Below are 55,895 nucleotides of genomic sequence, written 5' to 3'. Positions count from 1 at the left end.
ATTTCGAAGTCCGCATCGATGCAGACCAGGCCTGTTGGATCCCGGGGTATTCCGATGAGCACCACCGGTACGTTCAGGCTGCGGACCACGGGAAGGCGTTCGTCGTTGCCCTCCACCTGCATGAGGATGAGCCCGTCGCAGATCTGTTGGCCCACCACCCGCCGGAGCCCCGGGGCGCCCTCGTCCTCCGTGACCAGCAGAATGTCGTGATCGTGCTGGCGGGCGGTGTTGGCGATCACGGAAACAAACTCCATGATCGACGCCATATGAAGCTCGGGGATAAACGGAATGACCAGGCCGATGACGCGGGTCTTGCGGCTGGCCAGCGCCCGGGCGCCGGCATTGGGCTGGTAGGTCAGCTGCTCAATTGCCGCTTCGACCTTTTTTCGGGTCTTCTCCGAGATGGGCCGCTTGCCGCTCAGGACGTAGGAGACGGTGCTTTGGGCAACGCCGGCCGCTTCCGCGACGTCTTTGCTGGTTGGCACGCTTCCCACCTCCTGTGCGTCGGGCCTTCTGGCGCAGGCCCTCTGGTTGGGGCTTGGCTAACTCGTTGTCGATACGCATCGTCGATGCGCATCGAGAAAAAGTATGGCATGCATCACACTCGGGCGCAACGTTGTTTTTGGCGAGATGGGGCCGGCAACCAAGGAAGCCGCGTCCGATTACAGCTCGAAATGCGTCCTCGCCGGCCCGTGACCCAGGGAATCGACGATGGCAGTGGCCACACCGTGAAGCTTGACGTTCCTGGCGCTTGAGGCGGCCTTGAGCAGCTCGAATGCCTCCTCCTGGCTGCACCGGTTCTGGGCCATGATGATGCCGATGGCAACGTCGATGGCGGTGCGGGATTCCAGCGTTGCCTTCAGGTTTGCCGCGGTCTCGCTGAAGTGGGCGAACCGCACGGCCAGCCGGAGGGCCATTGACGTCTGGCTGACAAAGTCCTCGGCAAGCTCCATAACCTTGCCCTCGAACCGGCCAGGCCGGTGCGAATAGAGGTTTAGCGCCGCCCGGGTGTTACCGTCGAGCCGGAACGGTACGGCGAGGATGGACCGGACCCCGTGGCCCAGGACAGTGTCCGAGTACTTGGGCCAGCGGTCATGGTCTTCAAGGTCCCTGATGTGGACAGTTTCCTGGTCGCGGGAGGCGGTCATGCACGGGCCGTCACCGAAGGCGTACTGGATTTCATCCATGGCGTGCGCTTCCGCGCTGCTGCTGGCCACCGTCGCTGCTTTCTTGTGCCGGAGCAGCGTGACCCCGCACAGGACGGCATCCCCCGGTTCGGAAAGGCTGCGCGCGGATACGCGTGCGAGCTCGTGAAGGAATTCGCCTACATCTGAGCTGTTCAACACCATTTCGTGCAGGTGCTGGCTGATTGACGTTCCGGTGTCTGCGGTCGACTCGCTGGCCACGATGTTCTTGCTGCCATTTCGTTCAGGTCAAAACGAGCCGGCGGCGCGGCAATCCACCCCGAAAGTTTGAATCGCGGGGAAGCACGCAGAGAAGCCGGATCGTAGAACTATCCAACGGCTCTCTGCTAAACCGTACCGGGAAAGTATATACATCCCTTGCCGGAGTCCGGACGCGCGACAAAAGGGCGCCGACGGCCTGGTGAGCGGTGGCAGCCATGCCTTCCGTGCCCGCCGAATCCGGGCCGAAAGGCCCTCGCTACCGGCCCCCGCCTGCCGGATAGTGGGAGAAGGGCGGCCGCCGAAGTCCTTGCCCGCACACCTGCCTACCGATGGATTGCCCGGACGCGGACAGCGGCCAATGTCACACTGCGAACGGCTGGCGATGAGCATTTTCGAGGACAGGATTGAAGCGGGACGACGTCTGGGACAGCGCCTCGAATACCTTCGCGGCCAGAACATCGTGATCCTCGGGCTGCCCCGGGGCGGCGTTCCGGTGGCTTTCGAGGTCGCCGCGGCGCTGGATGCACCACTGGACGTTATCGTGGTGCGGAAATTGGGTGTGCCGTTCCAGCCTGAGCTGGCCATGGGAGCCATCGGTGAAGGCGGCGCACAAGTGCTGGACAAGCACATCATCTCCCACGTCCGGGTAGCGGAAGGCGAAATCGTCGCGGTTGAGGAGCGGGAGCGCGCCGTGCTTGAGTCGCGGGTGGAACGCTTCCGGAAGGGACGGACCCGCATTGACCTGAGGGGCCGCACCGCCGTGATTGTCGACGACGGAATCGCCACCGGTTCCACGGCGCGCGTGGCGTGCCTGATTGCCCGGCAGCTGGGCGCCGCCAAGGTGGTGCTCGCAGTTCCGGTGGCACCGGCAGACACGCTCTCGGACCTCAGGGAGGCGGACGAAATCGTGTGCCTGGCCACGCCCCGGCACTTCACCGCCGTCGGCTACCACTACCGCGACTTTTCTCCCACGGGCGACGACGAAGTGGTGCTGCTGCTCGACGCTGCAGCCAGGCGGCTGCACAGCGCCCAGTCCGCCGCGAACGGGAATGGCGTCGATGAGGACGTGGAGATCGACGTGGGGACGGTGCAGCTCCAGGGGCATCTCTACCTGCCGGTGACGGCGGCGGCCGTGGTGGTTTTCGCGCATGGAAGCGGCAGCAGCAGGCACAGCCCCCGCAACCGATTTGTGGCCTCGTTCCTGCAACGGGCGGGCCTTGGGACACTGCTCCTGGACCTGCTTACGCCCGCCGAGGAACTCCACCGTGCCAATGTATTCGACATCGAATTGCTTGCCCGCCGGCTCACAGGGGCAACAAAGTGGCTCGCCGACCGGCCGGAAACCGCCCGCAGCCGTGTGGGGTACTTCGGTGCAAGCACAGGCGCCGGTGCCGCGCTGTGGGCGGCGGCGGAACCCGGGGTGCGGATTGAGGCCGTGGTTTCGCGGGGAGGCCGTCCGGACCTCGCTGGCAAGATGCTCACCAATGTCCACGCCCCCACGCTCCTGATCGTGGGCGGCGCCGACCGCGAGGTGCTGGAACTCAACCATTGGGCCCAGTCCCTCATGCGCTGTCCCAACCAGCTGTCGGTGGTGCCGGGAGCCACGCACCTGTTCGAGGAACCCGGAACACTGTCCGAGGCCGCGGCGCTGGCCAGGGACTGGTTCCTCCGCTACCTGGTGCCGGGCGGAAGCGGAGAAAGCGGAAGCGAAGGGATGGGGGGCGGCGCGGAGTCCGCCGTCTAGCGCCCCGACGGCGGCAGCCTTCCCTGCAACACTTCGCCGTATAGCGAGACATGGTCGGCCACCATGCGTCCGATGCTGAAGCGCAGCTCTGCAGCCTGACGGCATGCGCGCCGGTCCAGTGCGGACGCCAGGACCAGGGCTTCGGCCAGTTCCCGGACGGTGCCGCGGAGGTAGCCGGTGACGCCGTCGTCGACGATTTCAGGGGCCGCACCGGAACCCGTACCCACCACGGGAGTGCCGGTTGCCAGCGCTTCGATCATCACCAGGCCGAAGGGTTCCGGCCACTGGATCGGGTTGAGGAAGACGGCAGCGCCGCCCATCAGCTGGTATTTTTCCACTGCGGTCAGTTCACCAAGGAATTCGACGTCCGGCCCCAGAAGCGGGGCAACCTGGCTGTCGAAGTAGTCAGTTTCCTCCTGGCCTTCGACGCGGGCGGACATCAGCAGCCTGAATCCCGCCTCCCGCGCCACCAGAATGGCTTCCCTCGGGCCCTTGTCCGGACTCATCCGCCCGAGGAACGCGGCGTATCCGCCACGTCCGTCACCCACCGGAACGGCGTCCAGGTCGATGCCGTGGTGGATCACCCTGGCGATGCGGATGCCTCCGGCATCGGCAGCCTGTCGGTGCGAGATCGCCACCATGGACACATCAGGCCCCATGAGCCGGTACAGATCGCCAAGGCGCGAGCTGAACGGCCCGTGGTTGGTGGTGACCACGGGCAGGGCGGCGGGACGGTAGCGGAAAAAGGGGCCTGCCACTGTGTGGTCGTGCACCAGGTCCACGTCCGTCAAAGCGGCGTAGGCCCGGGCCACATGGTAGAGCTCGGCGGCGGACCAGGTGCCGGACATGCCGCTCGGCTTTGGCATGTCCGGTACGAGAGGAACCGGGCAGGTGCTTCCTGCCGGGGCTGCCAGCAGCACCTCGTGACCGACCGCAGCCAGTCCGCGGGCCAAACCGTCAACCACCACTTCGGTGCCGCCATAACGGGGCGGAGGCACTGGCAACCATGGCGGGGCGATCAGTCCGATGCGCACAACGGATCACCTCCTCACATCCAGGGGAGCCAAGATATTCCGCTGTTTTAGGTTCCCACCCGTGCTTGCGGGTTCCCAGTGCCTTTAGTCCCGCTTGGTTTCCCTTGAGCGGCTGTGTCCGGCTTGGTACTGTGTTGTCATCAGTCTGGGGTTGATTTATTGGAACTCGGTGAAGCAGTCCGCCGTGTGAGTCTCATTGCCGTGGGGAGACACGTGAGCCCGGACTTTCCCGTTTTCGACCCGTACAAATCCGCCTGCGTTCGATGGCGCCATGTGGCGTGAACCCATCCGAAGACGAACCGAGGACCTGCTCCGCGACTTCGTAGCCCGGGCCGACGAGCTCGTGCGAGCCCAAGACCAGATGCAGGGCCTGTTGGCCGCCGTTGTTTCGCTCACCGAGGACCTCAGCCTGGAAGCCGTCCTGGACAGAGTGGTCCAGTCCGCCTGCGAACTGGTGGGAGCGCGCTACGGCGCGCTTGGCGTGCTCGACGATGACCATCAACTGGGACATTTCATCACGGTGGGAATCGACGACGACGGCATCCGGCTGATCGGCGAGCTTCCCACCGGACGCGGCGTACTCGGGCACCTGATCAACGAGCCCGAAGCCCTGCGGCTGGACGACCTGGGGGCCCACGGGATGGCCAGCGGCTTCCCGCCGAACCATCCGGACATGAAGACCTTCCTCGGAGTGCCGGTCCGTGTCCGGGGCGCGGTGTTCGGGAACCTTTACCTGACAGAGAAGCTCGACGGCGGGCCGTTCACCGCGGAGGACCAGGAGCTGGCCTCGGCGCTGGCGTCGGCCGCGGGGGTCGCCATCGAGAATGCGCGGCTGTATGAAGACGCCCGGCGGCGGCAGCAGTGGCTTGAAGCGGGGCTTGAGGTCAGCGACCAGCTGAGTTCGGCGTTGTTTCCCGGCGAAACGGACAACCTGGATCTTGTGGCTGAGCGGGCATTGACCGTTTCGGACTCAATCCTGGCCGTGGTTGCCTATCCCGATGCCGACGGTACCCAGCGGTGCCGGACGATGGTGGGCGTCCAGTCCCTCCCCGCCGGTCAGGAACTGCCGGCGTCGAAGATCGTCGCCGAGGTCATGGACAGCGGAATGTCGGCGCTGGTCCGGGATCCCAGCGACGTGTTCGGATCCGGAACTGACGGGAAACTGGGTCCGCTGCTGGTGGCGGCCCTGGGGCGCAAGAGCAGTGAATGTGGCCTCCTGATCCTCGCGCGGCCCGCCGGAGCGGCGCTGTACCTCCAATCCGACATCCAGTCGAGCGCCGTATTCGGTTCCCGGGTGGGGCTGGCCCTGGGGCTGGTCCGGGCAAGGGAGCGCAGGGAAGAGCAGCTGCTGTCCACTGACCGCGACAGGATCGCCCGGGACCTGCACGACCTTGTGATCCAGCGGCTGTTCGGGGCGGGCTTGAGCATGCAGAGCCTGCGGCGGTACATCCCGGACCCCGTGGCCCAGGACCGCATCTCGGTGGTTACTGCGGAGCTGGACAGCACCATCCACGAGCTCAGGGACACCATCTACTCGATGCGGACCGGTCATGGGCAGAAGGAGCCGCTTACCGGGCTCATCATGCGGACCATCCACGAGGGGATCCGGAACTCCGAATTCTCACCCAAGGTTCAGCTGACCGGACCGGTGGACGAAGCTGTGCCCGACGCCGTCGTCGAGCAGCTCCTGCCGGTGCTGTCGGAGGGGCTGAGCAACGCCGTCCGGCACTCCGGTGCTGATGAAATCGACATCTCCCTGACGGCCAGGACAGACGGTGTGGAGCTCAGGATTGCGGACAACGGCTGCGGGTTCGAAAACCCCCTGCGCGTCAGCGGAATCGCCAACATGAAGCACCGGGCCGTGGCCCTGGGCGGTGAATGCTCGATCAAGAGCAGCCCGGGGCGCGGCACCCGCCTGACTTGGAGCGCCCCCTCCAAGTGACCGGGAATGCGCCGTGACCCGGGAAGGCGCCGGCGTGCTGACCCAAGGGGCGTGCTGCCCCGGGCAAGAGCCTAGCTGCGCAATTCGAAGCCCAGCTTCACCAGGATTCCGGCCACGTGCATCTTCACCGCGGCCCGGGCAAAGCGGGTTTCCTCGCTGATCTCGCGGTTGGTCAGGCCCTGGCCCATCAGGGCGAGGACCGTCAGCTCGTGCGAGCTCAGGCCGCTATTACTGCGCTCCGCCTGGGCCTGGTACAGGCCCTCCATGACTCTGCGTTTGGCCCCTGGCGCCAGCAAGGATTCCCCGGTGGCTACCCTGCGGATTCCCTCGATAAGGGCGGTTCCGGGCAGTTGCCGCAGCACATAGCCGGCCGCCCCGGCCAACACCGCACCGCCCAGGGCATGGTCGTCGTCGTAACTGCTGAGCAGCAGGCACCGGAGTGGCGCGTTGTCGGAGAGGATTTCCCGGCACACCTCGATGCCGGTACCCTCCGGCAGATGGGCTCCGATCACCACCAGATCGGGGTTCAGTGCCGGGATCCGTAGGCTTGCCTCGGCGGCCGAGCCACTCTCGCCGACCACCACGAAATGCGCCTCTTCCAGGAGCTCCCGGAGCCCCAGCCGGACGAGGGCATGGCTGTCGAGGATATACACCCGCGTTCCCCCAACAACGTTGTCCCCGTGTGCTGGGTCGGTGGCCACTGTGAGCATCACCCAGTCCTTGTTTCATGGGATCGGTAACGGCCCTGCCCGTGTGCGGGTTGCCGGCGGCTGTGGAAGGCGTAATACAACAGGTAGAGGCCAGCCACCAGCGGGACGAGGGCAGTGATGTAGTCCATGGCGCCGAAGGTCACCGTGGACTGGATGGCTAAGGACAGACCAAGGACGGCAAGCACCGCGGCCGGGATCAAGGGCCATTTCATCCGCTCCGGCGTGGCGGCCAGCGTGGCGAACGTCGCGGCGAGACCCAGGAACAGCACTGCCGCCACCGGTGTTCCGTCCAGCCCGGGCGGCAGGGCAACCACCAGGGCCAGCGTGAGCATCACGCCGCAGGGAATCAGCGCCCACCAGTTGTCCTGCTCCCGGAAGTAAACAGCCGCAAAGCCGGCGGCGATAAACAGGAAGAACAACCAGCCCGGCCAGTCGCCCGCTGATCCGGGCCACAGCTCGGTGGCAATGATGACCGCGGCCAGCCCCAGCAGGATAAAGCCCGGGATGGCGGTCCACCAATTGGCGCGGCTCCTGGAAAATACCGCCAGGAAGGCGGCGCCGGCCGTGCCAAAAATAAACGGCCACACCAGCGCTCCGGAATCGAGCACACCCAGCGACTCCAGCAACAGCAGGACGCCGGCCAGCAGCAGGACTCCTCCTGCGATGATGCTCGCCGTTGCGGCTTTCATGACGATGCTCCCGGGACGTGGCGCGCGGTGCTCACCGCGCTCATGAATTCAGGTTAGGGCTTGGACACCAAGCGGGATTAGGGCACAAAGTCACTGAACAAGGGAGGTCCAAAGCCACCGTCTTTCGTCCATGTCTTTTGGCTCTATTGACATAGCGGCAGAGTGGACGATCCTTAATATCAATCCAGTTCGGAGGTAACAATGCCGCTTTCTGAACATGAAAGGGACGTCCTCAGGCAGATCGAAGAGTCGCTTCTCGAGGATGATCCGAGATTCGCCGCGCGTATGGAAGGCCGGCCGCGTTTATTGATGCGCAGGATGGTCCTTGGTGCGGTTTGCGTGATCTGCGGCTTCCTCTTGGTGATCGCAGGTGCCGCCCTGCAGCTGCTGTATCTAGGCGTCTCCGGTTTCGCAGTGATGGTGGCCGGTGGTTACTACGCCTCCCTGGGCATGGGGTCGAGCAGGCTTCCGTTCGGACGCCCGAGCCTCGGCCTGCCAGGCCAGTCGCAGCACATCTAAGGGCCCACTTCGCCTGCTTCGGCCAGCTGAGGTCGCTGGCAGGCAGGGCCGCTCCTTCCTAGGACTCAGAGGACCAGCCAAAAGGGCTGCGCGCGTGCCGCAGCGCCCCTAGGGTGGGATGACGACAGCGGTGCCAGAGACCAAAGAGGCTCCGCTGCCGCCAACAACCCAGAGGAGTTCCTGATGAGAGTTGCTGTTACCGGAGGAAGCGGAAAGCTGGGCAGAAGCGTGGTCCGCAGGCTCGTTGCAGACGGCCACGACGTCCTGAACCTGGACCGATCGGGCACCAGGGGCCGCGGCTTCACCGAAGTGGACCTGCGCAACTACGGCCAGGTGCTGGACGTCATCCTTGGCCTCGATGACCGCCACCAGGGCTTCGACGCCGTAGTGCACCTGGGTGCCATTCCGGCACCCGGGCTTGCGCCGGACGCGGCCACCTTCGAGAACAACATGCTGGCCACTTACAACGTCTTCCAGGCCGCGCGTCGCGCCGGGATCAAGAAGATTGTCTACGCCTCCAGCGAGACGGTCCTGGGGTTGCCGTTCGACGTCGAGCCGCCCTACATCCCGGTGGATGAGGACTACCCGGCCCGGCCGGAGAGCACATATTCGCTCGTCAAACACCTGGAGGAGCAGATGGCCATCCAACTGACCCGCTGGGACCCGGAACTGAGCATTGTGGGACTGCGGTTCTCCAATGTCATGGACCCTGAGGACTACGAGGACTTTCCGTCCTTCGACTCTGACGCCACGCTGCGGAAGTGGAACCTGTGGGGCTACATCGACGGCCGCGACGGTGCCCAGGCCGTGGCGCGGGCGCTGGAGAACGGCCAGCCAGGGTTCGAGGCATTCATCATTGCCAACGAGGACACGGTCATGAGTCGGTCCAGCGCCAGCCTTGCCGCGGAAGTTTTTCCCGGCGTCAAGGTGACCAGGGAGCTTGGCGAACACGAGACCATGCTGTCCATCGACAAGGCCAAACGGCTCCTGGGCTACGCCCCCGAGCACAGCTGGCGCAGTTACCACCCGAACCGCACCACCCCCACCGAGGACTGAGGAGCACTATGGAATACCGCACACTAGGGAACAGCGGCGCCGTCGTATCCAACTACGCGCTGGGCACCATGACGTTCGGCGCTGAAGCCACTGAGGACACGTCCTTCGCCATCCTTGATGACTACTTTGCAGCTGGCGGCAACTTCATCGACACCGCGGACGTCTACAGCCAGGGTGTCTCGGAACAGATTATCGGCCGCTGGCTGGCCGCCCGTGCCGAGGTCCGGGACCGTGCCGTCCTGGCTACCAAGGGCCGATTCCCCATGGGCCAGGCCCCGAACGACGTCGGAACCTCCCGGCGGCACCTGACGCGTGCCCTGGACGATTCGCTGCGCCGCCTCGGCGTCGAACAGATTGACCTGTACCAGATGCACGCCTGGGATCCCATCACGCCGCTGGAGGAGACGCTGCGGTTCCTGCACGACTCGGTCAGCAGCGGCAAGATTGCCTACTACGGCTTCTCCAATTTCCTGGGCTGGCAGCTGACCAAGGCGGTGCACGTCGCCAAGGCCCACGGCTGGAGCGCACCGGTTACCCTGCAGCCGCAATACAGCCTGCTGGTCCGCGACATTGAATCGGAGATTGTTCCCGCCGCCCTGGACGCCGGCATCGGCCTGCTGCCGTGGTCGCCGCTTGGCGGCGGCTGGCTCTCCGGCAAGTACAAGCGCGACGAGGCGCCGGCAGGCGCCACCCGGCTCGGCGAGAATCCCAAACGCGGCATGGAAGCCTGGCAGGCCCGCAACGACAATCCGCGGACCTGGGAGGTCATCGGAACCGTGGAGAAGATCGCGGCAGACCACGGCGTGAGTGCCTCGCAGGTTGCGCTGGCCTGGCTGGCGGACCGCCCTGCTGTCACGTCCGTGATCCTCGGAGCCCGCACCACGGAGCAGCTGGCGGATAACCTTGCCGCGGCGGACCTGCAGCTGTCGGAGGACGAAACCAGGCGGCTGACCGACATCAGCCAGCCGCACGTGGGCGTGTACCCGTATGGTCCGATGGCACAGGAACAGCGCAGCCGGAAGATCGAGGGCGGCCGCTAAGCAGCACCGGGACCACTGCGGCGGAACCACTGAAACAGGGAGGCGGACGGCGGCACGTGACTGCCGCCGTCGGCCTCCCGTTCGCTGTCATTGCGCGTCCGGGCAAGATCGGCCGCGGCGGGGGATAGGATCTGCTTACTATTCGCTGGGGGAGGACGGTCACGTGGCTGGGTCGCAACGACGGAATGTGGCCATTTTCCTTGATATGGAAAATCTCTTTGGCGGGTACAGGAACGATGTCACCTCCGTGCCGCTGGCCAAGATCGTGCGTGATATCAAGGAGGCAGCCGGGAATAGCGGGCTGGGCGGTGACACGGCCATAGCGCGTGCCTACGCCAACTGGGCGCACCCCGAGATGACCGGATACCGGAGCCAGCTTCTGGCCAACAACATCGAACCCGTCCAGGTCTTTTCCTTCGGGAACAGCGCCAAGAACGCCGCCGACATCGAACTGGTGGTTGATGCCCTGGCAGTCGCCACGGACATGCCCTGGATAGAACTCTTCGTGATCGTCAGCGGCGACGGCGACTTCGTTCCGCTCATCCGCCGCCTGCACGCGCTCGGAAAGCGTTCGCTGGTGGCCACCACCTCGCAACCTAAAGCTGGCGTCGTCAATAAAGTGCTGCAATCCGTGGCGGACCACTTCCATGTCATCGACATCCCCGCGCCTCCGGCCGCACCCGTAGCAGCGGTTGTGATGAAGCCGACGACGACGGCGTCGGTGAAGGCACCGATCAAGGCGCCGGTCAAGGCGCCGACCAAGAAGAATCCAGCCGCCGACCAGCACACGCAACTCGAACTTTTCAAAGCAAGCGTCCACGCCTTCCTCAAGGACGATCCCACCCTTTGGGTGAACGGCCTGGTGAACGCGCCTCGCCTCGGCCAGATGCTGAGGGACCGCTGGCCCGATGTCACTTACCGGACCTTCGGTTACAAGACCCTGACGGCGTTTGCCGAAGAAGGCTGCGGGCTCAAGGTGACCAACACTCCGTCCGCGAGGCCGACAGCCGGCGCCAAGGCCTGAAGAACCACAAACGGGAGGCCGACGGCGGCACGTGACTGCCGCCGTCGGCCTCCCGTTTCGGATCAATGCCGTTGGTCCTGCTTTTGATCCTGCCTAGCGGCCGATCCGGCGAATCTCGTAGCCGTCGCTCTCCGCCACCAGCTGGCGGCCGTGGTTGCCGTTGAACTTCAGCCACATCACGGCTGAGTCAGCCGTGGCGTCTTCCACCTCGCCGGTGCGGACTAACCGGCCCTCGTGGCGCAGTTCCACCCAGCTGCCAATCAGCATCCGCCAGTTTTCCGGTGCTTCGTCGATCTGCTCAATTGGCGGGGACATGCGGGCTGTCCTTTCCGGCTGGGTAGGGCTTCGTCCGTGGACGGACTCAGGGGTTGCGGACGGCGCTCTTCTGCTGGGTACCGGCGGGCACGGCCACCGGACGGTCCTGGGCCGGTTCTTTGGTTTCCGCACCGGCAGGGGGTGTCGTCTTGAGCTTGAACCGCTTTCCGATGGCGGATCCGCCGCCGCTGCTGCGGTTCTTGTTGAAGATGTCGAAGCCCACGGCAAGGAGGAGCACCAGGCCCTTGATGAGCTGCTGGTAGTCGGTGCCGAGGCCGAGGATCGACATGCCGTTGTTGAGCACGCCCATGATCAGGCCGCCCACCATGGCCCCGGCCACGGTGCCGATGCCGCCCTGTACCGCGGCGCCGCCGATAAAGGCGGCGGCGATGGAATCCAGCTCGAAGCCAGTGCCGCCGGCCGGCTGGGCCGAGTTCAGGCGGGCAGTGAAGACGAGGCCGGCCAGTGCGGCCAGGACACCCATGTTCACGAACAGCCGGAAGGTCACTGCCTTGGTCTTGATGCCGGAAAGTTCGGCTGCATGCAGGTTGCCGCCGATCGCGTACGTGTGGCGGCCGAAGATGCTGTTGTTCATGAGCGCCGAATAGACAATGACCAGGACGGCCAGCACGATCAGCACGATCGGCGTTCCCCGGTAGCTGGCGAGCAGGAACGTGATGCTGAGCATCAGCAGCGCGATGAACCCGGTCTTGATGGCGAACCAGGCCATGGGTTCGTTTTCGAGGTTGAACTTCCGGCGGACCCGGCGTTCCTTGATGGCCTGGAACAGGATGGCCGCCGTGCCTCCGACGCCCAGGATGACAGTCAGCCATTCCAGGACGGAGGTGCCGCCGGAAATGTCGGGCAGGAAGCCGCCGCCGAGGGCGCGCAGTTCGGCCGGGAACGGCGTGATCTGCTGGTTCTTCAGGGTGATCAGGGTCAATCCGCGGAAGATGAGCATGCCCGCGAGGGTCACGATGAACGCGGGGATGCCCACGTAGGCAATCCAGTAGCCCTGCCAGGCACCCACCAGGGCACCGACCAGCAGGCAGGCCGGTATGGCGATCCACCAGGCCCAGCCCCAGTGGACGATCATCACACCAGACACGGCGCCGATGAAGCCGGCGATGGACCCCACGGAGAGGTCGATGTGGCCGGCGATGATGACCATGACCATGCCAATGGCCAGGATCAGGATGTAGCTGTTCTGGACCACCAGGTTGGTGACGTTCTGCGGCTGCAGCAGGATGCCGTCAGTGAGGACCTGGAAAAGCAGGACGATCAGGATCAGGGCGACGAAGATGCCAACCTGGCGGAGGCGGCTTGTCAGGAAGCCAAGTGATTCTCGTAGGGCGGACATGTTCGCTATTCCTTCTCTTGGGTCATGAAGTGCATGAGGGATTCCTGGGTGGCCTCGGCGATGGGAACCTCGCCGGTGACGTGACCGGCGGACAGGGTATAGATCCTGTCGCAGATGCCCAGGAGCTCCGGGAGCTCGGAGGAGATCACGATCACGGCCTTCCCCTCCGCAGCGAGCTGGGCGATGATCGTGTAGATCTCGAACTTGGCCCCGACATCGATGCCGCGGGTTGGTTCATCGAGGATAAGCACGTCAGGGTCCGAGAACATCCATTTGCTCAGCACGACTTTCTGCTGGTTCCCGCCGGAAAGCTTTCCGGTGATGGCTGCCACGGAGGGGGCCTTGATGTTCATGCTCTTCCGATAGCGGTTGGCGACGGTGGTTTCTTCGTTCTTGTCCACCCAGCCGCGCTTGGCGAGCTTGTGCAGGGCTGCCATCGAGATGTTGCGCTTGATGTCTTCGATCAGGTTCAGGCCGTAGTGCTTCCGGTCCTCGGTGGCATACGCGATGCCGTGCTGGATGGCATCGGAGACGGTAGCGGTGCTGATTTCCTTGCCGTACTTGTACACCTTGCCGGAAACAGCCCGTCCGTACGTGCGTCCGAAGACGCTCATGGCCAGTTCGGTCCGGCCTGCGCCCATGAGTCCGGCAAGCCCGACGACTTCGCCCTTCCGCACGTTCAGGCTGGCATTGTGGACCACCGTGCGGCTGTGATCCTGGGGATGCTGCACGGTCCAGTCTTCAATGCGGAGGACCTCCTCGCCAATGCTGGGGGTGCGGTCCGGATACAGGCTTTCGAGGTCGCGGCCCACCATGCCGCGGATTATGCGTTCCTGGGTGATCTGCCCTTGGTCCAGCCGCAGGGTCTCAATCGATTTGCCATCGCGGATGATGGTCACGGCATCGGCAACCTTGCGGATTTCATTGAGCTTGTGGCTTATGATGATGCTCGTGACGCCCTGGCCCTTCAGGTGCAGGATGAGGTCCAGGAGATGGTCGGAGTCCTCGTCGTTGAGTGCCGCAGTCGGCTCATCCAGAATGAGCAGCTTAACTTCCTTCGAGAGCGCCTTGGCGATTTCGACCAGCTGCTGCTTACCGACGCTGATGTGCTGGATCGGGGTCACGGGGTTTTCACTCAGCCCGACGCGCGCCAGCAGTTTGGCGGCTTCGAGGTTCGTCTTGCGCCAGTCCACCCAGCCGTTCCTGGCCAGTTCGTTGCCGAGGTAGATGTTTTCGGCAATGGACAGGTAGGGGCTCAGCGCCAGTTCCTGGTGGATGATCACGATGCCGCGCTTTTCGCTGTCACTGATGGTGGAAAAGTCGCACGGTTCGTTCTCGAAGAGGATGTCGCCCTCAAAGGTGTTGTGTGCGTACACACCGGAGAGGACTTTCATGAGGGTGGATTTTCCTGCGCCGTTTTCACCGCAGATGGCATGCACCTCGCCGCGGTTCACGTCCAGGGTGACGTCCTGGAGGGCTTTCACCCCGGGAAAGGTTTTGGTGATTCCCCGCATTTGAAGAATAGGTACGTTCATGGTGATTTCCCGATGACTTGTCAGAGCCGGACTCCTGCGGATGCAGCGTCCCCCGGTGGGGTGCGGCCGGGACCAGGCCCGGCCGCACCCGGCACGGCAGCTACTTGATGTCTGCCTCCGTGTAGTAGCCGGAATCAACCAGCTCCTGCTTGTAGTTGTCCTTGGTGATGATGACTGACTCGAGCAGGAAGGCCGGGACCACCTTGACCTTGTTGTTGTAGGTCTCGGTGTCGTTGGTCTCGGGCTGCTGGCCCTTCAGGACGGCGTCAACCATTTTCACGGCCTGCTCACCGAGCTTGCGCGTGTCCTTGAAGATGGTGGAGTACTGCTCGCCGGCGATGATGGACTTCACCGAGCCCTTCTCTGCATCCTGGCCGGTCACGATCGGAAGGTTGCCCTTGGCGTAGCCGCCGGTGCTGGTCAGTGCGGAGATGATGCCGATGGACAGGCCGTCATAGGGGGAGAGGACACCGTCAAGCTTGGTACCGGAGCTGTAGGCCGCGGTCAGGATGTCCTCCATGCGCTTCTGGGCCACGGGGGCCTGCCAGCGCAGGATGGCTGCCTGCTCGAACTTTGTCTGGCCGCTGGGGACCTTCAGGGTTCCGGCATCCAGGAACGGCTGGAGCGTGTCCATGGCGCCGGTCCAGAAGAAGTTGGCGTTGTTGTCATCCGGGCTGCCGGCGAAAAGCTCCACATTGAACGGGCCCTTGCCTTCGACCTTCTTGCCGCTGGCGTCAAGTAGGCCCAGGCCGGTCAGCAGTGACGTGGCCTGCTGGACGCCCACGGTGTAGTTGTCGAACGTGGTGTAGTAGTCCACGTTTTCAGTGCCGTTGATCAGGCGGTCGTAGGCGATCACCTTCACGTTCTGCTCTTTCGCCTTGGCGAGGACGTCGGTCAGCGTGGTGCCGTCAATGGCCGCAATGATGAGCGCTTTGGCGCCCTTCGTGAGCATGTTTTCGATCTGCGAGACCTGCGTGGGGATGTCGTCATTGGCGAACTGCAGGTCAGCCTTGTAGCCCAGTTTCGTGACCGAATCGGAGACGTTCTTGCCGTCCGCGATCCAGCGTTCGGAGGTCTGGGTGGGCATTGAAATGCCCACGAGCGAGCCCGCTGCATCGGCGCTGCCGGTAGGACTGGCCGCTCCGCCCCGGCTTCCGCACCCCGTGGCCCCCACTGTGACTGCGAGGACGACGGCGATTGCGCCCAGGAGTTTCTTGATTCTCACGTTTATCTCCTTCCGCGGACAACGCAGTCCGCGAATTTGTACTGAGCCGGGAGGCATCTGCGCTTCCCGGCCGGGGGCCGGCCGGTGGGAGCCGGTCGATTGGTGCCGGACCCGGAGATCCGTCACCACAAGTATTTCGTTTCCGGGGCCGGCCGCATCGGCCGGTTCCGGGAGTTTGAGTCCACAAAGACGATAGATATGTTAGCGCTAACAACGAAATGAGCATAACGGGCGCGGTCTTGTGAGTCAAATCACATTTATGCCGACGGCCGTTGCCGCGGGCCGCTACCGTCCCCGTCTCCGGCCCACCTGACGTCCGAGGCTGCCGGCGTTAAGTTTCGACGACGAACTCGGTATGCGCGTAGCGGACGCCGTTGATCTGAAGTTCCAGGCCATGATTGCCAGCGTGGTGCACGCGCGTGGTCATCTGCCGGAAGGCGTGGCTCTTGGATACTGTCCTGGTTTCGCCGGGATGCAGGGTCAGGGCCGCCAGTTTGAAGACCTTTTCCGACTGCGACCCGTTCGCCTTCATGTAGTGCACGATGTAGTCCACCGCGAGCCTGGCCGGGTCGGAACCCGTGTTTGAGATCTCGAATTCGAAGGCGAGGTCAGCCGGCAGCGCCACGACGCTCCGGTCCAGCCTCGGCGCTGTTACTGTGAGCGACGCCGGAGCGAACCCCTGCAGGGCCAGGGCGCCCGGGTGGGCTTTCTTGACCAGGGTGCGCAGTCCATGCCGGATCACCCAGGGCGTATTGGCGTCCGGTTCCGCGGCCCAGGCCGCAGCCGCGGCCAGCACCGCCTCGGGGGAGTGGCGTGCCAGGTCGTTGAGGTGGTTTGCCACCGAGCGCCGGACATACTCGTGCGGGTCCCGGTACAGGGCGTCGAGGATCGGAATCGTTGCCTCTGGCCGCTCCACCAGGCCGGGAATCCGGACAGCCCACGGAAGGTAGGGGCGGGTGCCTTCGCTGGCGAGGCGGCGGACGTGCTCGTCGGCGTGGGCCGTCCACGTCAGCACGACGGCGAGGGAACGGTCCAGGTCTGCGGCGAGAAGCCGCCGGATCGCGAATTCGCCGGTCAGCCGCGGAGTCAGTTCGGCGAGAAGCCGCAGGCAGTCTTCGAAATCGCCGGGGTCCGTTGAAGCCAGGGCCAGCGTCACGGCCGTTTCGGTGACGGGCCAGAGGGTCCAGCCCGTGAAGTCGGCGTCCTGGAGGGCGCGGCGGAAGATGCGCGCCGCGGTCGGGTACTCTGCCTGCGGGCCGGCTGCCTCGGCGATGTCCGCCAAAAGTCCCCGGCTCACGTGGTCCGTGCGTCCGCGGAGGCTGAGGTGGTCCAGCGCGCCGCCGGCAGCCGTCGCGTTCGCCCAGGACGTGCCGGGTGACGCCTCGGCCAGCACCCGGACCAGCAAACCGACGGCGGCCCGGTCAATCAGTTCGTTCATGGCACCCATCCAGTCAGGCTACCGCCGGATCCATGCTCTCCGGACATCCGGCAGGTAGCGGCCGGCCGTCGGCGGTCCGCCGCGAGCCAAAACGGCGGAACCGGGATAATCTCAGCGGAGAACATCGTTGAGGAATGCTGAAGCGGGGCGTGAAATGGCTGAAGATCGATCACGGAAATCGCCGCACTGGTGGCAGGTCTTCCACGACAAGTTCGTGGTTGAAGAGCGGTACATGAACGCGGCGTCCCGGAAGAACCTGTACCGGATCGCCCTGCTCCTGATGGTCCTGGGTGCCGGTTTGTTCGCGCTGACTCTCGCGGATGTCCTTGGAAGGGACGGGCTGACCGGCCTCGACGAACCCGCCCGCGCCTGGCTGCTCGGTCAGCGCTCGGAACCGCTCACCGCCGTCATGATCTTCCTTGCGATCGTTTTCGGACCCGTGGCGCTGCCTATCATCATCCTGGTGGTCACCGTGGCCTGGGGCCTCGCCGCCAAGCACGCCTGGCGCCCCCTGCTGCTGGCCGGAGCCATGCTTACGGGCGTGGCGCTGGCCCAGATCATCGGGCGGGCGGTGGACCGCCAGCGTCCGCCCCTGGACCTTATGCTGTTTGGTCCCGACGTCACGTTCTCCTTCCCCTCCGGGCATGTGCTCGGTGCCTGCGATTTCCTCCTGATCACAGCGTTCCTCATATTCTCGCGGCGCCAAAGCACGTGGCCGGCTGTGGCTGGCTTCGCCGCCGCCGCCGTCGGGATTGTCCTGGCCTCGGTGAGCCGGCTCTACCTGGGGTATCACTGGGTCAGCGACGCCCTGGCCTCACTGTTCATCTCCTTCGTTGTGCTGGGAGCCGTCATCGCCGTGGATACCTGGCGCACGGCCCGCGTCCCGGGCGAGCAGATCACCGGCGAACTGTCCAAGGCCGATACGGTGGAAGGCTAGCGAAGAATGGCCAGCGAAGAGGACGTCCGGCGCATCTGCCTCGCCCTGCCGGATGTCACCGAGCGTCCCAGCTGGAACCAGCCTGCGTGGTTTGCCCGGACGCTCATGGCCAGGATCTGGGAGGACGGCGTCCTGACCGTCAAGACCGCGGAGCGGGAAGCGCTCGCCGGGACGGACCCCGCCACGTACTTCTGGACCCCTCACCACGAGCGCTCATCGCAGCTGGTCCTGGTCCGGCTTGACCGGATCGATGTGCAGGAACTGGCGGAACTTCTCGAGGAGTCCTACCTGCTTGCCGGCGGCCGGAAGTAAGCAGGGCCCAGGCCCCTCATGCTCCTGGTGACCCTGATGCTCCTGGTGACCCTGTTGCTCCTGGTGACCCCGGGCCCTGCGGGCGTGTGCGGGCCCTTTTCAGCTCGGCCCGGAGCCTTGCGTTGGCCGCCTCAAGTTCCAGCACTTTCGCTATGCCGGCAAGGTTGAGCCCTTCGTCCAATAGCTCGCCGATGCGTTTCAGCACGGCGAGGTCCGAGTCGCTGTACTGCCGTGTCCCGCCGGACGTGCGGTCCGGCGTGAGCAGGCCCTTCCGTTCGTAGAGCCTGATGTTCTGTTGGCCTGTGCCCACCAGGTGGGCCACCACGGAGATGGCATACACGCCGGTCTCCGCACCACGCGCTGCCATGGTCCTCCTCGGTTTTTCGTTCGTTGCCCTTGCCACAGTCTCTCACTGGTGCTATAAAAAATCTATACCCGTCACCATAGATTAGGGCGGGCTAGCAAAGAGAGAATAGTGCAACAACCACATTGTCGAAGGAGTGGGAAATGATGTTGATGCGTACGGACCCGTTCCGTGAACTGGACAGGCTTACCCAGCAGGTCTTTGGAACCGCTGCCCGGCCCGCGGCCATGCCGATGGACGCCTGGCAGGAAGACGGGGAGTTCGTGGTCTCGTTCGATCTGCCAGGAGTCGACGTCGACTCTGTGGACCTCAATATTGAGCGGAACGTGCTGACTGTGCGGGCTGAACGGCGCGATCAGACTCAGCCCAATGTGGAGCTGGTCTTTTCGGAGCGCCCCCGCGGCGTCTTCAGCCGCCAGCTGATCCTCGGCGACACCCTGGACACGGACAACGTCAAGGCCAGCTACAACGCCGGCGTCCTGACCCTCCGCATCCCGATCGCCGAGCAGGCCAAACCGCGCAAGATTGAAATCGAATCCAAGCAGGAAGGCATGCACGAAATCAGCAGCTAGTCGGGAATGAAGGCCGGGGAGGTTGCCGTTAGGACGGCACCCTCCCCGCCACGGACCACGGCCATGAGCAACCAACCGCGTGACTATTACGAAGTGCTGAAGGTGGACAGGACGGCCACACGGCAGGAAATCGCGCGCGCATACCGGGCCTTGATGAGGATCCACCACCCGGACGTCGACGACGGCGGCAGCGGGACTGCTGGTCCCGGCAACGGAGGCCTGCTGGAGATCATGGAGGCATTTGCTGTACTGGGGGATCCGGGGGTCCGTGCCGAATACGACAAAAGGCTGTCCGCGCCGACCACCGGCCTCGGCGCGCCGCAGGAGGTGCCGGTCCGCCGAGTCCGTGCGCAGCAGCCACCGCTGCTGCGGGTTACACCCGTCCTCTGGGAACGCGGCCCGCGGGCAGGCGCCGGATAGCGGGCATCCAATAGCAGAGAAGGAGCAGTCCATGAGCGCCTGGCGCCGTTATGATTCCCACCTGATTCCGGCGTTCCATGAACGCTTTGAGCAAAGGTGGGGTGCGGGTACAGCCCCGTTCCTGGACCCCGAGGCCCATGAGGAGCCGCTCCCACGGGCGCAGTGGATCCATCCGGAGACGGCGCGGCACTCGCGGTTGTCCCGATCTGGACGCCGGACGATCCTCAGCACCGGTCCTTTGGGGTCTTCTATCTGCCGCCGACGGGTGACATCTGGGTGCTGCGGCCAGGATTTACCGGTTACCTTGAACCGGCGGCCAATGACACGGAGCACCTGATCACCCTCCGCAACGATGCCTTCAAAAAAGCCCTGCTGCACGCCAAGGAATTCCTCTTCGGGTCGGACACGACGGTGCACTAATATCAATCCACCACCGGTAACTACATAAGGGGTCAAGCCGATGAACTTTTCCGCCAAAGAAATGGCCGCCATGATCCCCCCGTCCTTCACTTTGGGGGTCGCAACCGCCGCCTTCCAAATCGAGGGTGCCTTGGACGAAGACGGCCGGGGACCATCCGGCTGGGACATTTTCGCGAAGAAGCCGGGAGCGATCGTGGAGGACCACAGCCCCGCAGTGGCCTGCGATCACTACCACCGCATGCCCGAAGACGTTGCGTTGATGAAGGAACTGGGAATCGACTCCTACCGGTTCTCACTGTCCTGGTCCCGTATCCAGCCGGGCGGCAAGGGCCCGGTCAACAGGGCGGGGCTCGATTTCTACGACAGACTGCTGGACCAATTGCTCGCCAGCGGTATTTCGCCGATGGTGACCCTCTACCACTGGGACACGCCGCTTCCCTTGGACGAGGCCGGAGGCTGGATGATACGAGATACGGCCTACCGGCTGGGGGAGTTCGCCGCGATCGCGGCTGCGGCATATGGAGACAGGGTGGCCCGCTGGGTGACGGTCAATGAACCGGCCACCCTGACCACCAACGGCTACGCATTAGGCCTTCATGCGCCGGGCGAATCGCAGCTCCTGCAGGCCCTGCCCACCGTCCATCACCAGCTGCTTGGCCACGGCCTGGCAATGCAGGCGCTGCGAGCAGCAAAAGTCCCCGGCGAGATCGGCATGACAAATGTGTACTCGCCCATGATTCCCGCCTCGGGCAATCCACTGGACAAGCTGAGCTCGGGGCTGATGGACGTCTTCCAGAACAGGCTGTTCGCCGACCCTGTCCTGCTCGGAAAGTACCCGGACGTCATCCGGGCTGCCACGTTCTTCACGCCGTTCAGCCCCTCCGACGAAGACATGGAACTGATTTCGCAGCCAATGGACTTCTACGGACTGAATTACTACATGCCAACCCGTGTCGCCGCCGGCCCCGGCGAGGGAGCTGTACCCGCGGGCATGGCAGAGGCTATGGGGGACGATCTCAGCGGCACCGCACCGGGTGCACCTTTCCACATCACAGCCTTCCCTGATTCGGAAACAACCGCTTACGGCTGGCCGATCCGGCCTGATTACATGCAAGTGGCACTCGCGGAAATGGCGGAACGCTACCCCGGCCTTCCGCCCGTCTTCATCACGGAAGGCGGAGCGAGCTTTGAGGATGTTGTGATTCGGGACAAGGCCGGGGGCCGGACCATCATTCCGGACGAACGCCGGCTGCGTTATCTTGCCGAACACATTTCCAGCGCCCTGATGGCAACGTCTCCCGGCGGTCCTGCGGAATCGGTGGACTTGCGCGGTTATTACGTGTGGTCCCTGCTGGACAACTTCGAATGGTCAGCCGGCTACAAACAGCCGTTCGGCCTCCTGCATGTGGACTTCGACACGCTGGACAGGACGCCAAAGGCATCGTACTACTGGCTGCAGGAGCTGCAGGCCGAGCGGCTGCAGGCCGCCGCGGTGGCCACCGCCGAGACGGAAGAAGCCGGTGGCGGTTCCGCCCCCGCCCAACCGACTAAACCGCCCGCGGCTGAAGGGGAACCCGAGCCGGTGGCCTGACCCACCCGCGCCTCAGGTGCGCGCTGGGGGTGCCGGGGAAGAGTGTGTCTTCGGTCAGACCAGTTTCAGGTCGGCCAGGCCCTTGGTGATCCCTGCGCCGTCGGGGGAGTAGATCCACGGGACGGCAGAGGCGCTGTGGTCCCCGGTTTCAGAATGGCCACCAGCCAGCACTGATTCGCCAACGGATAGCTGGCGGATGGCAATGGCGGCAACGCGGTCGCCGTGGTCCCTGGCAAACCGTGAGTAGATCTGTTCGTCGTGCTGGCCGTTGTCGCCGATCAGCAGCCACCGCACATCCGGGAATTCCTTGGCCAGCCGGTCCAGGTTGCCGTTCTTGTGCTCCTGGCCGCTGCGGAACCAGCGGTCCTGGGTCAGGCCCCAGTCCGTCAGGAGCAGGGGGCCGGCCGGGTACATGTTGCGGCTCAGGAACCGCGCCAGCGTTGGTGCCGCGTTCCATGGTCCGGTGGAAAGGTAGATCACAGGGGCGTCGGGGTGTTCCACCACCAGCCTGTCCATCAGCACCGGCATGCCGGGGGTGGCCATCCGCGCCCGCTCGCTAAGCACAAAGGTGTTCCACAGGGCCAGGAAGGGCCGGGGGAGCGCCGTGACCATCACAGTGTCGTCGATGTCGGACACGATCCCGAACTTGGTGTCCGGGCCAATGACCAGGATGCTGGCCTTCACGGCCTCGGTCCCTTCGGCGCGCAGCGTTGCGGTGTGCCAGCCCGGGGATAGCTGAACGTTCACCACTGTGTCCACCAGCCCGCCACGGTCCGCCTTCACGCGGGTGGTCACACCCTCGATTTCGATGTCCACATCCGTAAACTGCAGGGGCACACTGGTGAACGCCCTCCAGCCGCGGACATTCTGGTTGCCGTTCTTCGCCGCGTGCTCGGCGCGGCTGCCCGGTTTCAGCTTGCTGGTCAGCACTACGCGGCCAAGGACCCGCACCCAAGACGTGGAGCCGTACCCCTGGTAGGCAACGGTCTGCGGGGCAAAATTCCAGCGCCGGGCCAGCTGGATGCGGACACCGTTGACCGTATCCGAGACCTTGTGCGCCACCCGGAGCGCGTGGGTTCCGGGCAACGATGATTCCTGCGACGCCAATTCCATGCCTCCACTCTGCCACAAGGGGGGCCTCCGGCGACCGCTGGCGGCGACAAAGGCTCTTCACCGTAACAACCGGCCGGCGGCGCAGCGGGAGCTGACGACCAAGGGACCGGCGCAGGTGAGTCAGCCTTCCCCGAGCAGCCACCGCAATGTGTCGGCGTTCCGCACGGCGTTGCCGCCGCCGTCGTTATTGAAATAGACGTATACGTCCTTGCCGGAGCCCTGCCACTCCCGGACGCGGTCTGCCCACCACCGAAGGTCATCCTCCGAATACGAGCCCCCGTAGAGGTACTGGTGGTCCGGGCCATGCAGGCGGACGTACACGAACGGCGCCGTAGCCCGCAGGATGCACGGAAGGTTTGCACCGCTCATGATGCAATAGGCAGCCTCGTGCCGCTCAAGCAGGGCATACACGTCGGGATGGTCCCAACTGGGGTGCCGGAACTCCACCGCAACCCGGACCCACCACGGCAAGGCCGCCAGGAAGTAGCCAAGGCGGGCATCGTCCCGGGCAAAATCAGGCGGGAGCTGGACCAGCAGCACCGCCCGTTTGTCGCCCAGCTCATGCCAGCACCTGATGATCCGCTCCACCCAGACTTCGGGGCTGTACAGCTTCTTCCCATGAGTCAGGCCGCGCGGGGCCTTGACCGACATGGCAAATCCCGCAGGGAGGCGGCGGCGCCAGCTCGCGAAGGTGGTATCCCGTGGCCAGCGGTAGAAACTCGCGTTCAGCTCCACGGTACTGAAGCGCGCCACATAATGCGCCAGCCGGTCGCGCGCCGGCAGTCCCGGCGGGTAGAGCACGTTCTCCCAGTGGTCGTAGCTCCAGCCGGACGTGCCGATGTGGATCCCCAAGTTGCCCCTCGCCGTCAGTCTGCCGCGCGTACGGATATGGTCGGACACGAGCCTCCGACATTCCCTTGCAGCATGCCATGGATAGTAGTCTGCCGGGGCGGCGTGTGGCACTGTATGTCCCATGGCACGCATAGAGGACTACGCGGTGGTGGGTGACCTCCACACGGCGGCACTCATCAGCACGGAGGGTTCCATCGACTGGCTGTGCCTCCCGCGGTTCGACTCGCCGGCCTGCTTCAACGCGCTGCTCGACACGCCGAAGTCGGGCCGGTGGCTGCTGGCGCCTGCGGGCGGCGGAGACTGCACCCGCCGCCATTACCGCAAGGGGACCCTCATTCTGGAGACCGAATGGGAAACGCCCTCCGGCACCGTGAAAGTCATCGACTTCATGCCCCCGCGTGACCGTGTGGCGGACATTGTGCGGATCGTGGTGGGCGTGCACGGTTCCGTCCGGATGCGCGGCGAACTGGCGCTGAGGTTCGATTACGGCCACATCGTGCCGTGGGTCCGGCACGATGACCATGGCATCCATGCCATCGCCGGTCCGGATGCCGCCTACCTCGTCACAGAAGCTCCGCTGCGTGGCGAACGCATGCGGACAGTCAGCGACTTCACCGTCCGCGCGGGCGAGAGGGTGCCTTTTGTGCTGGCTTGGACACCGAGCCACCTGTACCGCCCGCCGTACATCGACCCAGAGGCCGTCCTGGCGGCCACGGAGACGTTCTGGCTGGATTGGTCCGCGAAATGCACCATCACCGGCCCCTACCGTGAGGCCATCCAGCGTTCGCTGATCACGCTCAAGGCACTGACCTACGATCCAACGGGCGGGATTGTGGCCGCTGTGACCACGTCCCTGCCGGAACAGCTGGGCGGCTCCCGGAACTGGGACTACAGGTACTGCTGGCTCCGGGACGCAACGCTTACGCTGCAGGCGTTGCTTGCCGCCGGCTACACCGAAGAGGCAGCCTCCTGGCGCGACTGGCTGCTGCGGGCAGTAGCCGGCGACCCCGCGGACCTGCAGATCATGTACGGGATCCACGGGGAGCGGAGGCTGCCGGAGATGGAGCTCCCGTGGCTGCAGGGCTACGAAAAGTCCGCCCCGGTGCGGATCGGCAACGGCGCCGCCGGCCAGCTTCAGCTGGACGTCTGGGGCGAGGTCCTGGATTGCCTGTCCCTGACAAGGTACTCCCTGCTGAAGCACAGCGACGAGGCGTGGGACGTCCAGGTTGCGCTCATGGAACACCTTGAGGGTGCCTGGCAGCGGCCCGACAACGGCCTATGGGAGATGCGCGGCCCCCGCCGCCACTTCACGCACTCAAAGGTGATGGCATGGGTTGCGGCCGACCGGATGGTCAAGGGGGTGCGGGATTTCGGGCTGGTTGGTCCGGCTGACCGCTGGGAGGAACTGCGGGACACCATCCACGCCAATGTCATGGCCAACGGCTTCGACACAGAGCGGAACACGTTCGTGCAGTCCTACGGGCGGCCGGAGCTGGACGCCAGCCTTCTGCTCATACCCCGCGTCGGCTTCCTGCCGGCGGACGACCCCAGGGTGGTGGGCACCATTGAGGCCGTGCAGCGCGAACTTACGCACGACGGTTTCCTGCTGCGCTACCGGACGGAGGAAGCCGACGACGGCCTTCCCGGGAACGAAGGCGTCTTCCTCGCCTGTTCTTTCTGGCTGGTGGAAGCGCTCATCGGGGTGGGCCGGCGCCACGAGGCCAAGGAGCTATTCGAACGGCTCCTGGCGCTGCGCAACGACGTAGGTCTCCTGAGCGAGGAATGGGGAGTCGACAGCGGCCGACAGCTGGGGAACACCCCGCAGGCCTTCAGCCACTTCGCGCTGATCATGAGTGCATTGGAACTGCACGAGGACAGCGTGCAGCGCAGCGATACGCCGGTGCACGGGAGCTAGCGGGCGGCGGCTCGGCTTGCCGTCCGCCCGCCCGGCAGCTCGGCTTGCCGCGTGGCGGCCCGGCAGCTCGGCTTGCCGCGCGGTCACATTTGGTTCAGCTGGGGACCCGGGGCCGCTGCGTGGTTCCATGGTCACGAACCTATTCGGAGCAGGCACGAAGGAGTGTTGACCGGTGAAATTTGCGCGTCTCGGAGATCCAGGCAGGGAACAGCCTGCCGTTCAGCCCGGCGGGCCGGACTCGGACGGGAAGTGGTATTCCCTCGCCGGTCTGGCCGCCGACATCGACGGAACGTTCCTGGAACGCGGCGGCGTCGATCAGGTCCGCGATGCGCTCGCGGCCGGGGAACTGGCCGAGATTTCCGACGCAGGCGCCCTTCGCACGGGCACTCCGCTGGCCCGCCCAGGTGCCGTGGTGGGCATCGGCCTGAATTACGCCGGCCATGCGGCCGAGTCGGGAGTCGCCGTGCCGGAGGTGCCGGTGGTGTTCCTTAAGCCAAGCAACACGGTGGCAGGGCCGTTCGACGACGCCCCCATCCCGCCGCGGTCCCGAAAGTACGACTGGGAAGTCGAGCTGGCCGTGGTGATCGGGCGGCGCACCTCCTACCTGACGTCGGTCGACGAGGCCGCTGACCGCATCGCCGGCTATGTGCTGGCCAACGACCTTTCAGAGCGGGACTACCAGCTGCCCGGCGCGGCAGGACAGTGGGTCAAAGGAAAGTCGCTCCCTGCGTCCACGCCCCTTGGGCCGTGGTTCGTCCCGGCCGCAGACCTGGACCCCGCCGACCTTCGGCTGCGGACCTGGGTCAACGGCGAGCTGCGCCAGGACTCGTCCACGGCGGACCTCATTTTCGACGTTCCCGCCATCGTGCACCACCTGAGCCAGTTCATGGTCCTGGAGGCCGGCGACGTCATCCTGACCGGGACCCCGGAGGGCGTGGCCCTCTCCGGGCGCTTTCCCTACCTCCAAGACGGCGATGTACTGGAGGTGGAAATCGAAGGACTGGGCCGTCAGCGCCAGGTTCTTTGCCAAACCGCAGCACTCTAGTCCGGAACCGGCGGGCCTTCGCCAAGGGTCCAGGCTTGTGGCAAGGGGAGACACTGGGGCTGGACGTCTCCGACGGCCGGACCCCGCCGGCAATGTTCTTTCGGTAGTCAACGGCTAGATGGCCGTCGCCTGGATATCCTCGGGCCTTCCTTATCCAGCAGAGGTAAGTATACTTACTAATACCTCAGGTTGGGGTAAAGACGGAGGAGTTGCAATGGCTGGATATTTCGAGCTGGTTGATGCCCCCGACGGCGGCTACCGCGTCAAGCTTATCGACGGTACCGGAGCCTTGATGGCCATCTCGGTGACCTTTCCCACCAAGCGCGCCGCAGCAGCAGGCGTGGCCAAAGCCAGGGAGATTGCGGGGACCGGCCTGATCCGGGACCTTAGCGAGAGCCAGGACTCCGAGCCGCTCAAGCAGCCGCCCGTGCGGCAACACATCAAGGCTCCGAAGAACATAGGCGTTCTGGGGTCCGGGCGGCCAACGGGAAGCACAGGTCAAAAGCGAGCCCGTACGCATCACTGAGCCCTAAGGTGGCCATGCCCAACATCGGATCCGGCGCGCGGCGGACACGCGGCGTTCTCTTCGACGTCGACGGGACCCTGGTGGATTCGAGCTATATACATACTCTGGCGTGGTGGCAGGCCTTCAGGCAGGCAGGCCTGGATGTTCCGATGGCGTCCATCCACCGCTCGGTGGGTATGGGAGGGGACAAGCTTGTTGACCGGCTTCTCCCGGCTGGCCGTGACAAGGCCCTCGACGAGTCCATCATGGCCGCCCACGGTGCGGTATTCGCCACCTTCTGGCCCGCGCTGCGCCCGTTCGACGGAGCGCGGGACCTCCTGGCCCAGTGCTATGAAAGCGGCTTCGCCGTCGCGCTCGCATCTTCGGCCCGAGCGCAGGACCTGGAGGTGCTGCGCTCGACGCTCCGCGCCGATTCCTTCATCCATGCCGCCACGAGCGCCAATGATGCCAAGGAAAGCAAGCCGGACCCGGACATCCTGGAGGCGGCCCTGGAGGCCGTTGGCCTGCAGGCCGGGGATGCGGTTTATGTCGGGGATGCCGTGTGGGACGTGTACGCTGCCGGCAAGCTCGGCATGCCCACGATAGGCCTCACCTGCGGCGGCACCAGCGCGGGCGAACTGATGGAGGCTGGTGCGGTGGAAATCTATGAAAATCCGCGGGACCTGCTGGCGAACCTGCGAGACAGCGCCGTAGGCAGGCTCGCCGCAAGGTCCTAGGCGTCGGCGATGTCGCCCTTGTTCCAGGACACCGCAACGCTGACGGAGCCGTCGTCGTCGCGTTCAACCTCGGTGATCACATCGGCGGGCCCCGCCCCCATTTCCATGAGCTTGGCCCGGTAGGACGTGACCAGGTCTTCAAGGCTCGATTCGGTCCACTCGCCGGGACGCATCCGTGTGGAAATTTCCACCGGTTCTGGCTGGTACAGCGTCATTGTCGTTGCCTTTCCTCGATGCTCGGGATGATCCAACGCTATGATCCGACGCGTCCGCAGGCAAGGGATTTGCTCAGTTTGCTTAGTTTTTGTGTTTCGTAAAACAATAAGCTTACTGATCTTTTCTTCGCCGTTGATCGGCGTTACGGTCGAAGTGGCCTGTTGGAAGGTCGGCGCACATTGACAGAAAGGCGCACCATGAAGGCACTTACCTGGCAAGGCAAACGCTCCGTCAGCGTCGAGAACGTTCCGGACCCGATAATCCAGGAGCCCACGCACGCAATCATCCGCATCACCTCCACGGCAATCTGCGGATCGGATCTGCACCTCTATGAGGTCCTCGGTCCCTATATGCACAAAGGTGATGTCATCGGGCACGAACCCATGGGCATCGTGGAGGAAGTGGGAAGCTCAGTCACGAACCTTTCCAAAGGGGACCGCGTGGTGATCCCGTTCAACATCGCCTGCGGAACCTGTTTCATGTGCCAACGCGGCCTGCAGTCACAATGCGAGATAACCCAGGTGAAGGACAAGGGCTCCGGCGCTGCCCTTTTCGGATATTCGGAGCTGTACGGGTCGGTTCCGGGAGGCCAGGCCGAATACCTGCGCGTACCCCACGCGGACTACGGGCCCATCAAGGTAGGCACGGAACTTCCGGATGAACGCTACCTGTTCCTCTCTGACATCCTGCCCACCGCCTGGCAGGCAGTGAAATACGCGGATACCGAGGCGGGCGGCACGCTGGCCGTGTTTGGCCTCGGCCCGGTGGGGCAGTTCGCCACACGCATCGGAAAGCACTTCGGTCTGCGGGTCATCGGAGTGGATCCCGTCCCCGAGCGGCGCGCGATGGCAGCCCGGCATGGCATCGAAACACTGGACTATGCCAAGGGCATTGCCGATGAACTCCGTGAGGCGACCGGTGGGCGGGGCCCCGATTCGGTGATTGACGCCGTCGGCATGGAGGCGCACGGATCCCCGATCGCTGGCTTTGCGCACCAGGCGCTGGGACTCCTGCCGGACAAATTGGCGCAAAAGGCCATGGAAACGGCGGGTGTGGACCGCCTCGCTGCCCTGCACACGTCCATCGACGCCGTCCGCCGGGGAGGCACGGTTTCCCTGAGCGGCGTATATGGGGGACAGGCCAGCCCGATGCCGCTGCTGTCGATGTTCGACAAGCAGATCCAGCTTCGGATGGGCCAGTGCAACGTCCGGAACTGGACCGACCAGCTGCTGCCCCTCGTGGAAGACGATGCTGATCCCTTGGGCACCATGGACCTTGTAACGCACCGGGTGGGACTGGACGAGGCCCCGGCCATGTACGAGAAATTCCAGAAGAAGGAGGACGGCTGCATCAAGGTCGTGCTGCAGCCTTAGTCCCCGGCTTTGGTTCCCGGATTAGCTGCCGGGAAACTTCTTCCAGGCCTTCCTGAATTTGGCCTCGGACCGGTCCGCAAGGGCTTCTTCCTGTGCGTGCAGCCGTCCGTACGTGAAGCCGTTCTCGCCGCTGCGGAAGGCCCGGGCGCCAAGATCGGCGAGGAGCTTCCTTGCCACCACGCTGTCCTGGTGAAGGCCAAGGATCTGCTGCAGTTTGTGCGCACGTTTGGCCATTCTGGCGGCCTTCCTGCCCGCCACCGGCTCGGCGGCCTCGGCAGCGTACCGGAGCCGCTTGGCAGCCTTGCGCACTTCGTGAAGGCCGGCGTCGCGGGCCGGGCCGCCCGGCGCAGGGCTGGCTTCGCCGCTGCCGCCATCCGGCCGTGCCTCCAACTCCCGTACCCTGCGCCGGACCCTTTTGGTGTCCCTGGACACCAGCTTCCGCGTGGTCTTGCGCGCGTCCCCTGCAGCTTTCTCTGTCAGCGGCGGAGCCTGCATCAGCGCTTCAAGGCGGGAGATGAGGCTGGCGTAACGGTCGCCGTCGAGGGCCTCCAGGACGGCGCGCCGGCCCGCAGCGGAGGTGGCATCGAGTTCGTTGCCGATCCGCTGGGCCGCCGGTCCGAAGACCAGCGCGTCCGGCTCCTTGGCCAGGAGCTCCCGGAGCCGGTCGTGGATCACTTCCGGATCCCTGGCAGAACCGAGCACCTCGGAGAGCCACCGCAGTTCAGCCCTCACCTCAGAAACGGCGCCGTCGTTGAAGAGCTTCTGCCCTGTTGCCAGCACCGACCGCAGCCGGCGGGCGCACATCCGCATCTGATGGACAGAGTCCGGCTCTTCCCGTCGCACCAAGGGCTCCTGATGCCTGAGCTCGGCAAGCTGCTGGGCCAAGTAGTTTGTCAGGACCTCGCCGGCTGTGGTGGGCATGCTTCACTCTACGTCCGCTGGGGTGCCGCCAGAAGAGTCCTTCGGCGCTATGGTTGGTCCATGGACTCATTGGGGGATGATGACCGGCGGCCCGCCCGTACCACCCGCATCGCCAGGATTGCGGTGCCGATCGGCGCCCTGGCGCTGCTGATTGCGGGTTCCCTCCTCGCCATCACAGGAACCGGCCAGGAATCATTCGGCTGGTTTGCCTACGCGCCGCTGTCCTCACAGGCCTTCCTGCCTGACGGAATCTTCTTCCTCAGCGCCCGGACCAAGGCAGGCCTGGTGCTGGCCGGAGTCGGGTTGCTGGCGCTCACCTTCTGGGCCGGTCACCGCGTGGGGCGGCGGCGTTCCTAACAGCTGTTGTTGAGGGCTTCCTCCACTACGCCCAGCAACTCGTCCACAATGCCGTTGCCGGTGACGCTGTGAGGCTCCGGCGGATACGTGAGGGAGACTGTTGCCTGCCGGGTCCCATCCGCGCTGGACATGGAAACGGTGCCGTACCCGGCAGTGTCACCGGCATGGCCGTAGTAGTAGTTGTTGGTGCAGGTATCGTTCCAGCGCCGGATGCCCAAACCGTATCGGGCGTAGAGTGGGCTCTGCATTTCCGTCACCATGGCCGCCGGGAGCAGGCGGCCCTGCAGTAGCGCGGCGTAGAAGGTGTCCACGTCGTCGACGCTGGATACGAGACCGCTGGCGGCGGCACCTGAGTGAAGGGCAGGGTAGCTGACGTCCAGGCGCTCGCCGAAGATGGTGACGTATCCATGCACCAGCGAGGGCGGGGACGGGCCACGGTCGGTCATCCTGGTGGCAGTGAGGCCGAGCGGTTCGACAATGTCAGACCGAATTACATCACCGATGGGCCTCCCGCGCAGCCGTTCCACAACCATGCCCAGTGCGACGTAGTTCGTGTTCGAGTACTCAAAACCCTGTCCCAGTCGTCGTTCCCACCGCTGGGTCGCCGCCAGGGCGAGGAGGTCCCGGTGGCTCCAGCTGGTCGCAAGCACGTCACGCAGGCTCCCCTGCTGAAGGAGCGGGATGCCGTAATCCGGCATCCCGGACTCGTGTTGGAGCAGCCGCCGGATCGTGACCGGCCCGGGCGGGTGCATGATGCTGTCAAACTCCGGCAAATGCTTGCTGACGGGGTCGTCGAGTCCCAGCCTTCCCTCTGCGGCCAGCTTGAGTACGGACACCGCCACGAAGCTCTTGGTCACGCTGGCGACGTGCAGGGAATCCGTAATCTCAACCGGCTCCTGGCTCTCCAGGCTCCTGACACCGGAAGCCCGGGACCATTCCTCGCCACGCACTTTGGCCTGCATGAGGACCGCGGGGGCGCCGTCGTCGAGCATCCTGTTGCTGAATTCTTCCAGCGCTTCCGCCAGCCGGGCGGTGGAAGGGAGCTGCTCAGGGGGATTCGGGGCCGCAGTGCAGCCGCCGAGTGCGCCTGCGAGCCCGGCGGCCGTTGCTGCGGCGACGAGCCGGAACAGCAGGGTGCGAATCCAAGCCACGGAACTCATGTTCCTCAGCCCGTCCGGAGGCGTCAATAGCTGTCGGATGCGGTGTCGGCTAAGTTCCCACTAACCCAACTGACTCGCAGTTAACGTCGCGAAACCGCGGTTTGGCGACGTTAACTGCGAGTCAGTTGGGGGAAAGAGCCCGGGCTAGGTCAGCCGGATCTGGCGGTTCATGTCCTTGTACAGCAAGTAACGGAACTGGCCCGGGCCGCCGGCATAGCAGGCCTGCGGGCAGAAGGCGCGCAGCCACATGAAGTCGCCGGCCTCCACCTCAACCCAGTCGTTGTTAAGGAGGTACATGGCCTTGCCCTCGAGGACGTACAGGCCGTGTTCCATGACGTGGGTCTCCGGGAACGGGATGACCCCGCCCGGCTGGAACGTCACAATGTTCACCTGCATGTCGTGGGCCAGATCGCTGGAATCCGTGAAGCGGGTGGTCTTCCAGGCGCCGTCGGTATCCGGCATCGCTGTGGGTTCCACCTCGGCATCACTGGTGACGAAGGACTTTGCCTCGTAGCCCTCAAGCCGCTCGTAGGCCTTGCGGATCCATTGGATGGAGACAATGTCATCCGAGACGTTCTCCAGACCCCAGGTAGCACCGGCGGCCAGGTAGGCGTAGCCGCCCTCCTCAAGCTGGTGCAGTTCGCCGTCGAGGGTCAGGTTGACCTTGCCCTTGGTGACGAAGACGACGCCTTCGACGCCGGGCTCAAACTCGGCCTTGGGAGCGCCGCCGCCCGGGCCGATCTCCACGATCAGCTGCGAAAACGTGGTGGCAAACCCGGAGATCGGGCGGGCCAGGATCCAGGACCGGGTGTTGGAGAAACCCGGGAGGGTGCTGGTTACGATGTCGGTCATGACGCCCTTGGGGATGACCGTGTAGGCCTCCGTGACGATGGCCCGTTCCGTGGTGAGGTGGGTCTGCGGCGGCAGGCCGCCCTGGGGGTAGTAGTACTTGCCCATCATTGGATCCTTACTTCGAAATGGTGTGGGCCAGCCTCGGGTGGGCCAGGCCGGTGAGTTGGGGGATTCCGACGCCGGCAAGCGCCTGGACGTCTTCGGCGCCCACGGCGCCGCACTGGACGCCGCGCAGCACGAACGCGGCCAGCGCGCGGGCGGTGGCGGGCTCGTCCATGACCCCGCCTTCAGTGCGGTCCGCATAGTTGCGCAGCCGCGCCGCCGCGGCGGGCAGCCCCTGGCGGTAGAACGCGTAGGTCGCCGCGAAACGGCTGGGCAGCTGGGCCGGGTGCAGGTCCCAGCCCTGGTAGTAGCCGCGTTCCAGGGAACGCCGCACCAGCCGGCCGTGCAGTCGCCACGCGTTTTCCACGTTGTCGCCCACCGGGATGATGTTGGTGGAGCCGTCCGACAGCCGGATGCCCGTTCCGGCCACCGCCAGCTGCATTACTTCCTTGGCGTAGTCCGCTACAGGGTGTTCCATGGACTGGTATTCGGCGGAGATCTGCAGGGAGGCGGAGTAGTCGTAGGTGCCGTAGTGCAGGCCGCTGATCCTGCCCGGGACGGCATGCGGAAGCTGCGCCACCGGTGACGTGCCGTCCGGACCGAGGATGAGCTGCGGCGTCTCCACCTGCACCTCGAACCGCAGCCGGCCCGCAGGAAGCGAGTGCGCTTCCTCCAGCCGGGAGACGGCGAAGTCCATGGCCTTGACCTGCGCCACGGTGGTGACCTTGGGCAGGGTGAGGATCAGGCCCTGCGGCAACTCGCCCGCGGAGGCCAGGCCGGAGACGAACAGGTCCAGCGTCCGCAGTCCGCGGGCACGCGTGGCCGCTTCGAAGCATTTGAAGCGGATGCCGATGAACGGGGGCGCTGTGCCGGCTGCAACTGCCTCGGCCACGGCGGACGCCGCCTCAACAGCGGCGGCGTCCTCGGCGTCGTCGCCCCTGTCCCCGAACCCGTCTTCGAAGTCAAGGCGCAGGTCCTCGATCGGTTCGCCTTCCAGCTTCGCCTGGACCCGTGACGCCACTGCCTCGGCGAGGTCGGCGTCCTGGCCCAGCAGGTGGCCCAGGTGGCCCAGGCCGCCGTGGGCGTCGGCGGTCGCCAGCGCCTGTGCCCCCCACTCAGAGGCGAACGACGGCGTGAAACGGTCCGCCGGTACATACACGGTATGTAAGGGCTGGCGGGTGCCGTCGTCGCCCGGATAATTGCGCTCCAGCAGCTGGTCGGTAGGGGCCAGCTGCGCGTCGATCTGCGCAAGATCGTTGGGGCTGAGGGAACCTGGGGGTACTGCCATGCCTCAGCCCACCAGTTCGTAGGCCGGAGTGGTGAGGAAGTCCGTGTAGTCCTCGGAAAGGCAGATATCCGCGATCAGCTCGCTGGCCGCGAGGTAATACTTCGCGAAGGTTTCTTCCCCCACTTCGCCGCGGAGCCTTTCGGTTTCCTCGGCAAGGATGGTGGTGACCAGTTCACGGGTGACAGTGTTGCCCGTATCGGCCAGGACCACGCCGTTGCGGATCTGCTGCCAGACCTGCGATCGGGAGATCTCGGCCGTGGCTGCATCCTCCATCAGGTTGTGGATGGCCACCGCGCCATTGCCCGAAATCCATACGGCCGTATATGCGACGGCGACATAGAGGTTCAGGCGCAGCCCGGCCTCCGTGACCGTGCCGTCAGCCGAGGCGATGTCCAGCAGCTGGTCCGCTGTGACGCTGACCTCCGGGCGCTGCTTGTCCAGCTGGTTGGGGCGCTCCCCGAGGACGGAATCGAACACTTCCTGGCACACGGGCACCAGGTCCGGGTGGGCAACCCAGGAGCCGTCAAAGCCGTCGTTGGCCTCGCGCGTCTTGTCTGCACGGACCTTCTCGAACGCCTGGGCGGTGACCTCGGGTTCGCGGCGGTTGGGGATAACGGCAGCCATGCCGCCCATGGCAAAGGCGCCGCGGTGGTGGCACGTCTTGACCAGCAGTTCGGTGTAGGCACGCATGAAGGGTGCCGTCATGGCCACTGTGGCGCGGTCCGGCAGCACAAAGTCCGCTCCGGCGTCGCGGAAGTACTTGATGATGCTGAACAGGTAGTCCCAGCGGCCGGCGTTGAGTCCGGCGGCGTGGTCGCGGAGCTCGTACAGGATCTCGTCCATCTCGAACGCCGCGGGGATGGTCTCGATCAGCACGGTGGCCTTGATGGTGCCCTGCGGGATGCCCAGGAACTCCTGTGCGAAGACGAAGACTTCGTTCCAGAGCCTCGCCTCAAGGTGGCTTTCCATCTTGGGCAGGTAGTAGTACGGGCCGTGGCCGTTGAGGACCAGCTGCTTGGCGGTGTGGAAGAAGTGCAGGCCGAAGTCCACCAGCGCACCCACGGTGTGTTCGCCGTCGAGCAGGAGGTGGCGTTCGTCCATGTGCCAGCCGCGGGGCCGGGCCACGACGACGGCGAGCGGCGCATCGGTGCGGAGCCGGTATTCCTTGCCCTCGGGGGAGGTGTAGCTCAGGGATCCGGTGGCGGCATCGCGCAGGTTCAGGATCGCGTCGATGACGTTGGCCCAGGTGGGGGTGCTGGCGTCCTCGAGGTCGGCCAGCCACACCTTGGCACCGGAGTTGAGGGCGTTAATGGCCATCTTGGCCGGCGAGGCGGGGCCGGTCATTTCGACGCGGCGGTCCTGCAGCGCGGCAGGCGCCGGCGCAACCTTCCAGTCGCCCTCGCGGACATCCTTGGTTTCCGGCAGGAAATCAAGCTTTCCGGTCCGGGCTACCTGCTCGCGCTTGGCCACGCGGGCTTTGAGGAGTTCGGCGCGGGTGCCCGCAAACCGCTTGTGGAGTTCCTCCACAAAGGCCAGTGCCTTCGGGGTGAGGATTTCCTCTGCTCGTGCAATCGGCTGCGGGTCTGTGACTGAGAGAGCCATTGTCCGGGTCCTTTCTAGGCTGCGAATCAGGCGTTGGCGGGTTCTAGGGTTGCGTGCTGGGCGGCAGGCTGCGCGGCTGCTTTGGCAGTGTTTGCTGCTTTGGCTGCGTTCGCTGCGTTCGCTGCGTTTGCTGCATTTGCCACGGCGGTTGCGACGTCGGCGGCAACGTGGGGGTCGAAGACGCTGGGGATGATGTAGCTGGCGTTGAGTTCATCGTCCGCCACGCGGTTGGCGATCGCCTCCGCTGCGGCAACCAGCATGTCCGGCGTGATGTCCGAGGCGCCGGCGTCCAGCAGCCCGCGGAAGAACCCCGGGAATGCCAGTACGTTGTTGATCTGGTTGGGGAAGTCGCTGCGCCCCGTAGCCACCACTGCCGCATGCTTCGACGCTACCACCGGGTCGATTTCCGGTGTGGGGTTGGCCATGGCGAATACGATCGCCTTCTCAGCCATCGCGGCGACCTGTTCCTCGCCGATCACGTGCGGGGCGCTGACGCCGATGAAGACATCCGCCCCGACGAGTGCCTCATGCAGTGTTCCGGAGAACCCTTCGCCGTTGGTGTTGGCCGCGATCCAGCTGCGGTGTTCGTCGCTGTATTCCTCGCCGGAGTGGATGGCACCGGAACGGCCGGCGGCGATGATGTGCTGTGCACCCTGGGCCTTGAGGAGCTGGATGATGGCCGAGCCGGCGGCACCGACGCCCGAAACCACGATCTTGACCTCGTCCAGTTTCTTGCCGACGACGCGCAGGGCGTTGACCAGGGCGGCCAGGGTGACGATTGCGGTGCCGTGCTGGTCGTCATGGAAGACCGGGATATCCAGTTCCTCGCGGAGCCGGTTTTCGATCTCGAAGCAGCGCGGTGCGGCGATGTCCTCGAGGTTGATGCCGCCGTAGACGGGGGCCATGGCCTTGGCGATCATGATGATTTCCTCGGTGTCCTGGGTGTCCAGGCAGACAGGCCAGGCGTCAACGTTGGCGAACTGCTTGAAAAGGGCGGCCTTGCCTTCCATGACGGGCAGGGCCGCGGCCGGGCCGATGTTGCCCAGGCCAAGGACGGCTGAACCGTCGGTAAGGACGGCGATCGTGTTGCGCTTGACCGTTAGGTTGCGGGCCGCTGAGGGGTCCTCCGCGATGGCCAGGCAGACGCGGGCGACGCCGGGGGTGTAGGCGCGGGAAAGGTCGTCGCGGTTGCGGAGGGCGACCTTCGGGACGACCTCAAGCTTGCCGCCGAGGTGCATCAGGAAGGTGCGGTCGGAGACGTGCTGGACCGTGACGCCGTCGAGCGCGTTCAGGGCGTCCTTGACGCGGGCGGCGTGCTCGTCGTCGGTGGTGTTGCAGGTGACGTCCACAACCAGGGTCTCGTGGTGGGACTCGGTGACGTCCAGGGCGGTGATGGCTGCGCCGGCGGCTCCGACGGCTGCGGCCAGCTCGCTCGTGGCGGTGAAGCTGGACGGTGCTTCCACGCGCAGGGTGATCGAATTTCCGGGGCTCGGGTTCGCCATTGGATGTTCCTCCTGGTCGGGCCCCGATGCGGTGCGCACCAGGGCTTACTGCTCAATCAAATGTTTTCGTATTATGGATATTATTATCTACTTTGTGGAAACACAAGCCCCTTGGGTGCATCGACGATGGCCGGAGCGTGCTGTATCTTGGGTCTTCTAAGCAATTTTTTTCACGATGTGGATAAGAGTTGTCGGAACCAATACCGCAGGAGACCACGGTTATGGCTGAAAAAGCCCCGGGAGGCGTGCAGTCCGTTGAGCGCGTCTTCGAACTTTTGGAACTGATCACTGACGCCGGCGGAGACGTCACGCTCAGCGAGCTTTCTTCCTCCACCGATCTGCCGCTCCCAACCATCCACCGCCTGCTGCGAACGCTGGTCACTTTGGGCTACATCCGCCAGCTGCCGAACCGGCGTTATGCCCTCGGCCCGCGGCTCATCCGGCTCGGAGAAGGCGCCAACAAGCAGCTCGGAGCACTGGCCAGGCCGCAGCTCAAATCCCTCGTGGACCGGCTGGGGGAGACCTCCAACATGGCCGTGCTGGACTCGGACATGGTCATCTACGTGGCCCAGGTGCCGTCTCTGCACTCCATGCGCATGTTCACTGAAGTGGGCCGCCGGGCGCATACCCACGCCACCGGCGTCGGCAAGGCGATCCTGGCCCAGCTGGACGACGAGACCGTCCGCGGAATCATCCAGCGCAGCGGCATGCCCACACCCACTCCCAAGAGCATCGGGGACATCGACTCCCTGCTCCTGGACCTGAAGCTGATCCGTGAACGGGGCTACTCCATTGACGAGGAGGAGCAGGAGATCGGCGTGCGGTGCTTCGCCATGGCGGTCCCGAATGCGCCGACCCCCACGGCCATCTCCGTGTCCGGCCCGGTCTCCCGCGTGGACCAGTCCTTCGCGGAACGCGCCGTCCCGCTGCTGCGCGAAGCAGCCCAGGCGATCTCGGACGAGTTCAACCAAAGCTGACCCGCCGCCGTCGTCCTCTTGTAGCGCGAACGGACAGTTGAGGCCCATCCTGCACGCACGAACGGACAGTTGAGGCCCCTGGAAACAGGGCCTCAACTGTCCGTTCGCGCTTGTGGTGGCGTTTGAGTTGTGGCGGTGTCCGGCGTGCCGGGGGAGCCTTAGTGGTCAGACTTCGACGTCGACTCCACCGGGACTTCCTTGCCGTCGCAGTCGATCAGCTTGCCGTCCTCGAAACGGTCGCCGTCGGCCAGGCACTTGAGGTCCTCTTCGCGGACCACGCGCCCCGTGCCGGCCACGAACACTGACTGGTTCTCCGAGTTGCCGGCCTTGAGGTGGTTGAAGAGCAGGTTCAGCAGGATGGCCATGACAGCGGCCGAGCTGATGCCGGAGTGGAAGATGGTGCCGAACCAGGACGGGAACTGATCGTAGAACGAGGGGGCGGCAATCGGGATCATGCCGAAACCGATGGACGCCGCCACGATGATCAGGTTCATGTTGTTCTTGTACTCGACTTTGGCAAGTGTCCGGATGCCGCTGGCGGCAACCGTTCCAAAGAGTACGACGCCGGCGCCGCCCAGGACGGGAGTCGGCACCGCTGCGACCACGCGGCCAAGAACCGGGAGGAGGCCAAGGATCACCAGGATCAGGCCGCCGGCGCTCACCACGAAGCGGCTCTTGACGCCCGTGATCGCAACGAGGCCCACGTTCTGGGCGAAGGCGCTCTGGGTGAAGGAGTTGAACAGCGGCGAGATGGCGCTGGAGAGCATGTCCGCCCGCAGGCCGTCACCGATGCGCTTGGAATCAACTTTGGTTCCCACGATCTCGCCGACCGCAATGATGTCCGCGGAGGTCTCGGTGAGCGTCACGAGGATGACGATCAGCATGGAGATGATCGCGGCGATCTCGAACGTGGGCGGACCGAATGCGAACGGGGTGGGGAACGCGACGATTTCGCCCTGGCCCACCTTGGAGAAGTCAGCCATGCCGAAGACGAAGGCAATCACTGTGCCGAGGACCATGGCCAGCAGGATGGAAAGCCTGGAGATTGCGGCGCTGCCCACCTTGCTGAGCAACAGGACGATTGCCATGGTTGCCGCAGCAAGGCCGATGTTGGCCACGCTGCCGTAGTTCGGCGCCTTGCTGTTGCCGCCCATGGCCCAGTTGGCTGCGACGGGCATCAGCGTCAGGCCGATGGTGGTGATTACGGTGCCCGTGACCACCGGCGGGAAGAAGCGGATGATCTTGGAAAACAGCGGGGTGATGAGCAAGCCGATCAGCGAGGCCACAATCACGGAGCCGAAGACGGCTTGGATCCCTCCGCCACCGTGGACGATCGCCACCATGGTGGACACTCCGGCAAACGAGACGCCTTGGACCAGGGGCAGCTGGGATCCGAAGAACCGGATGCCGATCGTCTGAAGGATCGTGGCCAGGCCGCCAACGAAGAGGCAGGCGGCGATCAGCAGCCCAATGTCCTGCGAAGACATCCCGGCCGCTGCGCCGATGATCAGCGGCGGGGCGATGATGCCGCCGTACATGGTGAGGACGTGCTGGAAGCCGTAGGCGAAGGTGCTTCCGAGGGAAAGCCGCTGGTCCTCCGGGCGGTCGGACTGCTTGCGGCCGGTGCCGGCTAATGCAGCGGCCGATTTCTTCTTAATGTTCATGGCAGACTTTCTTGGTGTTCATGGCAGACGTCTTTGTCTGGCTAACGGTGTCTGGCTAACAGGTTTGAATCGGTGAAGCTGGTGCGGAGTTTTTGTCCAGATACAGGGGTTTAGGCGTCCGGAAGTCGCCGTAAGTGGACAAAAACTCCAAGACGTGGGGTGGGGCCCGGTGGTTGAGCCTGGGCTCAACCACCGGAAGATGGTTAGCAGAAGCCGGCGATCCCGTTCCAGGCGATATCTGCCGGAGCGGCGTCTTCGCGCTGAACTGTGGCCTCGATCAGGCCGTACGGACGGTCTGCGGCGAAGAAGACCTCGTTGGGGTTGTCGAGGCCGAACGGTGAAAGGTCCACCAGGAAGTGGTGCTTGTTTGGCATCGAGAACTTGATCTCGTCAATCTCGCTGTGCGCTTCCAGGACCTTGGCGCCCATGTCGAACAGGGTCTGCTGCAGGGCGTGTGAGTACTTTTCCGTGAAGCCTTCCAGCAGGAGGCTCTTGACGTCTTCATAGCTTTTGTTGAAATCGAGGGCGCTGAAGTCCGTGTTGGCGTTGAACCGCCAGCGTGCGGAAACGTCCGTGGCCAGGATGCGGTCCGTGGTCTCCGGCAGGGTGGTGTACTTGTCCTTCGGGTATCCCACGAATCCGGACTGGGTGGACTTGAGCACCGTGAGGTCCTTGAGGCCCGAGATGAGGTGCGTTGCCGCGCCGTCGCGGACCAGCACGGCGGTGCGGACTTCCTGGCCGTTGCGCACGAAGGAGTGGTTGTGCTCTGCCCCGTGAGCCTGGATCCGGTCCCAGCTGTAGGACTCGGCTTCCCAGCGGCCGCCGGTGACCCAGTCGAAGCTGGACGTGAAGTGCTCGCCCAGCCGCAGGAGGAACGCCTCCGGCGAGCCGACGCCGCCGCGGGCAAACGCGTAGATGGTGTTCTTCTGCGTATCCGTGGCAACGACGTGGCTGTTGTCGCCTTCGAGGTGGGCTGCGGCGAAGTCCCCGCGGAGCTGCGAGGTGACGTTCAGGTCTTCGATCTCGTGGCGGTCGGTGTCCCGGGTGATCTTGACGACCCGGACTTCGGCCTTGCCGTACTGGTTCTGGCCGAGGATGATTTTGCTGCTCATGGTCTGTTCCCAACTTCCGTGATGTGGAACCTAGGTTCCATCATTGAAATTAAGCGCGTGTTTCCCACGCGTTTCTGATGGAGCCGACCCAACAAAAAAGAGCCGGCATCCAATGACGCCAGCTCATTACGACCCTGCCTGCTGCTCCCAGGTTACGTGACCTACGCCACGAGTTGACTTAAAGCGTAGCGGAGCTTTGCCGTGGTGTACATCACTAATCGAAAAATCCGATTGTGACCGGGGGCGCCCCGGACCATTGACGAATGGTGAGGATGCACTTTAGGCTATTTCACATAGCAAAAGTTATTTTCCATCTTACGGAATTCTAAGGGACCACCACCTCGGAGGAGGATCAGATGTACCAGCAGGACACAACGCCGGTTGCACCGGCACAGACGGCGGCACCCTCAGTCCAGGAGTTCTACCTCCCCCTCGGAGGCGGAACGGATCCGGACTTCTACCTGCCCGCAGATCGGGAGCACGTCCCCGGCCGGTTCTCGCGCTGGGTCCACGGACTGCCGGGCTTCGGCGGCCAGCGTTCGTAACAAGGCTGACGACACGCATCTTCGCTGATGACGCGCAAAAGGAGTGGCGACACCGGAATTCGGGTGTCGCCATTCCTTTTGCGTTGCGCCAGGCACTTTGCGCGTCGCCAGGCACTTTGCGCGCCGCCGGCTCAGGACCCCGGGCGCCCCGGCCACTCCTTGCCGTCCCAGGGGTCGTAGTCGGCGATGAGCTCCTCCTGCGGCGGACGCTCCGCTTCGGGGACGTGCTGCAGGTTCACCCGCACCCGGTACCAGAGCGAACTCGAACCGCGCATTCCGTCGACGAGCACATCGGCCGGGTGCAGGGCCGGGACGACTCCGGGATGCAGGGTCTTCCACTCGTCGAGTGCCGCGAGCGCCTCGGGCTTGGTCTTGGTGCGGGCCACCTCGATGAGCGGCATCATCGACTGCCGACGGCCGGAACCGTCACCGCTGCGCGGCGGCTTCTCGGCGGGGCCGAGCTCGGCCGCCAGCGCGAGCAGCCCGTCGAGCATGCCGACGGCCTCGTCGATGCCGGCGTGAGGGTCGCCCACGTCGGCGAAGCGCCCGGGCACCGTGCGCACCGTGAACTGTTCCGGCCGGGCGGAGCGGACCTCGTCCCAGGCGAGCGGCGTCGAGACCCGGGCATCGGGCAGGGGCCGGATCGAGTACGCCGATGCCACCGTGCGGTCCTTGGCATTCTGGTTGAAGTCGACGAACACACTCTCGCCGCGCTCCTCCTTCCACCACCGCGCGGTGGCGAGGCCCGGAGCGCGATTTTCGACTTCACGGGCAAGCGTCTCCGCGGCGAGCCGCACGTCGCGGTACGACCACTGCGGCGCGATGCGCACCAGGATGTGGAGCCCGCGCGATCCGCTGGTCTTCGGCCACCCCACCAGTCCGACGTCGTCGAGCACCTCCCGCGCGACATAGGCGACGTCGACAATCTGGGACCAGCCGACCCCCGGCATGGGATCGAGGTCGACCCGGAGCTCGTCGGGATGATCGAGGTCCTCGGCGCGAACGGGATGGGGGTTGAGGTCGAGGCAGCCAAGATTCACGACCCACGCCAGGCCCGCAGCATCCCGGATGACGGCCTCCTCTGCCGACGTCCCCGACGCATACTTCAGTACTGCCGTGTCGATGAAGTCGGGGTGGTTCTCGGGCACGCGCTTCTGAAAGAACGCCTCGGCGTCGATCCCTTTGGGAAAGCGCTTGAGCACCATCGGGCGGCCCCCGGCGCCGCGCAGCGCACCATCGGCGACGGCGAGGTAGTAGCGCACCAGGTCCAGCTTCGTCAGCCCGGGCTCAGGGAACACCACCTTGTCCGGACTCGAGATGCGAACCTCGGCGCCGTCAATGTTGAGGATCTCGGCCGGACTCTTCGACGGGTTCATTCCGACACGCTAGCAACGATTGGATGCCGCGGGATAGGCCCCGTTTCGACGGTTCCCTGCAGGGACACGGCGCGGAACGTCGTGTGCGCAGGGAACCGTCGAAACGGCGGAGTGGCTAGCCGTTCAGCAGCTTCCGGGCCGCGGCCGAGTGCTTGGCGATGAGCCCGGCAACATCAAGACCCGGAATCTGCCCGTCCACCACGCGCCACTGCCCGCCCACCATCACGCGGTCGGCCCGGTCCGCCGCGCAGAGCAGGAGCGCGGCGAGGGGGTCGTGGCTGCCGGAAAACCGGAGGTCATCGAGTTTGAACAACGCCAGGTCCGCCTGCATCCCCGGAGCCAGCTGCCCAAGATCAGTGCGGCCCAGCACCGCCGCCGACCCGCGCGTCGCCCAGCCCAGCGCCCGTTCCACTGGAACCTGCGCCCCGTAGCGCAGCCGCTGCAGGTACAGCGCCTGCCGCGCCTCGAGGATCATGTTGGAGGCATCGTTCGACGCCGACCCGTCCACTCCCAGCCCTACGGGGACTCCCGCGTCCTCCAGTTCCAGCACCCGGGCAATGCCCGAAGCCAGCCGCATGTTCGAAGTCGGGCAGTGCGCGACGGCGGTGCCGGCGGCCCCCAGCGCGGCGATTTCGGCATCGCTGAAGTGGATGCCGTGGCCCAGCCAGGTCCGGCTGCCCAGCCATCCCACGCTCTCCAGGTACTCCACGGTGCGCAGGCCGAACATCTCCCGGCAGAAGTCCTCCTCGTCCAGGGTTTCGGCCAGGTGCGTGTGCAGGCGGACGTCATGCCGTTCCGCCAGGACTGCGCTCTCGGCCATGATCTCCTTCGTCACGGAAAAAGGCGAGCACGGCGCCAGGGCAATCTGGATGACGGCGCCATCACCGCGCTCGTGGTACTCGCGGATGAGCCGTTCGCTGTCCGCCAGGATCACGTCCGGCGGCTGGACGGTGGACTGCGGCGGCAGCCCGCCGTCGTCCTCCCCGAGTGTCATGGAACCGCGGGTGAGGGTTGCCCGCATGCCCAGCTCGCGCACCGCCCGGACCTCAACGTCAATGGCGTCTTCCATGCCGTCGGGGAAGAGGTAGTGGTGGTCCGCGGCCGTGGTGCAGCCGGAGAGCAGCAGTTCCGCGAGCGCGACGGTGGTGGCCAGTTCCAGGTCCCGCGGCTTGAGCCGTGCCCAGACGGGATACAGGTTCTGCAGCCACGGGAACAGCGGCGCGTTCGCCACCGGACCCCAGGCCCGGGTAAGCGTTTGGTAGAAGTGGTGGTGCGTGTTGATCAGGCCCGGCAGCAGGACATGGCTGCCGGCGTCGAACGTTGCCTGGCAGGGCACGGACGGCAGCTGGCCGGCGGCCAGAACCTCCGTGATCACTCCGCCGCTGACCACGAGACCGCCGGAGGCGTCCAGGGCGTTGGCCGTGAAGGCCGCGAGCGGATTCCGGATCCAGAGCCGGGATTCCGTGGGATGCGGGGGGTGCGTGGACATGTGGGCGCTCCTGTCTGAGTGTGCGGATGAAATGCCAGCTCAGTGAAGGCCTGTCTGCTGATCCAGGCTCCCGGGGCAGGCTAAGGCGAGCGCCGGTTGGGCATCAGCGTAGGACGGCGGGAAGCGCCGCGTCAACGCCCCGGAGTGAGCCAACGCGTTGTGACAACTTGGACATTCAAATTTCACATCACGAAATTAACTTTCCAAAACCTATGGCGCAGCTCACGTTCGGGTGCTAATCTCGATTTTGCCAAAGGCGGGCCCCCGGACTCCGGGGAAGCTATCTACCAGGCGCAACTTAACCTTCAAAAGCACATGCTGAAGCCTGGTAACCGTCGCATCTGGCCCTTTCGTTCCACCTCGGCGTACCGGCTTCCAAGCAAAGGGAGTCGCATCATGAGTACCACCGTCACGGCCCAGGAATTCCTGGCCAAATCCATCGAGTTGGCCACGGCCAACGTCCTGAACAGCGGCGGTCCGTTTGGCGCCGTCATTGTCACGGCAGACGGACAAGCGTTCGACGGCGTCAACCGCGTCACCGCCACCAACGACCCCACAGCCCACGCCGAAGTCACGGCCATCCGCCGGGCGTGCAGCGAACTTGGCACGTTCGACCTCACCGGGGCCACCCTCTACACCAGTTGCGAGCCGTGCCCCATGTGCCTTGCCTCGGCGCTGTGGGCCCGGGTGGAGCGCGTGGTGTTCGCGGCGGACCGGCATGACGCCGCGTCTGTCGGCTTCGACGACGCCGTGTTCTACGAGTACTTCGAGAATGACCAGCGCGACGCGCTGATGCCGGTGGCCAAGCTGGAGCTCGAGGACCCCCAGTCGCCTCCGGTTCTCCAGCCGTTCAACACCTGGAACACGCTCGACTCCAGGATTGACTACTAGGGCCGGTGGCTGACATGACAATCCTGGACACCACCTCCGAAGAGCGGCAGCAGCCTGCCGCGCCGAAGCGCCCGCAGCCGTCGAACGCTTTCCTGGACCGTTTCTTCGAGATCACCAAGCGCGGTTCCACCCTGGCCCGCGAGGTGCGCGGCGGCCTGGTCACGTTCTTCACCATGGCCTACATCGTCATCCTGAACCCGCTGATCCTTGGCGGCTTCAGCGCGGACAATGCCCCCACCGACGTTGCCGGGGGCTGGCTGTCCGCAGCGCAGGTCGGCGCCGTTACCGGCCTCACCGCCGGCGTGATGACCATCCTGTTCGGACTGGTCGCCAACCTGCCGTTCGGACTCGCCGCCGGCCTGGGCATCAACTCCTTCCTGGCAGTGGCCGTGATCCAGGAAGTCACCTGGGCCGAGGCCATGGGCCTGGTGGTCATCAACGGCATCCTGATCGTCCTCTTCGGCGTCACGGGTGCCCGGACGGCCATTTTCCGGGCAGTGCCCAAGGAGCTGAAGGCCGCCATCACGGTGGGCATCGGCCTGTTCATTGCCTTCATCGGTTTCGTGGACTCGGGCTTTGTCCGCGCCACGACCGCCGGTCCTCCGGTCCAGCTGGGTGACAACGGCTCCATCACCTCGGTTCCCACCCTGGTGTTCATCGTGGGGCTGCTGGTCATGGGCATCCTCGTGGCCCGCAAGGTCCAGGGCGGCCTGCTGATCGGCATCGTGGCCACCACCGTGCTGGCCGCGGTCGTCGAAGCAGTCATGAAGATCGGCCCCGGCAGCGAAAGCAACCCCGGCGGCTGGCACCTGAACACCCCTGTGCTCTCCGGCCAGCTCGTGTCCGCCCCTGACCTTTCCCTGGTGGGGCAGTTCGACCTGTTCGGCGCCTTCGGCAGGATTGGTGCGCTGGCTGCCGTGATGCTGGTGTTCACGCTGGTGTTCACCAACTTCTTCGACGCCATGGGCACCATGACCGGCCTGGCCAAGAGTGCCGGCGTGGCGCACAAGGACGGCACCTTCCCGCGGCTGAAGTCGGCATTCATCGTCGAAGGCCTGGGAGCCGTCGCGGGCGGTGCCACCTCCGGTTCATCCAACACGGTGTACATCGATTCCGCCGCGGGCATCGGGGAAGGCGCCCGCACCGGACTGGCCTCCGTGGTCACGGGCGTGCTGTTCCTGGGCTCGATGTTCCTGACCCCGCTCACGTCAGTGGTGCCGCTGGAAGTGGCCGCCGCGGCCCTGGTGGTGGTTGGTGCCATGATGATGGCCCAGATCCGCGAGATCAAGTTCAGCAAATTCTCTGTGGCGCTGCCGGCGTTCCTGACCATCGTCACCATGCCGCTGAGCTACTCCATCGCCAACGGCATCGGCGTGGGCTTCATCTCCTGGGCGGTCATCAGTGCCTGCTCCGGCAAGATCCGCAAGGTTCACCCGCTGATGTGGGTGGTTACGGCCGGCTTCCTGGTGTACTTCGCCCGCGGTCCCATCAACGCCCTGCTGGGCGCATAGGGACCCCCGCGTAGGGACCACACAGACCGGACCGGGGCTGGCAGATGGGGCCGGCCCCGGTCCACCAAACTGCTGATCCACCAAACTGCAACCCAACTGACGCAGGCGCCGCTACCGCCGGTGCTTCCCCCGGCGCAGGATAGGAAAGAGAATATGGACACCATCGCCGCACAGGAAAAGGGAGTGCAGCAATGTTGGATCTGATGCCTTCACTGAAGGAATGGCAGCCCGCCGCTACCGGCCAGCGCTGCGCCGTGGCCACCGTGGTGGGCGCCGGCGGATCCGTGCCGAGGCCGCTGGGCACGTCCATGCTCGTGTCCGAGGCGGGAGAAGTCCTGGGCAGCCTGTCCGGCGGCTGCGTGGAGGGCGCCGTCGTGGAGGCGGCGCTGGCCGCAATGCACGACGGCGGCACCCGCCGCGAGTTTTTCGGCTACAGCACCGAGGATGCGTTCGCCGTCGGGCTCACCTGCGGCGGGGAGCTGGAGATCCACATCGAGCCGCTTGGCTCGGCCCCGGGGGGCCTCCGGCTGGAGAGCCTGCGGGCGCTCGCCGGGCACGGCCCCGCCAGTGCCCTGGCGCTGATCAGGAGGATGGACGCCCACGGGGGCGGCGCCGTCGTGATCCCTGATCCGGCGTCCTTCCTGGTGGCGTCTTCCGCCGAACTCGCGGCCCTGCTGGGACTTGCCTCTGTTGGAACTCCGGAAGCCAGGCGGCTGCGGCTGGCCGCGGCCGCCCAGCTGGAACCGCTGCTGCGCGGCGGCCGGACCGGGCTGGTCCGGCTCGCCCCGCCGCGGGGCTGCCTCCACGAGGCAAACCCGGGGGCCGCGGCACAAACCGCCGAAATCGGCCCGGAGCCCATCACCCTGCTGGTGGAGAGCCGGCTTACGCCAGCCCGCCTGCTGATCTTCGGCGCCAACGACTTCGGCGCCGCCCTGCTGCCCGCGGCCCAGCTGCTGGGCTACCACGTGACGCTGTGCGACGCCCGGCCCGCCTTCGCCGGGCAGTCCCGGTTCGCGGGCGCGGACCAGGTGGTCACTGCCTGGCCGCACCGCTATCTGGCGGAGGAAAACGCGGCAGGGCGGATCGATGCCCGGACCGTAGCCTGCATCCTGACCCACGATCCCAAGTTCGACATCCCGCTGCTGGAAACGGCGCTGAGCCTGGACCTGGCGTACGTGGGCGCCATGGGATCACGACGCAGCCACCGGCAGCGCGTCGATTCGCTGCTGGCCGCAGGGGTCCCTGCCGAGGCACTGTCCCGGCTGCATTCGCCCATCGGCCTGGATCTCGGTGCCGTGACCCCGGCCGAAGTCGCTGTGTCCATCACCGCCGAGCTGGTGGCCAGCCGCAGCGCTGGGGCATCCGTGCAGGCATCATCACTGAAGGACGGCACCGGCCCAATTCACACCGGCCCAATTCACGCCGGCCCCACTCACCACGTGAACACCACGCAACACCAGGAGACCCCATGGACATGAACACCATCGAGGCCGTGGTCCGCACTGAGGACCCGGCCGAATGGCGCGACGGGGATGCCTGGCTCGCCGGCGGAACGGTCCTCTTCTCTTACGGGAGCCTCGCGTTCGGCAAGGAACCGCTGCGCCGCCTGCTGGATCTCGGCGCCGCCGGCTGGCCCGCGGTCACCGTGACGGACAGCGGCATCGAGCTCGCCGCAACCTGCACCGTAGCGGAGCTGTATGCCCTGCCGTCCTCCGACGTTTTGGGGGAACGGGCAGCCGCCTGGCCCGCACTGGACCTCGTCCGCCCCTGCGGCGACTCCTTCGTGGCCTCGTTCAAGGTGTGGAACATGTCCACCGTGGGCGGCAACCTCTGTACGTCGCTGCCCGCCGGTCCCATGATTTCGCTGTGCGCCGCGCTCGACGGTGAGGCCACCGTGCTCAGCCCGGGCGGGGCACGCCGCACCGTGCCCGTTGCCGACTTCGTCACGGGGGACGGCAAGAACTGCCTGGCGCCCGGCGAACTCCTGCGCAGCATCCACCTGCCGGCATTGGCCCTTTCCTCCCGGGTGGCGTTCCGGCGGCTTTCGCTCAGCAACCTGGGCCGGTCCGGAGTGCTGCTGATTGGAAGGCTCGACGCCGGCGGCACCCTCGTCCTCACCGTCACCGCCGCCACCAAACGCCCCGTCCAGCTGCGCTTTCCGGCTCCGACGGGGGAGGCGCCGTCCGGCGCGTCGACGTCTGCGGCCGCCCTCGTCGAAGCGCTGGACGCCGCCATTCCGGCGGAGCTGTACCACGACGACATCCACGGCCTGCCGGTCTGGCGCAAAGACATGACGTACCGCCTCGCGGAGGAGATCCGGGCTGAGCTGGAGGCCCCGGCCGGGGTTCCGCCCGCCCGCGTCTCCGGGGATTTCTGGCCCCCGCAACAGCAGGCTTCGTCTCAGCAGGAAGGGGCCTGAGCATGGCCAACGACACCACCCGCACCATCGAAATCAACGGCGTCCCGGCCGCAGCTGAACCACGTCCCGGCCAGTGCCTGCGCACCTTCCTCCGGGAACAGGGCAACTTCGGCGTCAAAAAGGGCTGCGACGGCGGCGACTGCGGAGCCTGCACGGTCCACGTCGACGGCACCCCCGTGCACAGCTGCATCTACCCGGCTGTGCGGGCCGAAGGGCACGCCGTCACCACCGTCGAGGGCCTGGCGCGCGCCTGCGGATCGTCCGGACAGGCTGACGCGAACGGCACCGGCGCGGACGGCACAAGCACGGCAGGAACGCCCGGCGCCCTCCACCCTGTGCAGCAGCAGTTCCTGGACCGCCAGGGATTCCAGTGCGGATTCTGCACCGCCGGCATGGTGATGACGGCCGCCACGTTCGACGAGGAGCAGAAGGAAAACCTGCCCCGCAACCTCAAGGGCAATCTCTGCAGGTGCACCGGGTACCGGGCCATCGAGGATGCCATCTGCGGCCACGAAGGACACCCGGACCCCAAAGGCCCGGGTTCGGGGATCGCCGGTGAGGGCCAGCCGGAACCCAAGCCGGGCCAGCTCGGCGACGACGTGCCCGCCCCCGCCAGCCTCGCCGTGGTCACCGGAAAAGCCCGTTACACCCTTGATGTGCCCGCGGAGGAACTGCCGGGGCTGCTGCACCTGAAGCTCCTGCGTTCACCGCACGCCCACGCCCGGGTGCTCGCTATCGACTCAACCGCGGCGCTTGAAATCCCCGGCGTGGTGGCCGTCTTCACCCACGAGGACGCCCCCGCACAGCTTTTCTCGACCGCCCAGCACGAGCTCTACACCGACGATCCGGACGATACCCGCGTCCTGGATGACGTCGTCCGGTTCATCGGACAGAAGGTCGCCGCCGTCGTCGCCGATTCCGTGGCCGCGGCGGAAGCCGGCGTGCGTGCCCTCAAGGTCGACTACCAGGTGCTGGACGCCGTCTTCACGCCCGAGGAAGCGATCCGGCCGGGTGCACCGGCCGTCCACGGCGGGAAGGACGCGGCCACCGCGCGAATCAGCCGGCCCGAACAGAACGTCGTGGCGGAGCTGCACTCGGAACTCGGCAGTGTGGCCGCCGGTTTCACCGAAGCCGATTTCATTCACGAACAGACCTACCGGACCCAGCGCGTGCAGCACACGGCATTGGAAACACACGCCTCCATCGCCTCGGTGGACGCGGACGGCCGGCTCCAGGTCCGCACCTCCAGCCAGGTGCCGTTCCTGGTCCGGCGCACCCTGTCCCGGGTCTTTGACATGCCGGAGGAACAGATCCGCGTGGTGGCAGGCCGGGTGGGCGGCGGCTTCGGCGGGAAACAGGAGGTCCTCACCGAGGACATTGTTGCCCTGGCGGCAATGAAGCTGAAGCGGCCAGTGCAGCTCGAATTCACCCGGACGGAGCAGTTCACGGCCTCCACCACCCGGCACCCGTTCACCATCCATCTCAAGGCCGGCGCCAGTAGGGACGGCCGGCTCACGGCGCTGCAGCTGGACGTGCTCACCAACACCGGCGCCTACGGCAACCATGCCCCGGGCGTGATGTTCCACGGCTGCGGCGAATCGCTGGGAGTGTACAAGTGCGCCAACAAGAAGGTGGATGCGCACGCCGTCTACACCAACACGGTTCCGTCCGGCGCATTCCGTGGCTACGGCCTGAGCCAGATGATCTTCGCCATCGAGTCCGGCATCGACGAGCTCGCCACCGGGATCGGGATGGATCCGCTGGAGTTCCGCCGCCGCAACATGGTCCTCGAGGGTGACGACATGCTCTCCACGCATTCCGAACCGGAGGAGGACGTGCACTATGGAAGCTACGGGCTGGATCAGTGCACCCGGCTGGTTCAGGATGCCCTGGCGCGCGGGCTCGAACGGTACCGGGCCGCCGGGCTGGATGACCTGGGTCCGGACTGGGTCGCGGGGGAGGGGACGGCGCTGTCCATGATCGACACCGTCCCGCCGCGCGGCCACTTTGCCCACTCCAAGATCCGGCTCCTTCCGGACGGCACGTACGCGGCCGACGTCGGGACCGCCGAATTCGGCAACGGCACCACCACGGTCCATGCGCAGCTCGCGGCCACCGCCCTGTCCACGACGGCGGGGCGTGTCGCCGTGCGGCAGTCGGACACGGACCTGGTCCAGCACGATACCGGCGCTTTCGGGTCGGCCGGGACCGTGGTGGCAGGCAAGGCCACGCTGGCCGCGGCCGAAGAGCTCGCGGTCCGGATCCGCGCGTTCGCCGCCGGCATCCGGCAGATCCAGTCCTCCGGCTGCGTGCTGGAGGAGGACGCGGTGATCTGCGAGGGAACCCGGGTGCCGCTGACGGAAATCTTCGACGCGGCGGAAGCGGCCGGCATCGAGCTTGCCACCGAAGGGCACTGGGGCGGGACGCCGCGATCGGTGGCGTTCAATGTCCAGGGCTTCCGGGTGGCGGTCAACACCGGAACCGGGGAGCTGAAGATCCTGCAGAGCGTCCAGGCCGCCGACGCCGGCGTGGTGGTGAACCCGCGGCAGTGCCGCGGCCAGATCGAAGGCGGGATCGCCCAGGCCCTCGGCGCCGCGCTGTACGAGGAAGTGAAGGTGGACGACGGCGGGAAGGTCACCACGGACATCCTGCGGCAGTACCACATCCCCACCTTCGCGGACGTGCCCCGCAGCGAGGTGTACTTCGCCGAAACCAGCGACAAGCTGGGTCCTCTGGGAGCGAAGTCGATGAGCGAGAGCCCGTTCAATCCGGTTGCTCCGGCGCTGGCGAATGCCATCCGGAACGCCACGGGCGTGAGGTTCGCCGAGCTGCCCATCGCCAGGGACAAGATCTACCTTGGACTGAAGGAAGCGGGCCTGGCCTCGCGTTTGGAGAGCGCTAACGGCTTATAGTCGGATGATGGAAAAGCGCTTATTGGGCAAGACCGGACGGAACGTCTCCATTGTTGGCCTGGGGACCTGGCAGCTTGGCGCGGACTGGGGCGACGTGGACACCGCGCAGGCACGGGACATCCTGGCCGCGTCCGTGGAATCGGGTGTCACGTTCTTCGACACCGCGGACGTCTACGGCGATGGCCGCAGCGAGCAGGCCATCGGCGCGTTCCTGGCGGACAACCCCGGCCTGGACATCACGGTGGCCACCAAGATGGGCCGCCGGATGGAGCAGCAGCCGGAGAACTACAACCTTGCCAACTTCCGCGAGTGGACGGACCGTTCCCGGCGCAACCTGGGCACGGAGCAGCTGGACCTGGTCCAGCTGCACTGCCCGCCCACCGCCGTGTACAGCAGCGCCGAAGTCTATGACGCACTGGACACCCTCGTCGCCGACGGAGCCATCCGGAACTACGGCGTCAGCGTGGAGCGGACCGACGAAGCCCTCGAAGCCATCCGGCACGAGGGCACAGCCACCGTGCAGATCATCCTCAACGCCTTCCGGCTCAAGCCCCTTGACTTGGTGCTGCCCGCGGCCGAGGCCGCCGGAGTGGGCATCATCGCCCGGGTTCCGCTCGCCTCGGGGCTGCTGTCCGGCAAATACACGGAGGACACGTCCTTCGCGGAGGACGACCACCGGAACTTCAACCGCGACGGCTCCTCGTTCGATGTCGGGGAGACCTTCTCCGGCGTGGACTTCGGGCAGGGCCTCAAAGCGGTGGTCGAGTTCGAGGAACTCGTGCCCGACGGCGTCAGCACCGCCCAGGCGGCCATCGCTTGGATCGCGGCGCAGGACGGCGTCAGCACGGTGATCCCGGGCGCGCGAAACGTGGACCAGGCGCGCTCCAACGCCGCCGCGGCGGATGTCACCGGGATTGACACAACGTTCGACGTCGGCGTCCGCGAAATCTACGACCGCTACTTCCGCGAATCGATCCACCCGCGCTGGTAGGCGGCCCGCCGCCCGCCGGCGCTGATTGGTCGGTTGATTGATCTGGACTGATTCAGTCTGCCGGGTACCAGACCCGCACCCCGTCCACGCGTGCGAAGGATGTCAGGGTGTGGGGTTTGGCGGACTTTTCCGTCATGATGTCCAGGACCTCGACGTTCCGCACCACGAGCGCATCACCGATCAGTGAGCGGTGGCAGCGCCACGGGACGGCTTCCGCGCACATGATGGCCGCGTTGTTGGTCCGCCCCCGTTCCAGCAGCTGGCCGATGGCCGTTGAGAATTCTTCAGTCTGCATGTAGTCCGCGTAGCCCCGGAAAGATGCGTTTTGCCAGGCCTCGTTGGCGCTGTCCTTTCGGGCGTGCCGCAGGCCTCCGAGGGATTGCATCCGCCGGTAGGTGATCCCGCTGGCACGCAGGCTCGCCGCCAGGGCGTCCTCATTGAACTGGGGATTGTGCCGCGACTTCGGGACGGTGCGCACATCGATCAGCTTCCTGACGCCGTGGGCCTTCAGGATGCCGATGAATTCCTCGATGGGATGCGTGGAGTGCCCGACCGTGAAGATGGTCATGTCCGCCATGCCCCAATGCTAAGGCTGCGGTCAGGTGCCAAGGCGGCAGTGAACCGGCCCGGATATCCTGATTCCCCTACCGGGCTGCCAACGGAAGTGGGCATCGAATGACTTCATCCTCCATCGACGGCTTTGTTGACCGGCTCGCGGCCGTGGCAACAGGACCCGGGTGCACCAACTTCTTCGATCACGCCCTTCCGGCTAACGCGCAGCGCAGGCGGAATCTGGGAATCTACCTGCAGGAAATGCTGGACCGCCGTCCGAAGGTGCTGCTGGTGGGGGAGGCTCCCGGCTTCAGGGGCATGCGGATCACCGGCGTTCCCTTCACCAACCGCACCATGTTCGACGGGCCCGCGAACAGCTTCGGGCTGTTCGGGCCAGGAAAGGGCTACGTGCTGCCTCCCGAAGCGGCGGGCATTGCGTCCGAGCCGACCGCAACAGTGATGTGGCAGGTGCTGGCCGAGCTGGAATTCCTGCCTGTGCTGTGGAGCGCCTGCCCCTGGCATACGCATGTGCCGGGACGGCCGCTGTCCAACCGCACGCCAACTGCCGCTGAAGCAGCCCTTGGTACGCCGTTCTGGCAGGCGCTGACGGAGCTGTTTCCCATCGAAACCGTGGTGGCCGTGGGCAATGTGGCCCATCTCAGCCTGCAGCGAGGTGGCCTGGACGTGCCGAAAATCAGGCATCCCGCCCACGGCGGCCGCTCCGGGTTCAAGCGGGGACTGGAGGAGCTGCTCTCAGCGGGCGTCCGGCAGTAGGCCGGTCACCCGGTTTGGGGGCCGTTGGTTGTGGCCTACCCGAGTAGCCGCAGCTGGTCCGGCGTGTCCAGGTCCTCGCCGCCGGACTGGTCACTGCAGTCCACCAGGTCGATGAGTTCCGGGTGGGCCTGCAGAAACAACCGGGCTCCGGCGTCGCCCGTTGCTGATTCCGCCGCTTCGGCGCGCAGGGCTACGTCCAGCAGCAGCGGATGGCCGCGCCGGAGGGTGCCGTCCGGCCCGCGGTACGCGGCGGCGGTCACCCGGCCGGGCCGGTGCGCAGCCAGCACGCGGGCCACCGTTTCCTTGGTCAGGCCGGGCTGGTCCACGAGGGCGATCAGCACATGGTCGTCAGCTGCCGCCGCAGCAATTCCCAGCCGGAACGAACTGCCCATTCCGGAATGCCAGTCAGGGTTTTCGATGACGGTGTATGGCGTCAGGTCGGTGGCGTCCCGGACCTTCGCCATGTCGGCCCCGAGGACGATTACCACCTCGCGGCAGCCGCCGTCGAACAGCACGCCGGCCAGCACTTCGACCAGGGTCCGGCCGCGGAACGGCAGCAGGGCCTTGGCCCCCCGCCCCAGCCGGGTGCCCGCCCCCGCGGCGAGCAGCACCGCCGTCGTGCGCCGTTCAGTCGAGTCAGCCATCGCCCCAGCCTATCCACCCAGATGACGGCAGACGGCGGCGCCCCGAAGGGACACCGCCGTCAGCTGTCGAATGAATAGGCCCGTCAGGCGTCGCCGCCCGCTCCGCCGGTAGTCCCGGCGTTGACGTCCAGGAGCTTGTAGCGGTCCATGGCGTACGACGGCGCGCCCGCCTCGACGTCGCCCCTCGCCGCGAGCAGCTGCAGCGTCTTCACCACGATGGAGTGGGTGTCGTTCTTGAAGAAGCGGCGTGCCGCGGCCCGGGTGTCGGAGAAGCCGAAGCCGTCCGCGCCGAGCGAGGCGTACTGGTGCGGGAGGAACTGGCGGATCTGGTCCGGGACGGCCTTCATGTAGTCCGAGACCGCCACGACGGGCCCTTGCGCATCGGCCAGCTGCTGGGCCACAAACGGGATCCGGGCCGGTTCGCCGGGATTCAGGAATGCTTCCTCCTCGGCGGCGAGGCCGTCGCGGCGCAGTTCGTTCCAGGACGTGACGGACCAGACGTCCGCGGAGACGCCCCAGTCCTCGGCCAGGATCCGCTGGGCCTCCAGCGCCCACGGCACCGAGACGCCGGAGGCCAGGATCTGGCTCCTGGGACCTTCAGCGCCCGACGCCGACACCCGATAGATGCCTTTCAGCACACCGTTGACATCGAGGTTCTCGGGTTCGTTTGGCTGGGTGATGGGTTCGTTGTAGACGGTGATGTAGTACATCAGGTTCCGGTCCCCGTTGTTTCCTTCGGAATCTGGTCCATACATGCGCTCGATGCCGTCGCGCATGATGTGGCCCATTTCGTAGCCGTAGGCGGGGTCGTAGGTGACCACTGCCGGGTTGGTGGCGGCGAGGAT

Annotated in this window: 53 protein-coding genes and 1 pseudogene (1 of these 54 running past the window's edge); 27 read left to right on the top strand and 27 right to left on the bottom strand. The window is 65.7% G+C overall.

The genetic code is table 11. The features are described from left to right. A protein-coding gene (locus tag J2S97_RS21635) for a LacI family DNA-binding transcriptional regulator (RefSeq protein WP_307051992.1) crosses the window boundary here: on the bottom strand, positions 1-485 show its start. It extends 538 nt beyond the left edge of the window; the window shows 485 of its 1,023 coding nt (coding positions 1-485); its start codon is at positions 483-485; the stop codon falls past the left edge of the window. A gap of 177 nt (positions 486-662) precedes the next feature. Then, the gene (locus J2S97_RS21630) at positions 663-1,406 is read right to left on the bottom strand and encodes a GAF and ANTAR domain-containing protein (protein ID WP_307051991.1); all 744 of its coding nucleotides are present in this window, start codon (positions 1,404-1,406) and stop codon (positions 663-665) included. A gap of 382 nt (positions 1,407-1,788) precedes the next feature. Here J2S97_RS21630 and J2S97_RS21625 point away from each other — a divergent pair, with 382 nt between their 5' ends. Continuing rightward, complete coding sequence (locus J2S97_RS21625) at positions 1,789-3,150, top strand: phosphoribosyltransferase (RefSeq protein ID WP_307051990.1); 1,362 nt, start codon at positions 1,789-1,791, stop codon at positions 3,148-3,150. Here J2S97_RS21625 and J2S97_RS21620 read toward each other — a convergent pair. Beyond that, the gene (locus tag J2S97_RS21620) at positions 3,147-4,184 is read right to left on the bottom strand and encodes a glycosyltransferase family 4 protein (protein ID WP_307051989.1); all 1,038 of its coding nucleotides are present in this window, start codon (positions 4,182-4,184) and stop codon (positions 3,147-3,149) included. The two genes, J2S97_RS21625 and J2S97_RS21620, sit on opposite strands and share 4 nt — an antisense overlap. A 271-nt stretch (positions 4,185-4,455) precedes the next feature. Here J2S97_RS21620 and J2S97_RS21615 point away from each other — a divergent pair, with 271 nt between their 5' ends. Further along, a complete protein-coding gene (locus J2S97_RS21615) occupies positions 4,456-6,126 on the top strand; it encodes a GAF domain-containing sensor histidine kinase (protein ID WP_307051988.1) in 1,671 nt (556 codons plus the stop codon). 71 nt (positions 6,127-6,197) lie between these two features. Here J2S97_RS21615 and J2S97_RS21610 read toward each other — a convergent pair whose 3' ends face one another. After that, positions 6,198-6,836 (bottom strand): response regulator transcription factor, encoded by a 639-nt coding sequence (locus tag J2S97_RS21610; protein ID WP_307052008.1) that lies wholly within the window; start codon positions 6,834-6,836, stop codon positions 6,198-6,200. Beyond that, entirely contained in the window at positions 6,836-7,525 is a 690-nt protein-coding gene (locus tag J2S97_RS21605; protein WP_307051987.1) for a hypothetical protein, read from the bottom strand. The genes J2S97_RS21610 and J2S97_RS21605 overlap by 1 nt, the downstream gene beginning before the upstream one ends. A gap of 201 nt (positions 7,526-7,726) precedes the next feature. Between J2S97_RS21605 and J2S97_RS21600 the strand changes: the two genes are divergently transcribed. The 4 genes from J2S97_RS21600 (at position 7,727) to J2S97_RS21585 (ending at position 11,164) form a co-directional block, all read left to right on the top strand. Further along, positions 7,727-8,044 carry a DUF3040 domain-containing protein gene (locus tag J2S97_RS21600; RefSeq protein WP_307051986.1) on the top strand — a complete coding sequence of 106 codons (318 nt, stop codon included), beginning with the start codon at positions 7,727-7,729 and terminating at the stop codon, positions 8,042-8,044. Positions 8,045-8,227: 183 nt separating this feature from the next. Beyond that, positions 8,228-9,100, top strand: coding sequence for an NAD-dependent epimerase/dehydratase family protein (locus tag J2S97_RS21595; protein ID WP_307051985.1), 873 nt, complete (start codon positions 8,228-8,230; stop codon positions 9,098-9,100). Positions 9,101-9,108: 8 nt separating this feature from the next. Further along, a complete protein-coding gene (locus tag J2S97_RS21590) occupies positions 9,109-10,140 on the top strand; it encodes an aldo/keto reductase (protein WP_307051984.1) in 1,032 nt (343 codons plus the stop codon). Next, entirely contained in the window at positions 10,088-11,164 is a 1,077-nt protein-coding gene (locus J2S97_RS21585; RefSeq protein ID WP_307051983.1) for an NYN domain-containing protein, read from the top strand. Before J2S97_RS21590 ends, J2S97_RS21585 begins: the two co-directional genes overlap by 53 nt. Before the next feature lie 93 nt (positions 11,165-11,257). On the opposite strand, the gene J2S97_RS21580 is transcribed toward J2S97_RS21585, so the two are convergent. From J2S97_RS21580 to J2S97_RS21560, 5 genes are all read right to left on the bottom strand, one after another. Next, positions 11,258-11,479 (bottom strand): hypothetical protein, encoded by a 222-nt coding sequence (locus J2S97_RS21580; RefSeq protein WP_307051982.1) that lies wholly within the window; start codon positions 11,477-11,479, stop codon positions 11,258-11,260. A gap of 46 nt (positions 11,480-11,525) precedes the next feature. Further along, entirely contained in the window at positions 11,526-12,839 is a 1,314-nt protein-coding gene (gene mmsB, locus J2S97_RS21575) for a multiple monosaccharide ABC transporter permease (protein WP_307051981.1), read from the bottom strand. Positions 12,840-12,844: 5 nt separating this feature from the next. Next, positions 12,845-14,374 (bottom strand): multiple monosaccharide ABC transporter ATP-binding protein, encoded by a 1,530-nt coding sequence (mmsA, locus tag J2S97_RS21570; protein ID WP_307051980.1) that lies wholly within the window; start codon positions 14,372-14,374, stop codon positions 12,845-12,847. A gap of 100 nt (positions 14,375-14,474) precedes the next feature. Then, positions 14,475-15,599, bottom strand: coding sequence for a multiple monosaccharide ABC transporter substrate-binding protein (chvE, locus tag J2S97_RS21565; protein ID WP_307051979.1), 1,125 nt, complete (start codon positions 15,597-15,599; stop codon positions 14,475-14,477). 331 nt (positions 15,600-15,930) lie between these two features. Then, a complete protein-coding gene (locus J2S97_RS21560; protein WP_307051978.1) occupies positions 15,931-17,046 on the bottom strand; it encodes a DNA alkylation repair protein in 1,116 nt (371 codons plus the stop codon). A 145-nt stretch (positions 17,047-17,191) separates the two neighbouring features. Between J2S97_RS21560 and J2S97_RS21555 the strand changes: the two genes are divergently transcribed. Both J2S97_RS21555 and J2S97_RS21550 read left to right on the top strand, forming a co-directional pair. After that, on the top strand, positions 17,192-17,974 hold the full coding sequence (locus J2S97_RS21555) for a phosphatase PAP2 family protein (RefSeq protein WP_307051977.1): 783 nt from the start codon (positions 17,192-17,194) through the stop codon (positions 17,972-17,974). 6 nt (positions 17,975-17,980) lie between these two features. Next, on the top strand, positions 17,981-18,286 hold the full coding sequence (locus J2S97_RS21550) for an MmcQ/YjbR family DNA-binding protein (RefSeq protein WP_307051976.1): 306 nt from the start codon (positions 17,981-17,983) through the stop codon (positions 18,284-18,286). Between the two features lie 16 nt (positions 18,287-18,302). Here J2S97_RS21550 and J2S97_RS21545 read toward each other — a convergent pair whose 3' ends face one another. Further along, positions 18,303-18,653, bottom strand: a complete 351-nt coding sequence (locus J2S97_RS21545; RefSeq protein WP_307051975.1) for a MerR family transcriptional regulator — start codon at positions 18,651-18,653, stop codon at positions 18,303-18,305. A gap of 143 nt (positions 18,654-18,796) precedes the next feature. Here J2S97_RS21545 and J2S97_RS21540 point away from each other — a divergent pair, with 143 nt between their 5' ends. The 4 genes and pseudogenes from J2S97_RS21540 (at position 18,797) to J2S97_RS21525 (ending at position 21,653) form a co-directional block, all read left to right on the top strand. Continuing rightward, complete coding sequence (locus J2S97_RS21540) at positions 18,797-19,222, top strand: Hsp20/alpha crystallin family protein (protein ID WP_307052007.1); 426 nt, start codon at positions 18,797-18,799, stop codon at positions 19,220-19,222. Positions 19,223-19,285: 63 nt separating this feature from the next. Continuing rightward, on the top strand, positions 19,286-19,642 hold the full coding sequence (locus J2S97_RS21535; RefSeq protein WP_307051974.1) for a J domain-containing protein: 357 nt from the start codon (positions 19,286-19,288) through the stop codon (positions 19,640-19,642). A gap of 31 nt (positions 19,643-19,673) precedes the next feature. Next, positions 19,674-20,062 (top strand): annotated as a pseudogene (locus J2S97_RS21530) (hypothetical protein). 40 nt (positions 20,063-20,102) lie between these two features. Continuing rightward, the gene (locus tag J2S97_RS21525; RefSeq protein ID WP_307051973.1) at positions 20,103-21,653 is read left to right on the top strand and encodes a glycoside hydrolase family 1 protein; all 1,551 of its coding nucleotides are present in this window, start codon (positions 20,103-20,105) and stop codon (positions 21,651-21,653) included. Between the two features lie 54 nt (positions 21,654-21,707). Here J2S97_RS21525 and J2S97_RS21520 read toward each other — a convergent pair whose 3' ends face one another. Together J2S97_RS21520 and J2S97_RS21515 are read right to left on the bottom strand one after the other, a co-directional pair. Next, complete coding sequence (locus J2S97_RS21520; protein ID WP_307051972.1) at positions 21,708-22,766, bottom strand: App1 family protein; 1,059 nt, start codon at positions 22,764-22,766, stop codon at positions 21,708-21,710. Positions 22,767-22,886: 120 nt separating this feature from the next. Beyond that, on the bottom strand, positions 22,887-23,618 hold the full coding sequence (locus tag J2S97_RS21515) for a DUF72 domain-containing protein (RefSeq protein WP_307051971.1): 732 nt from the start codon (positions 23,616-23,618) through the stop codon (positions 22,887-22,889). A 121-nt stretch (positions 23,619-23,739) separates the two neighbouring features. On the opposite strand from J2S97_RS21515, the gene J2S97_RS21510 reads away from it, so the two are divergent. From J2S97_RS21510 to J2S97_RS21495, 4 genes are all read left to right on the top strand, one after another. Continuing rightward, a complete protein-coding gene (locus tag J2S97_RS21510; protein WP_307051970.1) occupies positions 23,740-25,533 on the top strand; it encodes a glycoside hydrolase family 15 protein in 1,794 nt (597 codons plus the stop codon). Between the two features lie 172 nt (positions 25,534-25,705). Next, a complete protein-coding gene (locus J2S97_RS21505; RefSeq protein ID WP_307051969.1) occupies positions 25,706-26,578 on the top strand; it encodes a fumarylacetoacetate hydrolase family protein in 873 nt (290 codons plus the stop codon). Between the two features lie 214 nt (positions 26,579-26,792). Beyond that, on the top strand, positions 26,793-27,104 hold the full coding sequence (locus J2S97_RS21500; RefSeq protein WP_307051968.1) for a hypothetical protein: 312 nt from the start codon (positions 26,793-26,795) through the stop codon (positions 27,102-27,104). A gap of 14 nt (positions 27,105-27,118) precedes the next feature. Further along, positions 27,119-27,820, top strand: a complete 702-nt coding sequence (locus J2S97_RS21495; protein WP_307051967.1) for an HAD family hydrolase — start codon at positions 27,119-27,121, stop codon at positions 27,818-27,820. Here the strand turns inward: J2S97_RS21495 and J2S97_RS21490 are convergent. Then, on the bottom strand, positions 27,817-28,035 hold the full coding sequence (locus tag J2S97_RS21490) for a hypothetical protein (RefSeq protein WP_307051966.1): 219 nt from the start codon (positions 28,033-28,035) through the stop codon (positions 27,817-27,819). The two genes, J2S97_RS21495 and J2S97_RS21490, sit on opposite strands and share 4 nt — an antisense overlap. Before the next feature lie 198 nt (positions 28,036-28,233). Here J2S97_RS21490 and J2S97_RS21485 point away from each other — a divergent pair, with 198 nt between their 5' ends. Next, positions 28,234-29,409 (top strand): zinc-dependent alcohol dehydrogenase, encoded by a 1,176-nt coding sequence (locus J2S97_RS21485; RefSeq protein WP_307051965.1) that lies wholly within the window; start codon positions 28,234-28,236, stop codon positions 29,407-29,409. Positions 29,410-29,430: 21 nt separating this feature from the next. On the opposite strand, the gene J2S97_RS21480 is transcribed toward J2S97_RS21485, so the two are convergent. Continuing rightward, on the bottom strand, positions 29,431-30,330 hold the full coding sequence (locus J2S97_RS21480) for a CHAD domain-containing protein (RefSeq protein ID WP_307051964.1): 900 nt from the start codon (positions 30,328-30,330) through the stop codon (positions 29,431-29,433). A gap of 60 nt (positions 30,331-30,390) precedes the next feature. Here J2S97_RS21480 and J2S97_RS21475 point away from each other — a divergent pair, with 60 nt between their 5' ends. Next, entirely contained in the window at positions 30,391-30,687 is a 297-nt protein-coding gene (locus J2S97_RS21475) for a hypothetical protein (RefSeq protein ID WP_307051963.1), read from the top strand. Here J2S97_RS21475 and J2S97_RS21470 read toward each other — a convergent pair. The 5 genes from J2S97_RS21470 to J2S97_RS21450 form a co-directional block, all read right to left on the bottom strand. Then, on the bottom strand, positions 30,684-31,847 hold the full coding sequence (locus J2S97_RS21470) for a serine hydrolase domain-containing protein (protein WP_307051962.1): 1,164 nt from the start codon (positions 31,845-31,847) through the stop codon (positions 30,684-30,686). The genes J2S97_RS21475 and J2S97_RS21470 overlap by 4 nt on opposite strands. Before the next feature lie 144 nt (positions 31,848-31,991). Continuing rightward, on the bottom strand, positions 31,992-32,804 hold the full coding sequence (locus tag J2S97_RS21465) for a bifunctional allantoicase/(S)-ureidoglycine aminohydrolase (protein WP_307051961.1): 813 nt from the start codon (positions 32,802-32,804) through the stop codon (positions 31,992-31,994). Between the two features lie 10 nt (positions 32,805-32,814). Further along, positions 32,815-34,089 (bottom strand): DUF6986 family protein, encoded by a 1,275-nt coding sequence (locus J2S97_RS21460; protein WP_307051960.1) that lies wholly within the window; start codon positions 34,087-34,089, stop codon positions 32,815-32,817. A 3-nt stretch (positions 34,090-34,092) separates the two neighbouring features. Continuing rightward, a complete protein-coding gene (gene aceB, locus J2S97_RS21455) occupies positions 34,093-35,691 on the bottom strand; it encodes a malate synthase A (protein WP_307051959.1) in 1,599 nt (532 codons plus the stop codon). A 26-nt stretch (positions 35,692-35,717) separates the two neighbouring features. Next, positions 35,718-37,193: an NAD-dependent malic enzyme gene (locus J2S97_RS21450; RefSeq protein WP_307051958.1), complete on the bottom strand. Its 1,476-nt coding sequence runs from the start codon at positions 37,191-37,193 to the stop codon at positions 35,718-35,720. 221 nt (positions 37,194-37,414) lie between these two features. Here J2S97_RS21450 and J2S97_RS21445 point away from each other — a divergent pair, with 221 nt between their 5' ends. Beyond that, entirely contained in the window at positions 37,415-38,170 is a 756-nt protein-coding gene (locus J2S97_RS21445) for an IclR family transcriptional regulator (RefSeq protein WP_307051957.1), read from the top strand. Between the two features lie 158 nt (positions 38,171-38,328). Here the strand turns inward: J2S97_RS21445 and J2S97_RS21440 are convergent, their stop codons facing one another. Next, positions 38,329-39,834, bottom strand: a complete 1,506-nt coding sequence (locus J2S97_RS21440) for a nucleobase:cation symporter-2 family protein (RefSeq protein WP_307051956.1) — start codon at positions 39,832-39,834, stop codon at positions 38,329-38,331. Positions 39,835-40,037: 203 nt separating this feature from the next. Then, positions 40,038-40,946: a factor-independent urate hydroxylase gene (gene pucL, locus J2S97_RS21435; protein ID WP_307051955.1), complete on the bottom strand. Its 909-nt coding sequence runs from the start codon at positions 40,944-40,946 to the stop codon at positions 40,038-40,040. Between the two features lie 356 nt (positions 40,947-41,302). On the opposite strand from pucL, the gene J2S97_RS21430 reads away from it, so the two are divergent. Continuing rightward, positions 41,303-41,491 carry a hypothetical protein gene (locus J2S97_RS21430; RefSeq protein WP_043483997.1) on the top strand — a complete coding sequence of 63 codons (189 nt, stop codon included), beginning with the start codon at positions 41,303-41,305 and terminating at the stop codon, positions 41,489-41,491. 131 nt (positions 41,492-41,622) lie between these two features. Here J2S97_RS21430 and ligD read toward each other — a convergent pair whose 3' ends face one another. Beyond that, positions 41,623-42,867, bottom strand: a complete 1,245-nt coding sequence (gene ligD / locus J2S97_RS21425; protein WP_307051954.1) for a non-homologous end-joining DNA ligase — start codon at positions 42,865-42,867, stop codon at positions 41,623-41,625. Between the two features lie 115 nt (positions 42,868-42,982). After that, complete coding sequence (locus J2S97_RS21420) at positions 42,983-44,356, bottom strand: 8-oxoguanine deaminase (RefSeq protein ID WP_307051953.1); 1,374 nt, start codon at positions 44,354-44,356, stop codon at positions 42,983-42,985. A 396-nt stretch (positions 44,357-44,752) separates the two neighbouring features. On the opposite strand from J2S97_RS21420, the gene J2S97_RS21415 reads away from it, so the two are divergent. From J2S97_RS21415 to J2S97_RS21390, 6 genes are all read left to right on the top strand, one after another. Beyond that, complete coding sequence (locus J2S97_RS21415; RefSeq protein ID WP_307051952.1) at positions 44,753-45,247, top strand: nucleoside deaminase; 495 nt, start codon at positions 44,753-44,755, stop codon at positions 45,245-45,247. Between the two features lie 14 nt (positions 45,248-45,261). After that, on the top strand, positions 45,262-46,758 hold the full coding sequence (locus tag J2S97_RS21410; protein ID WP_307052006.1) for an NCS2 family permease: 1,497 nt from the start codon (positions 45,262-45,264) through the stop codon (positions 46,756-46,758). A 191-nt stretch (positions 46,759-46,949) separates the two neighbouring features. Next, entirely contained in the window at positions 46,950-48,236 is a 1,287-nt protein-coding gene (locus J2S97_RS21405; protein ID WP_307051951.1) for an XdhC family protein, read from the top strand. Continuing rightward, positions 48,227-49,177 (top strand): FAD binding domain-containing protein, encoded by a 951-nt coding sequence (locus J2S97_RS21400; RefSeq protein ID WP_307051950.1) that lies wholly within the window; start codon positions 48,227-48,229, stop codon positions 49,175-49,177. Before J2S97_RS21405 ends, J2S97_RS21400 begins: the two co-directional genes overlap by 10 nt. A gap of 2 nt (positions 49,178-49,179) precedes the next feature. After that, positions 49,180-52,089, top strand: coding sequence for a molybdopterin-dependent oxidoreductase (locus J2S97_RS21395; protein ID WP_307051949.1), 2,910 nt, complete (start codon positions 49,180-49,182; stop codon positions 52,087-52,089). A 7-nt stretch (positions 52,090-52,096) separates the two neighbouring features. After that, entirely contained in the window at positions 52,097-53,080 is a 984-nt protein-coding gene (locus J2S97_RS21390; protein WP_307051948.1) for an aldo/keto reductase, read from the top strand. Between the two features lie 52 nt (positions 53,081-53,132). On the opposite strand, the gene J2S97_RS21385 is transcribed toward J2S97_RS21390, so the two are convergent. Next, a complete protein-coding gene (locus J2S97_RS21385) occupies positions 53,133-53,657 on the bottom strand; it encodes a DUF488 domain-containing protein (RefSeq protein ID WP_307051947.1) in 525 nt (174 codons plus the stop codon). Positions 53,658-53,755: 98 nt separating this feature from the next. Here J2S97_RS21385 and J2S97_RS21380 point away from each other — a divergent pair, with 98 nt between their 5' ends. Further along, on the top strand, positions 53,756-54,406 hold the full coding sequence (locus tag J2S97_RS21380; RefSeq protein ID WP_307051946.1) for a uracil-DNA glycosylase: 651 nt from the start codon (positions 53,756-53,758) through the stop codon (positions 54,404-54,406). Positions 54,407-54,441: 35 nt separating this feature from the next. Here J2S97_RS21380 and nboR read toward each other — a convergent pair whose 3' ends face one another. Both nboR and J2S97_RS21370 read right to left on the bottom strand, forming a co-directional pair. Beyond that, entirely contained in the window at positions 54,442-55,050 is a 609-nt protein-coding gene (gene nboR / locus J2S97_RS21375) for a nicotine blue oxidoreductase (RefSeq protein WP_307051945.1), read from the bottom strand. 83 nt (positions 55,051-55,133) lie between these two features. Further along, positions 55,134-55,895 (bottom strand): transketolase-like TK C-terminal-containing protein (locus tag J2S97_RS21370; protein ID WP_444875942.1); only part of this gene is annotated, 762 nt, incomplete at its 5' end.

This window comes from Arthrobacter oryzae (assembly GCF_030812315.1).
GTDB classification, from domain to species: Bacteria; Actinomycetota; Actinomycetes; order Actinomycetales; family Micrococcaceae; genus Arthrobacter; species Arthrobacter oryzae_B.
This window is presented reverse-complemented; position numbering and strand designations above follow the sequence as displayed.

What these genes read in the sequence shown, in the direction of transcription:
- J2S97_RS21385 (WP_307051947.1), bottom strand. Translation starts at nt 53,657, where the DNA reads ATGGCGGACATGACCATCTTCACGGTCGGGCACTCCACGCATCCCATC.
- J2S97_RS21590 (WP_307051984.1), top strand. Translation starts at nt 9,109, where the DNA reads ATGGAATACCGCACACTAGGGAACAGCGGCGCCGTCGTATCCAACTAC.
- J2S97_RS21520 (WP_307051972.1), bottom strand. Translation starts at nt 22,766, where the DNA reads ATGGAATTGGCGTCGCAGGAATCATCGTTGCCCGGAACCCACGCGCTC.
- J2S97_RS21395 (WP_307051949.1), top strand. Translation starts at nt 49,180, where the DNA reads ATGGCCAACGACACCACCCGCACCATCGAAATCAACGGCGTCCCGGCC.
- J2S97_RS21560 (WP_307051978.1), bottom strand. Translation starts at nt 17,046, where the DNA reads ATGGGTGCCATGAACGAACTGATTGACCGGGCCGCCGTCGGTTTGCTG.
- J2S97_RS21460 (WP_307051960.1), bottom strand. Translation starts at nt 34,089, where the DNA reads ATGGCAGTACCCCCAGGTTCCCTCAGCCCCAACGATCTTGCGCAGATC.
- J2S97_RS21555 (WP_307051977.1), top strand. Translation starts at nt 17,192, where the DNA reads ATGGCTGAAGATCGATCACGGAAATCGCCGCACTGGTGGCAGGTCTTC.
- J2S97_RS21430 (WP_043483997.1), top strand. Translation starts at nt 41,303, where the DNA reads ATGTACCAGCAGGACACAACGCCGGTTGCACCGGCACAGACGGCGGCA.
- J2S97_RS21420 (WP_307051953.1), bottom strand. Translation starts at nt 44,356, where the DNA reads ATGTCCACGCACCCCCCGCATCCCACGGAATCCCGGCTCTGGATCCGG.
- J2S97_RS21380 (WP_307051946.1), top strand. Translation starts at nt 53,756, where the DNA reads ATGACTTCATCCTCCATCGACGGCTTTGTTGACCGGCTCGCGGCCGTG.
- J2S97_RS21600 (WP_307051986.1), top strand. Translation starts at nt 7,727, where the DNA reads ATGCCGCTTTCTGAACATGAAAGGGACGTCCTCAGGCAGATCGAAGAG.
- nboR (WP_307051945.1), bottom strand. Translation starts at nt 55,050, where the DNA reads ATGGCTGACTCGACTGAACGGCGCACGACGGCGGTGCTGCTCGCCGCG.
- J2S97_RS21495 (WP_307051967.1), top strand. Translation starts at nt 27,119, where the DNA reads ATGCCCAACATCGGATCCGGCGCGCGGCGGACACGCGGCGTTCTCTTC.
- J2S97_RS21550 (WP_307051976.1), top strand. Translation starts at nt 17,981, where the DNA reads ATGGCCAGCGAAGAGGACGTCCGGCGCATCTGCCTCGCCCTGCCGGAT.
- aceB (WP_307051959.1), bottom strand. Translation starts at nt 35,691, where the DNA reads ATGGCTCTCTCAGTCACAGACCCGCAGCCGATTGCACGAGCAGAGGAA.
- J2S97_RS21585 (WP_307051983.1), top strand. Translation starts at nt 10,088, where the DNA reads ATGGTCCGATGGCACAGGAACAGCGCAGCCGGAAGATCGAGGGCGGCC.
- J2S97_RS21390 (WP_307051948.1), top strand. Translation starts at nt 52,097, where the DNA reads ATGGAAAAGCGCTTATTGGGCAAGACCGGACGGAACGTCTCCATTGTT.
- J2S97_RS21465 (WP_307051961.1), bottom strand. Translation starts at nt 32,804, where the DNA reads ATGGGCAAGTACTACTACCCCCAGGGCGGCCTGCCGCCGCAGACCCAC.
- J2S97_RS21405 (WP_307051951.1), top strand. Translation starts at nt 46,950, where the DNA reads ATGTTGGATCTGATGCCTTCACTGAAGGAATGGCAGCCCGCCGCTACC.
- J2S97_RS21475 (WP_307051963.1), top strand. Translation starts at nt 30,391, where the DNA reads ATGGACTCATTGGGGGATGATGACCGGCGGCCCGCCCGTACCACCCGC.
- J2S97_RS21480 (WP_307051964.1), bottom strand. Translation starts at nt 30,330, where the DNA reads ATGCCCACCACAGCCGGCGAGGTCCTGACAAACTACTTGGCCCAGCAG.
- J2S97_RS21445 (WP_307051957.1), top strand. Translation starts at nt 37,415, where the DNA reads ATGGCTGAAAAAGCCCCGGGAGGCGTGCAGTCCGTTGAGCGCGTCTTC.
- J2S97_RS21545 (WP_307051975.1), bottom strand. Translation starts at nt 18,653, where the DNA reads ATGGCAGCGCGTGGTGCGGAGACCGGCGTGTATGCCATCTCCGTGGTG.
- J2S97_RS21615 (WP_307051988.1), top strand. Translation starts at nt 4,456, where the DNA reads ATGTGGCGTGAACCCATCCGAAGACGAACCGAGGACCTGCTCCGCGAC.
- J2S97_RS21535 (WP_307051974.1), top strand. Translation starts at nt 19,286, where the DNA reads ATGAGCAACCAACCGCGTGACTATTACGAAGTGCTGAAGGTGGACAGG.
- J2S97_RS21525 (WP_307051973.1), top strand. Translation starts at nt 20,103, where the DNA reads ATGAACTTTTCCGCCAAAGAAATGGCCGCCATGATCCCCCCGTCCTTC.
- J2S97_RS21450 (WP_307051958.1), bottom strand. Translation starts at nt 37,193, where the DNA reads ATGGCGAACCCGAGCCCCGGAAATTCGATCACCCTGCGCGTGGAAGCA.
- J2S97_RS21500 (WP_307051968.1), top strand. Translation starts at nt 26,793, where the DNA reads ATGGCTGGATATTTCGAGCTGGTTGATGCCCCCGACGGCGGCTACCGC.
- mmsA (WP_307051980.1), bottom strand. Translation starts at nt 14,374, where the DNA reads ATGAACGTACCTATTCTTCAAATGCGGGGAATCACCAAAACCTTTCCC.
- J2S97_RS21580 (WP_307051982.1), bottom strand. Translation starts at nt 11,479, where the DNA reads ATGTCCCCGCCAATTGAGCAGATCGACGAAGCACCGGAAAACTGGCGG.
- J2S97_RS21540 (WP_307052007.1), top strand. Translation starts at nt 18,797, where the DNA reads ATGTTGATGCGTACGGACCCGTTCCGTGAACTGGACAGGCTTACCCAG.
- mmsB (WP_307051981.1), bottom strand. Translation starts at nt 12,839, where the DNA reads ATGTCCGCCCTACGAGAATCACTTGGCTTCCTGACAAGCCGCCTCCGC.
- J2S97_RS21440 (WP_307051956.1), bottom strand. Translation starts at nt 39,834, where the DNA reads ATGAACATTAAGAAGAAATCGGCCGCTGCATTAGCCGGCACCGGCCGC.
- J2S97_RS21605 (WP_307051987.1), bottom strand. Translation starts at nt 7,525, where the DNA reads ATGAAAGCCGCAACGGCGAGCATCATCGCAGGAGGAGTCCTGCTGCTG.
- J2S97_RS21485 (WP_307051965.1), top strand. Translation starts at nt 28,234, where the DNA reads ATGAAGGCACTTACCTGGCAAGGCAAACGCTCCGTCAGCGTCGAGAAC.
- J2S97_RS21470 (WP_307051962.1), bottom strand. Translation starts at nt 31,847, where the DNA reads ATGAGTTCCGTGGCTTGGATTCGCACCCTGCTGTTCCGGCTCGTCGCC.
- J2S97_RS21625 (WP_307051990.1), top strand. Translation starts at nt 1,789, where the DNA reads ATGAGCATTTTCGAGGACAGGATTGAAGCGGGACGACGTCTGGGACAG.
- J2S97_RS21610 (WP_307052008.1), bottom strand. Translation starts at nt 6,836, where the DNA reads ATGCTCACAGTGGCCACCGACCCAGCACACGGGGACAACGTTGTTGGG.
- pucL (WP_307051955.1), bottom strand. Translation starts at nt 40,946, where the DNA reads ATGAGCAGCAAAATCATCCTCGGCCAGAACCAGTACGGCAAGGCCGAA.
- J2S97_RS21415 (WP_307051952.1), top strand. Translation starts at nt 44,753, where the DNA reads ATGAGTACCACCGTCACGGCCCAGGAATTCCTGGCCAAATCCATCGAG.
- J2S97_RS21510 (WP_307051970.1), top strand. Translation starts at nt 23,740, where the DNA reads ATGGCACGCATAGAGGACTACGCGGTGGTGGGTGACCTCCACACGGCG.
- J2S97_RS21595 (WP_307051985.1), top strand. Translation starts at nt 8,228, where the DNA reads ATGAGAGTTGCTGTTACCGGAGGAAGCGGAAAGCTGGGCAGAAGCGTG.
- J2S97_RS21400 (WP_307051950.1), top strand. Translation starts at nt 48,227, where the DNA reads ATGGACATGAACACCATCGAGGCCGTGGTCCGCACTGAGGACCCGGCC.
- J2S97_RS21410 (WP_307052006.1), top strand. Translation starts at nt 45,262, where the DNA reads ATGACAATCCTGGACACCACCTCCGAAGAGCGGCAGCAGCCTGCCGCG.
- J2S97_RS21490 (WP_307051966.1), bottom strand. Translation starts at nt 28,035, where the DNA reads ATGACGCTGTACCAGCCAGAACCGGTGGAAATTTCCACACGGATGCGT.
- ligD (WP_307051954.1), bottom strand. Translation starts at nt 42,867, where the DNA reads ATGAACCCGTCGAAGAGTCCGGCCGAGATCCTCAACATTGACGGCGCC.